Origin of the sequence: Streptomyces sp. 11-1-2 (assembly GCF_003595545.1) — a bacterium.
Taxonomy (GTDB): domain Bacteria; phylum Actinomycetota; class Actinomycetes; order Streptomycetales; family Streptomycetaceae; genus Streptomyces; species Streptomyces hygroscopicus_B.
This window is the reverse complement of sequence record NZ_CP022545.1, coordinates 4,759,266-4,816,936: the sequence shown is the minus strand read 5'-3', so window position 1 is coordinate 4,816,936 and position 57,671 is coordinate 4,759,266. Positions and strand designations below refer to the sequence as shown.

At 72.1% G+C, this 57,671-nt stretch carries 46 protein-coding genes and 2 tRNA genes (1 of these 48 only partly in view); 32 read left to right on the top strand and 16 right to left on the bottom strand.

The features are described 5' to 3' along the window. Positions 1-49: 49 nt before the first annotated feature. The gene (gene dacB / locus CGL27_RS20095; RefSeq protein WP_119989055.1) at positions 50-1,615 is read left to right on the top strand and encodes a D-alanyl-D-alanine carboxypeptidase/D-alanyl-D-alanine-endopeptidase; all 1,566 of its coding nucleotides are present in this window, start codon (positions 50-52) and stop codon (positions 1,613-1,615) included. Positions 1,616-1,642: 27 nt separating this feature from the next. Here dacB and yicI read toward each other — a convergent pair whose 3' ends face one another. The 5 genes from yicI to CGL27_RS20070 all read right to left on the bottom strand — a co-directional run bounded on the left by yicI (position 1,643) and on the right by CGL27_RS20070 (position 8,031). Next, positions 1,643-3,913 (bottom strand): alpha-xylosidase, encoded by a 2,271-nt coding sequence (gene yicI, locus CGL27_RS20090; protein WP_119989054.1) that lies wholly within the window; start codon positions 3,911-3,913, stop codon positions 1,643-1,645. 13 nt (positions 3,914-3,926) lie between these two features. Then, positions 3,927-4,691 carry a carbohydrate ABC transporter permease gene (locus tag CGL27_RS20085; RefSeq protein ID WP_050994104.1) on the bottom strand — a complete coding sequence of 255 codons (765 nt, stop codon included), beginning with the start codon at positions 4,689-4,691 and terminating at the stop codon, positions 3,927-3,929. 71 nt (positions 4,692-4,762) lie between these two features. Further along, a complete protein-coding gene (locus tag CGL27_RS20080; RefSeq protein WP_119989053.1) occupies positions 4,763-5,686 on the bottom strand; it encodes a sugar ABC transporter permease in 924 nt (307 codons plus the stop codon). Continuing rightward, the gene (locus CGL27_RS20075; protein ID WP_119989052.1) at positions 5,683-6,987 is read right to left on the bottom strand and encodes an extracellular solute-binding protein; all 1,305 of its coding nucleotides are present in this window, start codon (positions 6,985-6,987) and stop codon (positions 5,683-5,685) included. Before CGL27_RS20075 ends, CGL27_RS20080 begins: the two co-directional genes overlap by 4 nt. A 150-nt stretch (positions 6,988-7,137) precedes the next feature. Beyond that, positions 7,138-8,031, bottom strand: a complete 894-nt coding sequence (locus tag CGL27_RS20070; RefSeq protein WP_119989051.1) for a LysR family transcriptional regulator — start codon at positions 8,029-8,031, stop codon at positions 7,138-7,140. 93 nt (positions 8,032-8,124) lie between these two features. On the opposite strand from CGL27_RS20070, the gene CGL27_RS20065 reads away from it, so the two are divergent. Further along, positions 8,125-9,018, top strand: coding sequence for an alpha/beta fold hydrolase (locus tag CGL27_RS20065; protein ID WP_162953028.1), 894 nt, complete (start codon positions 8,125-8,127; stop codon positions 9,016-9,018). A 56-nt stretch (positions 9,019-9,074) separates the two neighbouring features. On the opposite strand, the gene CGL27_RS20060 is transcribed toward CGL27_RS20065, so the two are convergent. Beyond that, positions 9,075-10,427 (bottom strand): MFS transporter, encoded by a 1,353-nt coding sequence (locus tag CGL27_RS20060; protein ID WP_162953027.1) that lies wholly within the window; start codon positions 10,425-10,427, stop codon positions 9,075-9,077. Between the two features lie 124 nt (positions 10,428-10,551). Here CGL27_RS20060 and CGL27_RS20055 point away from each other — a divergent pair, with 124 nt between their 5' ends. After that, positions 10,552-11,535, top strand: a complete 984-nt coding sequence (locus CGL27_RS20055) for a LysR family transcriptional regulator (RefSeq protein ID WP_119994465.1) — start codon at positions 10,552-10,554, stop codon at positions 11,533-11,535. Here the strand turns inward: CGL27_RS20055 and CGL27_RS20050 are convergent. Together CGL27_RS20050 and CGL27_RS20045 are read right to left on the bottom strand one after the other, a co-directional pair. Next, positions 11,511-11,798, bottom strand: coding sequence for a hypothetical protein (locus CGL27_RS20050; protein WP_119989049.1), 288 nt, complete (start codon positions 11,796-11,798; stop codon positions 11,511-11,513). The genes CGL27_RS20055 and CGL27_RS20050 overlap by 25 nt on opposite strands. Continuing rightward, on the bottom strand, positions 11,795-12,157 hold the full coding sequence (locus CGL27_RS20045; RefSeq protein WP_119989047.1) for a DUF6247 family protein: 363 nt from the start codon (positions 12,155-12,157) through the stop codon (positions 11,795-11,797). Before CGL27_RS20045 ends, CGL27_RS20050 begins: the two co-directional genes overlap by 4 nt. 368 nt (positions 12,158-12,525) lie before the next feature. Between CGL27_RS20045 and CGL27_RS20035 the strand changes: the two genes are divergently transcribed. The 6 genes from CGL27_RS20035 (at position 12,526) to CGL27_RS20010 (ending at position 20,726) form a co-directional block, all read left to right on the top strand. After that, positions 12,526-13,923, top strand: a complete 1,398-nt coding sequence (locus CGL27_RS20035) for a nitrate/nitrite transporter (RefSeq protein WP_119989045.1) — start codon at positions 12,526-12,528, stop codon at positions 13,921-13,923. Between the two features lie 156 nt (positions 13,924-14,079). Beyond that, positions 14,080-15,246, top strand: a complete 1,167-nt coding sequence (locus tag CGL27_RS20030) for a uroporphyrinogen-III synthase (protein WP_119989043.1) — start codon at positions 14,080-14,082, stop codon at positions 15,244-15,246. A 722-nt stretch (positions 15,247-15,968) separates the two neighbouring features. Beyond that, positions 15,969-16,565, top strand: coding sequence for an ABATE domain-containing protein (locus CGL27_RS20025; RefSeq protein WP_119989041.1), 597 nt, complete (start codon positions 15,969-15,971; stop codon positions 16,563-16,565). 289 nt (positions 16,566-16,854) lie between these two features. Then, positions 16,855-17,376 (top strand): sigma-70 family RNA polymerase sigma factor, encoded by a 522-nt coding sequence (locus tag CGL27_RS20020; RefSeq protein WP_020870913.1) that lies wholly within the window; start codon positions 16,855-16,857, stop codon positions 17,374-17,376. Further along, complete coding sequence (locus tag CGL27_RS20015) at positions 17,373-18,134, top strand: zf-HC2 domain-containing protein (protein ID WP_078641748.1); 762 nt, start codon at positions 17,373-17,375, stop codon at positions 18,132-18,134. The genes CGL27_RS20020 and CGL27_RS20015 overlap by 4 nt, the downstream gene beginning before the upstream one ends. A gap of 63 nt (positions 18,135-18,197) precedes the next feature. Then, positions 18,198-20,726, top strand: a complete 2,529-nt coding sequence (locus tag CGL27_RS20010) for a UvrD-helicase domain-containing protein (RefSeq protein ID WP_205587721.1) — start codon at positions 18,198-18,200, stop codon at positions 20,724-20,726. A 293-nt stretch (positions 20,727-21,019) separates the two neighbouring features. On the opposite strand, the gene CGL27_RS20005 is transcribed toward CGL27_RS20010, so the two are convergent. After that, positions 21,020-21,229, bottom strand: coding sequence for a cold-shock protein (locus CGL27_RS20005; RefSeq protein ID WP_014061093.1), 210 nt, complete (start codon positions 21,227-21,229; stop codon positions 21,020-21,022). A gap of 269 nt (positions 21,230-21,498) precedes the next feature. Here CGL27_RS20005 and CGL27_RS20000 point away from each other — a divergent pair, with 269 nt between their 5' ends. Together CGL27_RS20000 and CGL27_RS19995 are read left to right on the top strand one after the other, a co-directional pair. Next, on the top strand, positions 21,499-22,920 hold the full coding sequence (locus CGL27_RS20000) for an NAD-dependent malic enzyme (protein ID WP_078641746.1): 1,422 nt from the start codon (positions 21,499-21,501) through the stop codon (positions 22,918-22,920). A 255-nt stretch (positions 22,921-23,175) separates the two neighbouring features. After that, positions 23,176-23,457 (top strand): HU family DNA-binding protein, encoded by a 282-nt coding sequence (locus CGL27_RS19995; RefSeq protein ID WP_009717479.1) that lies wholly within the window; start codon positions 23,176-23,178, stop codon positions 23,455-23,457. Between the two features lie 317 nt (positions 23,458-23,774). Here the strand turns inward: CGL27_RS19995 and murA are convergent, their stop codons facing one another. After that, the gene (murA, locus tag CGL27_RS19990; protein ID WP_078641745.1) at positions 23,775-25,118 is read right to left on the bottom strand and encodes a UDP-N-acetylglucosamine 1-carboxyvinyltransferase; all 1,344 of its coding nucleotides are present in this window, start codon (positions 25,116-25,118) and stop codon (positions 23,775-23,777) included. 256 nt (positions 25,119-25,374) lie between these two features. Between murA and CGL27_RS19985 the strand changes: the two genes are divergently transcribed. The 11 genes from CGL27_RS19985 (at position 25,375) to CGL27_RS19935 (ending at position 38,790) form a co-directional block, all read left to right on the top strand. Beyond that, positions 25,375-25,962, top strand: a complete 588-nt coding sequence (locus tag CGL27_RS19985) for a YqgE/AlgH family protein (RefSeq protein ID WP_078647448.1) — start codon at positions 25,375-25,377, stop codon at positions 25,960-25,962. 21 nt (positions 25,963-25,983) lie between these two features. Then, positions 25,984-26,271 (top strand): DUF3039 domain-containing protein, encoded by a 288-nt coding sequence (locus CGL27_RS19980; RefSeq protein ID WP_075200572.1) that lies wholly within the window; start codon positions 25,984-25,986, stop codon positions 26,269-26,271. A gap of 145 nt (positions 26,272-26,416) precedes the next feature. Continuing rightward, a complete protein-coding gene (locus CGL27_RS19975; RefSeq protein ID WP_078641744.1) occupies positions 26,417-26,842 on the top strand; it encodes a hypothetical protein in 426 nt (141 codons plus the stop codon). Positions 26,843-26,999: 157 nt separating this feature from the next. After that, complete coding sequence (locus CGL27_RS19970) at positions 27,000-28,337, top strand: extracellular solute-binding protein (RefSeq protein WP_119989039.1); 1,338 nt, start codon at positions 27,000-27,002, stop codon at positions 28,335-28,337. Further along, positions 28,334-29,332, top strand: a complete 999-nt coding sequence (locus CGL27_RS19965) for a sugar ABC transporter permease (RefSeq protein ID WP_119989038.1) — start codon at positions 28,334-28,336, stop codon at positions 29,330-29,332. The genes CGL27_RS19970 and CGL27_RS19965 overlap by 4 nt, the downstream gene beginning before the upstream one ends. Beyond that, entirely contained in the window at positions 29,329-30,198 is an 870-nt protein-coding gene (locus tag CGL27_RS19960) for a carbohydrate ABC transporter permease (RefSeq protein WP_119989036.1), read from the top strand. Before CGL27_RS19965 ends, CGL27_RS19960 begins: the two co-directional genes overlap by 4 nt. A gap of 86 nt (positions 30,199-30,284) precedes the next feature. Then, positions 30,285-31,940, top strand: coding sequence for a beta-N-acetylhexosaminidase (locus CGL27_RS19955; protein WP_119989034.1), 1,656 nt, complete (start codon positions 30,285-30,287; stop codon positions 31,938-31,940). Positions 31,941-32,265: 325 nt separating this feature from the next. After that, positions 32,266-33,165 carry an FAD binding domain-containing protein gene (locus CGL27_RS19950; RefSeq protein ID WP_059144504.1) on the top strand — a complete coding sequence of 300 codons (900 nt, stop codon included), beginning with the start codon at positions 32,266-32,268 and terminating at the stop codon, positions 33,163-33,165. After that, positions 33,162-35,312 (top strand): (2Fe-2S)-binding protein, encoded by a 2,151-nt coding sequence (locus CGL27_RS19945; RefSeq protein WP_240450572.1) that lies wholly within the window; start codon positions 33,162-33,164, stop codon positions 35,310-35,312. Before CGL27_RS19950 ends, CGL27_RS19945 begins: the two co-directional genes overlap by 4 nt. Further along, entirely contained in the window at positions 35,309-37,630 is a 2,322-nt protein-coding gene (locus CGL27_RS19940; protein WP_119989030.1) for a molybdopterin cofactor-binding domain-containing protein, read from the top strand. The genes CGL27_RS19945 and CGL27_RS19940 overlap by 4 nt, the downstream gene beginning before the upstream one ends. Positions 37,631-37,989: 359 nt before the next feature. Continuing rightward, positions 37,990-38,790 (top strand): polysaccharide deacetylase family protein, encoded by an 801-nt coding sequence (locus tag CGL27_RS19935; RefSeq protein WP_119994463.1) that lies wholly within the window; start codon positions 37,990-37,992, stop codon positions 38,788-38,790. A gap of 52 nt (positions 38,791-38,842) precedes the next feature. Here the strand turns inward: CGL27_RS19935 and gntA are convergent, their stop codons facing one another. The 3 genes from gntA to CGL27_RS50115 form a co-directional block, all read right to left on the bottom strand. Then, a complete protein-coding gene (gene gntA, locus CGL27_RS19930) occupies positions 38,843-39,535 on the bottom strand; it encodes a guanitoxin biosynthesis heme-dependent pre-guanitoxin N-hydroxylase GntA (RefSeq protein WP_119989028.1) in 693 nt (230 codons plus the stop codon). Positions 39,536-39,838: 303 nt separating this feature from the next. After that, complete coding sequence (locus CGL27_RS19925; protein WP_240450571.1) at positions 39,839-43,924, bottom strand: amino acid adenylation domain-containing protein; 4,086 nt, start codon at positions 43,922-43,924, stop codon at positions 39,839-39,841. 322 nt (positions 43,925-44,246) lie between these two features. Beyond that, positions 44,247-44,339, bottom strand: a tRNA-OTHER gene (locus CGL27_RS50115). 137 nt (positions 44,340-44,476) lie between these two features. Here CGL27_RS50115 and CGL27_RS19920 point away from each other — a divergent pair. Beyond that, positions 44,477-45,592: a SpoIIE family protein phosphatase gene (locus tag CGL27_RS19920; RefSeq protein ID WP_119989024.1), complete on the top strand. Its 1,116-nt coding sequence runs from the start codon at positions 44,477-44,479 to the stop codon at positions 45,590-45,592. 169 nt (positions 45,593-45,761) lie between these two features. Here CGL27_RS19920 and CGL27_RS19915 read toward each other — a convergent pair. Continuing rightward, positions 45,762-45,836, bottom strand: a tRNA-Cys gene (locus CGL27_RS19915). 147 nt (positions 45,837-45,983) lie between these two features. After that, a complete protein-coding gene (locus tag CGL27_RS19910; RefSeq protein ID WP_119989022.1) occupies positions 45,984-46,859 on the bottom strand; it encodes an alpha/beta hydrolase in 876 nt (291 codons plus the stop codon). 180 nt (positions 46,860-47,039) lie between these two features. Here CGL27_RS19910 and CGL27_RS19905 point away from each other — a divergent pair, with 180 nt between their 5' ends. The 9 genes from CGL27_RS19905 (at position 47,040) to CGL27_RS19865 (ending at position 57,080) form a co-directional block, all read left to right on the top strand. Next, positions 47,040-47,945 (top strand): LysR family transcriptional regulator, encoded by a 906-nt coding sequence (locus CGL27_RS19905; RefSeq protein WP_119989020.1) that lies wholly within the window; start codon positions 47,040-47,042, stop codon positions 47,943-47,945. Between the two features lie 113 nt (positions 47,946-48,058). Beyond that, complete coding sequence (locus CGL27_RS19900) at positions 48,059-48,655, top strand: cysteine dioxygenase family protein (RefSeq protein WP_119989018.1); 597 nt, start codon at positions 48,059-48,061, stop codon at positions 48,653-48,655. Further along, the gene (locus CGL27_RS19895; RefSeq protein ID WP_119989017.1) at positions 48,652-49,722 is read left to right on the top strand and encodes a putative sulfate exporter family transporter; all 1,071 of its coding nucleotides are present in this window, start codon (positions 48,652-48,654) and stop codon (positions 49,720-49,722) included. Before CGL27_RS19900 ends, CGL27_RS19895 begins: the two co-directional genes overlap by 4 nt. Positions 49,723-50,324: 602 nt before the next feature. Further along, positions 50,325-51,842, top strand: a complete 1,518-nt coding sequence (locus CGL27_RS19890) for an MFS transporter (RefSeq protein WP_205587720.1) — start codon at positions 50,325-50,327, stop codon at positions 51,840-51,842. Between the two features lie 41 nt (positions 51,843-51,883). Beyond that, positions 51,884-52,081, top strand: a complete 198-nt coding sequence (locus CGL27_RS19885) for an Arc family DNA-binding protein (RefSeq protein ID WP_119994461.1) — start codon at positions 51,884-51,886, stop codon at positions 52,079-52,081. Next, on the top strand, positions 52,082-52,465 hold the full coding sequence (locus CGL27_RS19880; RefSeq protein WP_119989015.1) for a type II toxin-antitoxin system death-on-curing family toxin: 384 nt from the start codon (positions 52,082-52,084) through the stop codon (positions 52,463-52,465). Between the two features lie 111 nt (positions 52,466-52,576). Beyond that, on the top strand, positions 52,577-54,373 hold the full coding sequence (locus CGL27_RS19875; protein WP_119989013.1) for a DEAD/DEAH box helicase: 1,797 nt from the start codon (positions 52,577-52,579) through the stop codon (positions 54,371-54,373). A 513-nt stretch (positions 54,374-54,886) separates the two neighbouring features. After that, on the top strand, positions 54,887-55,528 hold the full coding sequence (locus CGL27_RS19870) for a helix-turn-helix domain-containing protein (protein ID WP_059144494.1): 642 nt from the start codon (positions 54,887-54,889) through the stop codon (positions 55,526-55,528). 766 nt (positions 55,529-56,294) lie between these two features. Then, positions 56,295-57,080, top strand: a complete 786-nt coding sequence (locus tag CGL27_RS19865; protein WP_119989011.1) for a S16 family serine protease — start codon at positions 56,295-56,297, stop codon at positions 57,078-57,080. On the opposite strand, the gene CGL27_RS19860 is transcribed toward CGL27_RS19865, so the two are convergent. Beyond that, positions 57,019-57,671, bottom strand: the 3' portion of a protein-coding gene (locus CGL27_RS19860; RefSeq protein ID WP_119989009.1) for an MFS transporter. Its footprint extends 712 nt past the window's final position; 653 of the gene's 1,365 nt are visible here — the last part of the coding sequence; its start codon lies beyond the right edge, outside the window; it ends in the stop codon at positions 57,019-57,021. The genes CGL27_RS19865 and CGL27_RS19860 overlap by 62 nt on opposite strands.

The following is a 57,671-nucleotide window of genomic DNA, read 5'->3' as shown; positions in this document are numbered from 1 at the left end:
TCCGCGGCGCCCTGTCGCGCAGCCCCGGCGTGCGGGATCCTCCCGTGACATGAGCAGACCCCTGAAGCGTCGTGTGAGCGGCTGGATCTGGCCCCTCGTCATCGGACTCGCCTTCACCCTCACCTGGAGTTCGCCTGCCGGTGCGGACACCTCTCGCGCCGGGATCGGCGACGCCCTCGACACCATCCTCGCCGACCCCCTGCTGAAGGGCGGCGCGGCCGGGGTGGTGGTCGCCGACGCGGACTCCGGCGCCGCCCTCTACCGGCACCGGGCCGACGACCGGCTGATGCCCGCCTCCAACACCAAGCTGTTCACCTCGGCCGCCGCCATGGGGCTGCTCGGCCCCGACCACCGCTTCGGCACCGATGTCCTGACCGACGGCAGCCGCCACGGCCGGGTCCTGCGCGGCGATCTGTTTTTGCGCGGCACCGGCGATCCCACGATGCTCGCCGGGGACTACGACCGCTTGGCCAAGAGCGTCGCCGACGCGGGGATCACCAAGGTCACCGGGCGGCTGATCGCCGATGACACCCGCTTCGACGCGCAGCGGGTGGGCCGCTCCTGGGCGGCCGACGACGAGTCCTCGTACTACGCGGCGCAGATCTCCGCGCTGACCCTCGCCCCCGACACCGACTACGACGCGGGCAGCGTCATCGTCGAGGTCGCCCCGGGCGCGGCCCCCGGCGACCGGCCGAAGGTCACCGTCACACCGCCGAACTCCTACGTACGGATCGACAACCGCGCGACCACCGGAAGCGGCAGCCTCACCGTCGAGCGCGGGCACGGCTCCAACACCATCACCGTCAGCGGCGCGATTCCGGCCGGGGCGGCGACCGCCAAGGAGTGGGTCAGCGTCTGGGAGCCCACCGGCTACGCCGCCTCGGTCTTCGCCGACGCCCTCCACCGGCACGGCGTCCGCGTGGCCGGGTCCACCCGCCTGGGCAGGGCCACTCCGGCGGACGCCCGGACGCTCGCCGCGCACCGCTCGATGCCGCTCAAGGAACTGCTGATCCCCTTCATGAAGCTGTCCAACAACATCCACGCCGAGGCGCTCACCAAGGCAATCGGTTATGAGACGGCCGGTCGCGGCACCTGGGACGCGGGGCTCGGCGCCATCGCCGACTGGCTGAAGAAGCAGGGCGTGGACTCCGGCGCGGTGCGCCAGGTCGACGGCTCGGGGCTGTCCCGGATGGACAACATCGCGGCCGGGCGCCTCACCGAGCTGCTGCTGTCGGTACGCGACGAGCCCTGGTACGCCCACTGGTACGCCTCGCTGCCGGTGGCCTGCGCACCGGACCGGTTCGTGGGCGGCACGCTGCGGACGCGGATGTGCTCCACCCCGGCGGCCGGCAACGCACGCGGCAAGACCGGCTCCCTGACCGGCGCCTCCGCGCTCTCCGGCTATGTCACCGACGCGGACGGCAGGGAGCTGGTCTACAGCGTCGTCCTCAACAACTACCTCGCGGAGTCGGTGAAGAGCCTGGAGGACGCGATCGTGGTGACGCTCGCGAAGTCCGGCGAGGGCCATGCGGAGGCGGTGCGGCCCCGTGCCGTACGGGGCGCCACGGCCGACGCCGGACTCGAATGCGCCTGGGTCAAGCCCCGGCGCTGCTGAGCGCTAGCGCTAGCGCTAGCGCCACGGCTACGGCATCGGCAGCGTCAGCACCGCCGTCCCCGCCGCCGCCTCGGCCGACGGGCCGCCGGCCACCTCCAGCCGCCAGGGCGCCGAGGCGCCGGTGGCCTCGGCGCGCAGCTCCGCCCCGTCCCGGACGACGGTGAAGGTGGCGGCCGTCGTGCCGTCCGGGCGCGGCACCCGCACCGTGACCGGGCGGCCCGCGGCCGGTTCGTACACCCGCAGGGTGATCCCGTCCGCCCAGTCGGCGTCGGGGCGGTCGTCGGCCGCCCCGAACGGGATCACCGCGCCGGGCCGGGCCAGTAGCGGGACGCTGAGGAAGCCGTGAGTCTCGCGCATCCAGCGCGGCCCGTGCACCGTCCGCCCGCTCGGCACATGGGTCCAGACGCCGTCGGGCACGTAGTACCTCACCTCGCCCTCGTCGTCGAAGACCGGGGCGACCAGCAGATCTCCGCCGAGCATGTACTGCCGCTCCAGGCCCGCGCATCCCGGGTCGTCGGGGAACTCCAGGACCATGGCGCGCATCACCGGGACGCCCTCGGTGTGCGCCTGCCGTGCCGCCTCGTACAGATACGGCATCAGCCGCAGCTTCAGCCGGGTGAAGTAGCGCAGCACCTCGACCGACTCCTCGTCGAAGTGCCACGGCACCCGGTAGGAGGACGAGCCGTGCAGTCTGCTGTGCGAGGACAGCAGGCCGAAGGCGATCCACCGCTTGAACAGGGCCGGGTCCGGGGTGCCCTCGAAGCCGCCGATGTCATGGCTCCAGAAGCCGAAGCCGGACAGCCCCAGCGAGAGCCCGCCGCGCAGCGATTCGGCCATCGCCTCGTAGGTGGATTCGCAGTCGCCGCCCCAGTGCACCGGGAACCGCTGGCCGCCCGCCGTGGCCGAGCGCGCGAAGACCACCGCCTCGCGCTCACCGCGCCGCTCGCGCAGCGCCTCGTGGACGGTGCGGTTGTAGAGGTGGGTGTAGTAGTTGTGCATCCGCTCGGGGTCGGAGCCGTCCGCGTACACCACGTCCAACGGCACCCGCTCGCCGAAGTCGGTCTTGAAGCAGTCCACGCCCATGTCCAGCAGCGCGGTCAGCTTGGCCGCGTACCAGGCGCGGGCGTCGGGGTTGGTGAAGTCCACCAGCGCCATGCCCGGCTGCCACAGGTCCCACTGCCACACCGAGCCGTCCGGCCGCTTCAGCAGATGGCCGGCCGCCTTGCCCTCGGCGAAGAGCGGGGAGCGCTGGCCGATGTACGGGTTGATCCAGACGCAGATCCGCAGGTCCCGTTCGCGCAGTCGGCGCAGCATGCCCTCCGGGTCGGGGAAGACCCGCGGATCCCAGGTGAAGTCGCACCACTGGTACTCGCGCATCCAGAAGCAGTCGAAGTGGAAGACGGACAGCGGCAGTCCGCGCTCCGCCATGCCGTCGACGAAGCCGGTGACCGTCTCCTCGTCGTAGGAGGTGGTGAAGGAGGTGGACAGCCACAGCCCGAAGGACCACGCGGGCGGCAGTGCGGGGCGGCCGGTGAGCGCGGTGTAGCGGCGCAGGATCTCCTTGGGGGTGGGCGCGTGGATGACGTAGTACGTGAGCTCCTGGTCCCGGGCGCTGAACTGGATCCGGGAGACCGCCTCCGAGCCGACCTCGAAGGAGACCCGGCCGGGGTGGTCGACGAAGACGCCGTAGCCCGCGTCGGTGAGGAAGAACGGGACGTTCTTGTACGCCTGTTCGGTGGCGGTGCCGCCGTCGGCGTTCCAGATGTCGGTGGCCTGGCCGTTCTTCACCAGCGGGCCGAAGCGCTCGCCGAGCCCGTAGACGGAGGTGCCGACCCGCAGCGCGAGCCGTTCGCGCAGGTGGTGGTGGCCGTCGGGGGTCTCCATGATGCCCATGTCCTTGGCGCCGCTGCTGGTGAGGGTGCGCCCGGCGGCTTCGAGGTCCATTCGCCAGGGTCCGGTGCGGGCGAAGCGCACCGAGAGCGCGCCCGAGGTGAGCCGGGCCTCCTCGGCGTCGCAGCTCACCTCGGCGTCGCACTCCTGGCGGGCGATCTCGAAGGACGGGCCGCGCTCCACCCCGCCGGCGAAGTGGGTGATCCGGATGGCGATGACATCGGGCATGGGGGAGGTGCAGGTCAGGGTGAGGGCGGGGCCCTTGAGCAGATCGCCGCGGTGGCGGACGGGATGGGTGGGGGCGTGGACGGTGAGGGTGCCGGGGCCGGTCTCCACATCGAGCACCCCCTGGGGGTACGCGGCGCGGACGCCCTCGCGCAGCCTCCAGTAGCCGTCGCTGAACCTCATGCGGCCCTCCTCGTCATTTGACCGCGCCCATGGCGATGCCACGGGTCAGGGTCCGCTGGAAGATCAGGAAGAAGCAGAACGCGGGGAGCACCCCGAGCAGGGCGGCCGCGTTGGTCATGGTGGCGTCCATCAGCCGCTGGCCCTGGAGGACGCCGAGCGCCACCGAGACCGTCTGGTTGTCGTTGGAGATCAGCATCACCAGGGGCAGCAGGAACTCGTTCCAGGTCCAGATGAAGAAGAAGACCAGCAGCACCCCGAGGGTGGGGCGGCTCACCGGCACCACCACCCGCCAGAGGACCTGCCACTTGTTGGCGCCGTCGATCCGGGCCGCCTCGATGACCTCCTTGGGGAAGGCGCCGAGCACGGAGGAGAGCAGATAGGTGCCGAAGGCCGACTGGATCACGGTGAAGACGATGATCACGCTCAGCCGGGTGTCGTACAGGCCCACCTGCTTGGACAGGTAGTAGACGGGATAGACCAGGGCCTCCTGCGGCAGCATGTTGGCCAGTACGAAGAAGGCCAGCACCCAGGGGCGGCCCTTGACCCGCCCGATGCCGATCGCATACGCGTTGAGCACCGACAGCAGCGCGGCGAGCACCGCCACCGAGCCCGAGATCAGCGCGGAGTTGAACAGCTTCCGGCCGAAGTCGACCCGCTGCCAGAAGTCCCGCAGCCCGTCCAGATGGATCCCCTCGGGCAGGCTCAGCGGGCCGTTCGCCGAGTACTCCGCGGGCGATTTCACCGCGTTGAGGGCCACCACGAGAAACGGCAGCACCATGAGTACGGCCGCCACGCCCAGTGCGGCCAGCACCGGAAAGCGGGCCGGGGCGTGGTGTCGCTTGAGGGCATTCACCGCTGCTGGTCCTCCGCCCGGGTTTGCAGGCGCAAGGCCACCAGGGCCAGCGCCAGGATGATCACGGTGAGGGCGGTGGAGACCGCGGAGCCGTAGCCGACCTGCGTCTTCTCGAAGAAGGACTGGAAGGAGAAGTACGAGGGGACATTGGTGGCCCCACCGGGCCCGCCCTTGGTGAGCACATACACCGCGCCGAAGACCTTCAGCGCCGCGATGGTGCACCACAGCAGCACGACGGAGATCTCCGGGCGGATCTGCGGCAGCGTCACATGCCAGAACCGCCGCCACCACGAGGCCCCGTCCAGCTCGGCCGCCTCGTGCAGGGACGGGTCGGCGCGCTGCAGCCCCGCCATGAAGACCACCAGCGGAAAGCCGAGCTGGACCCACACCATCACGGCCATCACGCTGTAGAGCGCGAAGTCCGGGTCGCCCAGCCAGTCATGGCGCAGCGAGCCGAGGCCGACGGCGTCCAGCGCCTCGTTCAGCGCGCCGCCCTCCGGGGCGAGGATCCAGCTCCAGACGATCCCGGCCACCGCGATCGGCAGCACCTGCGGCAGATAGAAGCAGGCGCGCAGCACGCTCGCGGTGCGGGTGCCGATGTGCTTGGCGACGTAGTCGAAGAGCGCGGCGGCCAGCACCAGGCCGAGCGCGGTGGGGAGCACGGCCATCGCCACCACCATCGCGAGGCTGTGCCGGAAGGACTCCCAGAAGGCGGAGTCGTCCAGCAGGGTGCGGTAGTTGTCCAGCCCGGCCCACTTCGGGCTGCCCACCCCCTGCCAGTGGGTGAGGCTGATCCCGGTGTTCATCAGGAACGGGACGACGATGACGGTGAGGAAGGCCAGCGCGCCGGGGAGCAGGAACAGGGCGTACGGATACTCGCGGCGCCGTAGCAGCGGCGCCTTGCTGCTGTGGGAGCTCATCCCTTCGGCGCGCCCGCGTCGTACGCCTTCTTCAGCGCGTCCAGATACGCGTCGGGATCCGCGCTTCCGGTGATCAGCTTCTGGGTCTCGGAGACGAGGGTGTCGTAGAAGCCGGGGACCGGCCAGTCGGGGTAGAAGGCCAGGCCGTCTCCATCGGCGTAGGTGGTGAAGTCCTGGATCAGGCTCTTGGACTGGGGGTCGGTGATCGCCGACGGATCGGCGGCCACGGGCACTCCGCCGTGGTTGCCGAGGGTGTTCTGGATGCCCTTCTTCATCGTGATGTCGATGAAGTCGTAGGCGAGCTCCTTGTTCTTGGCGCCCTTGGGGACGACCCAGAGATTGCCGCCGGAGCCGAGGGTGAGCTTGGAGCCGGGGAAGGGGAAGGTGCCCCACTGGTCCTTCATCTCGGAGGTGAAGCGGCCGAACCACCAGCTCCCGGAGAAGAACATCGGGTACTTCCCCGCGATGAAGGCCGCGCCCGCGTCCTCGGCCTTGGCGCCGCTCGAACTCTTGGCGATATAGCCCTTCTTCACCCAGTCGGCGAAGGTGGTGGCGCCATAGGTCCAGGCGGCGTCGTGGAAGTCCGGCTTGCCCTTGTACTGCTCGTAGGCGTCCACCCAGGAGCGGTCGGCCTTGGAGAGGGCGAGCTGGTAGACGTACTGGTGGGCGGGGTATTCGGCGCCCGCGCTGGCGAGCGGGGTGACGCCCCTGTCCTTGAACGCCGCCAGGGCGGCGGTGAATTCGGCGAAGGTGGTCGGGACCTTGACGTGGTGCTTCTCGAAGAGGGTCTTGTTGTAGAAGACCATCGTGTACTCGGCGTAGTTGGGGATCCCGTACCAGTTGCCGGAGCCCATCACGCCCTGTGCGTCGTAGCGGCTGGTGGTGCGCACCCCGGGGCTGAGCGGCTTGTCCCAGCCGCGCTTGGTGACCTCGGGGGTGAGGTCGGTGAGCAGGCCCTGTTTGGAGAGCAGCCCGGTGGTGGCGTTGCCCTTGTTGTACTCCATCAGGTCGGGTGCGTCACCGGAGTTGAGGACCATCGAGGCGGTCTTCTGGATCTGTTCGAAGCCCTTCTCCTCGACCTTCACCGTGACGCCCGGATGGCTCTTCTTGAACTCCGCGATGGCCTGCTTCCAGGCGATGCCCATGGCACTGTTGGGCGCCTCGTAGTGCCACAGCCTGAGCGACTTGCCGTCCCCGGCCTCGTCCCCGCTGTCCCCGCAACCCGCCATGACCAGGGCTCCCGCGAGCGCGGCCGCGATGACGGCCGCTGTTCGTTTCGTCCGTTTCCGTGCCGTCAACATCCGCTGCCTCCGGGAGGGTGGGAAGAAATGGCGCACGTGCAACGTTCGTCGAAGCGCTTCGATGGGGAGAGGTATACGAGGGGTGAGAGGGATATGTCAATGCCGTTGACAAAACGGGCGGGAGCGGGCGCGGAGGTCGCGTTTGCGGGCTCAGCCCCGATGGACCTGGCGCACCGTGCGGAGGAAGGCGCCCAGGACGCTCGGGACCGGTCCGAAGCGATGCGCGAGGTGGAACTCCAGCCCGGCGGCGGCCGGTTCCAACGGCAGCAGGGTCACCCCCACATGCCGGAACCGCCGCATCCCCGCCGGTCCGATGCCGATGCCCAGCCCGCAGGCGACCAGCCCGAGCAGGGTGTGCAGATTGTGCGCCTCATGAGCGATCCTCGGCTCGACCCCGGCGGCGCGGCATACGGCGAGCGCCACATCGGCGGCGGCGGGCTCGGCCTGCCGCGAGGAGAGGATCAGCGGCTCGCCGTCCAGCGCCCGTACGGGCACGGCCGCGGCACCGGTCAGCGGATGGCCGGACGGCACCGCCGCCACCAGGGTCTCCCGGCCCAGTGGCAGGCTGCTCAACCGCCGCCGGGCGGATGCGGGCGGCGGGCCGCAGATGACCCCGGCGTCCAGGCTGCCGTCCAGCAGCGCCTCGATCTGCCGGGCGCTGGGGAGTTCGCGCAGCTCCAGCCGGACTTGCGGGCGGCGGGTCCGGAAGGCGGTGAGCACCTCGGGCAGCACGGCGGCCAGCGCGGTGCCGAGGAAGCCGATGGCGAGCGAACCGGTCTCGCCCCGCCCGGCGTCGGCCGCGTCCCGTACGGCGAGGTCGAGATGGTCCAGCACCTGCCGGGCCCGGGCCAGGAACGCCTCGCCCGCGGCGGTGGGCCGCACGCCGTGCCCGGTGCGGTCGAAGAGCCGTACGCCCAACTCGGTCTCCAGCGCCTTGATCTGCTGGGACAGCGGGGGTTGCCGAATGCCCAGCGCGGCGGCGGCGCGGCCGAAGTGGGCGTGCTCGGAAAGGGCGAGCGCATAGCGCAGATGGCGCAGCTCCATGAGAGCCAAGCCTATATCCGATCACGAATAATCCCTTCACCTCTCATATATCAAAGAAGAAAATACCGGTGTGCCGGTGCTCGACTGGCCCGCATGAACGCGACGCGAGAACATCGAGAGCACCTGGAACACCGAGAGCACCTAGAGCACCTAGAACACCGCGAGACGACGGTCGAGGGCGTACGGCTGCACTGGGTGCGGGCAGGGTCGGGGACCCCCGTCGTCCTGCTCCACGGCTGGCCGCAGACCTGGTACGCCTGGCGCAAGGTGATCCCCCAACTCGCCCGCGACCACGAGGTGTTCGCGGTGGACCTGCCGGGCCTCGGCGACTCGGGCTCCTCCCCGCGCGGCCACGGCGTCCGGATCGCCGCCGACCTCCTCGACGCCTGGCGCGCCGAACTGGGCCTGGACCGGGTCCATGTCGTCGGCCACGATCTGGGCGGCCCCATCGGCTATGCGTGGGCCGCCGCCCACCCCTCCCATGTCCGCAGCTTCACCCTGCTCGCCGTGCCGCTGCACGGCTTCGGGCTGAGCGAGCTGATCGCCCGCGCCGGGCTCTGGCACTTCGGCTTCTTCTCGGTGCCCGGTCTCGCGGAGGAGCTGGCGGAGGGCCGGGAGCGGATCCTGCTGGAGCACTTCTACGGGCCCGCCATGGAGAGCGGGGCCATCCGCCCCGCCGATGTCGACACCTATCTGCGCACCTACACCCGGCCGGGGCGGCTGGCCAACGGCTTCGCGTACTACCGCAACGCGCCCGCCGACACCGCCGCCATCGCCGAACTCGCCCGCACCCGGCTGCCGATGCCCACCCTCGCCGTCGGCTGCGGCCGGGCCGGTGGCGCGGCCCCTCTCCACAGCCTGGGCCAGGTCGCCCCGGCGACCCGCGGTGCCGTGATCGACGACAGCGGCCACCACCTCCCCGAGGAGCACCCGGGCCCCTTGCTGTCGCTGCTCGCGCCCTTCCTGGCGGAGGCGGACGGGTCGTGACACCCGGCTCGGTCAACCTAACTGAGTGCGGACGTCCGCGTGTTCCGGCGATGTGGTCATGGCCGGCCCTCCGAGCCGTGTGCTTGCGGTAGGGACCGTAGCGGGGCCCGCAGACAACCCCGGCCCGACCAGGCGATGGCGAAGGCGAGGGCGGCTGCCGTCGCCGGGGTGAGGTAGGCCGATGTGGGGGCCAGGTGGTCCACCGTCCAGCCGCCCACCGCGGCGCCCGTGGAGATGCCGATGAGCAGACCGGTGTACACGGTGGTCATCCCCTCGTTGAGGCGGGCGGTCGGGAGCAGGCGGTGGACCAGGGTCATGCCGGTGATCATCGTGGGGGCCGTGGCCATGCCCGCCAGGAAGAGCAGCGGGGCGAGGGTGCCGAGGCTGTGGGCGGTCAGGAGGGGGAGGACGGCCAGGGCCATCGCGGCCACGCCCGCCACCAGGCGCCCTCCGGCCGTACCGCGCGGTGGCAGCGCGCCGAAGACCAGCCCGGCGGCGCAGGAGCCGGCGGCCTGGAGGGCGAGGACGGCGCCGCTCGCCGTGGAGCCCCCGTACGAGCCGACGGCGGCGACCGTCGCCACCTCCATCGAGCCGAAGACCGCGCCGGTCGCGAGGAAGGTCAACAGGACGACGCGCAGAGCGGGGGTGAGGAGCGCGCGCCCCCGGGCGGCGTGCGGTTCCGGCGGCGGTTCGGTGCGGCGCTGGGCGGCGAACAGCAGGGTGCCGGTGAACAGCAGCGCCGCCGCCGTGACCAGACCCGCCTCGGGGAGCACCGCCGTGCACAGCACCATGGCCAGCGCGGGCCCGGCCATGAAGCAGACCTCGTCCACGACCTGCTCGAAGGAGGCGGCGGTGTGCCGGGCGACCGGGTCGTCGCGGTGCAGCGCGGCCCAGCGGGCGCGGGTCATCGCGCCCAGGCCGGGCACGCCGGACGAGCCCGCCGCGCAGCAGAACAGCGCCCAGGCCGGGGCGCCGAAGTGGACGCACAGCACCATGGCGGTCGCCCCGGCCACGAAGACGACGACGGCCGGGACCGCGACCCTGGCCTGCCCGTACCGGTCGACCAGCCGCCCCAGCAGCGGCCCCGCGACCGCCGTCACCGCGACTCCGGTCGCCGAGACGGCGCCCGCGAGCGCGTACGAGTCCCGCACCGTGGCGATCATCAGCACCGTGGAGACGCCGAGCATCGAGCCCGGCAGCCGTCCGACAAGGGCCGCGAGCGTGAAGGCGAGCGCGCCGGGGGTGGCGAAGAGCCGACGGTACGGGGCGAGTGGCGACCTGCGGCGGCGCGGCGGGGCGGGGGCGACGCCGGGCCGGGAGGCGGGGCGGGAGGGACGCGGCACAACGGGCCGGGAGGCGGGGCGGGAGGGACGCGGCACAACGGGCCGGGAGGCGAGGAAGAGGATCACCCCACCACGGTCCCGGGGCCGCCCGGGGGCGGTCCAACACCTGATCCGGGCCCATTCACGCATATTCGTTGTCAATGCCGAGTGGGGTGAAGGATCGAGGATCGCGTCGGTCACCATGGTGCGCGTGAACCGGGACCTCGAACCGCGCCTGCTGCGCGCCTTCACCGCCGTCGCCGACGAACTGCACTTCACCCGAGCCGCCGCCCGCCTCTACGTCGCCCAGCAGGCCCTCAGCCGCGACATCCGCCGCCTGGAGCGGGAGTTGGGCGCGGAGCTGTTCGTCCGCACCACCCGCCAGGTCGCCCTCACGGCCGCGGGCGAACGGCTGCTCCCGTACGCCCGGCGGGTGCTCCAGGCCCAGGACGACCTGGCGGCGGCCTTCAGCGGGGCCGAGCGCCGCCCGCTGCTGGTGGACGTGGGCGCCCCGGTGAGCACGGGGAACCAGGTGCTGACGGAGGCGCGGCACCGCCTCGGCCCCGAGACCGAACTGGTGGCCCGCTTCCACAGCGGACTGGCCGGGGCCGCCGCCGAACTCCTCGCCGGCCGCCTCGATGTCTCCTTCGGCCGGGCCCACGGCCTCGACCCCGCCGTGCTCGCCCGGCTGGAACACCGCCTCATCCGCTATGAGCGCATCGCCGTGGTCCTGCGCGAGGACCACCCGCTGGCCCGGCTCCAGGAGATCCCGCTGTCCGCGCTCGCGGGCGAGACCCTGTACGCGGCGGCGGGCAACCCCACCACCACCGAGTGGACCGACCTGGCCGCGCAGCTCTTCGCGGGGCGCGGGATCGCGATGGCGGAGCCGTTCCCGGAGATCGAGGGGGACGAGGAGTTCATCCGGGTGGTGACCAAGCGCCGCTGGTCGGTGCTGGCCAGCGAGGTGTTCATCCACCTCCCCGGCACGGTGCTACGCCCCCTCACCGACCCGGTCCCGCTCTCCCCGGTCTCCCTGCTCTGGCGCCGCGACCTGCACCACCCCGGCCTGGACGCCCTTCACACGGCGGCCCACACCCTCGCCACCACGTCCGACTGGCTCGCCCGCCCACCGGGCGCCTGGCTGCCACGCCCGGAGGCGGGCAGTGATGATCAGAGATTGACGCGGTTGATGTAGACGCGCTTGCGATGCGGAATCACCTGGTACCAGACGAGCATCGTCTCGACGCTGTACGTACGCAGGCGATGGGGTTCGGGGTCGTCGTCGAGGAGACCGTCCGGGCCGAGCCCCTGGGCCGCGAGATCGGCCAGGGCGCTGCCGATCACCTCGACCGCGCACCGGTCCGCGTCCTTCATGCCGCCGACGACCCACTCGGCGTCGGGGTTGTACTCCCAGGCCCAGCCGACGGTGTCCTCGACGCCTTCGCCCCGTGTGTTCACCCGTCGGCCCCGGCCTCGGCGGATGCCTCGCGGAGGATGCGGGCGATGGTCTGTTGCGCAGAACGGAACTCCTCTTCCGTGGCCTGCGGATCGCCGGTGACGCGCTCCGCCTCGCGCATGGCGTGGAACCTCCCGGGGTGGCGTTCGATCGCGACGACCGTCGCCCACTTCTCCAGGAACAGCCGCATCGGCGTGGTCGAAGCGGTCTGCACGGCGCGGTCGAACGCCTCGCCCAGCTCGCGGTCGAACTCGGCGATGCGCGCCAGGTCGAGCCGTTTGACCGCTTCCCGCAAGGCGTCCCGCGTCATCGGCGGCTGCGGGATGACAGGCACGTGCGGGTGGTCCGGCTGGCTGCTCATGCGATCCTCCGGCGGGGCGGGCGGGCGGTGCACCGCGTACGGTACCGGGCGATACCTCGCGTCGCGTATGCGATGGCCACGACTCCACCGCAGGAGGGAATCCCCGGGATCCCGGGACTCCGGAACCAGCCCCAGGGGCCCCGCCCCGGCCCCGGTCCCCGGGATCCCGGGACTCCGGGACTCCGGGACTCCGGAACCAGACCCCGGGGCCCCCGCCCCGGCCCCGGCACTCCGAGCCCCCGGAAACCCCTCACCGCCACCCGCCCCCGCAGGTGAGTGCAAGGTTTCGTCCGCGTCACCTGCCGCCACAGCGCGGTAATGCGCCGTCCCTACCGTCGGGCAGCGACACCGAGAACTGTGGAGGCGTGATGACTGCCCCGACCACCACCGCCGCACGCAAGGGGGGCCGCTGGATCGAGCAGTGGGACCCGGAGGACGAGACCTTCTGGAGGGAGAGGGGGGAGCGGGTCGCCACCCGCAATCTGGTCTTCTCCATCCTCTCCGAGCACATCGGGTTCTCCATCTGGAGCCTGTGGTCGGTGATGGTCCTGTTCATGGGGCCGGAGTACGGCGTCGACGCGGCCGGGAAGTTCTTCCTGGTGGCCATGCCCACGCTGGTCGGCGGGATCCTTCGGGTCCCGTACACCTTCGCCGTCGCCCGGTTCGGCGGCCGCAACTGGACGATCATCAGCGCGGCGATGCTGCTCGTGCCCGCGGTCACCGCCGCCGCGGTGATGGAGCCCGGGACCTCCTACACCACCTTCATGGTGGTCGCGGCGCTCACCGGAGTCGGCGGTGGCAACTTCGCCTCGTCCATGACCAACATCAACTCCTTCTACCCGCTGCGCAAGAAGGGCTGGGCGCTCGGGCTCAACGCGGGCGGCGGCAACATCGGCGTGCCCGTGATCCAGTTGATCGGACTGCTGGTCATCGGCACCGCCGGGGCGGCCCATCCACGGCTCGTGCTCGCCGTCTACATCCCGCTGATCGTGGTCGCGGCGGCGCTCTCGGCGCTGTTCATGGACAACCTGGCGCCGGTGCGCAACGACTCCGGGGCGGCCAAGGAGGCGGCGCGGGACGCCCACACCTGGATCATGTCGCTGCTCTACATCGGCACCTTCGGCTCGTTCATCGGCTACAGCTTCGCCTTCGGCCTGGTGCTGCAGAACCAGTTCGACCGCACGCCGCTGCAGGCCGCCTCGCTCACCTTCATCGGCCCGCTGCTCGGCTCGCTCATCCGCCCCGTCGGCGGGCGGCTCGCCGACACCCACGGCGGCGCGAAGATCACCCTGTGGAACTTCGCCGCCATGGCCGCGGCCGCCCTCGTGGTCGTCTACGCCTCCGCGCAGAAGTCGCTGCCCGTCTTCCTCGCCGGCTTCATCGCCCTCTTCGTCCTCAGCGGGCTCGGCAACGGCTCCACCTTCAAGATGATCCCCGGCATCTTCCAGGCGAAGGCCCTCGCCCGGGGCCTCGCGGGCGAGAAGGCCGCGTCCTACGGGCGGCGGCTCTCGGGCGCGGCGATGGGGCTGATCGGGGCGGTCGGCGCGCTCGGCGGGCTCGGGATCAACCTCGTCTTCCGGGAGTCGTTCGCCCGCGCCCACTCCGGCACCCCCGCCTTCGTCTCCTTCCTCGCCTTCTACGCCGTGTGCTCCGCGGTCACCTGGGCCGTATACCTCCGCGGCGCCCGCCCGGCCCCGGTGCCCGCCGCCGAGCCGGACACGCATGATCCGCGGTCGGAGCGGCAACCCGCCTACGCGGACGTCTGAGCGGCTCGGGGCGTACGGTCGACCGGGGAAGCCCCCGGCCGTACGCCCCGTTACAGGTGGGAAACCTCCGTGAACCGCCACCGTCACGGGACGGCGACAGGATGCGGAACCGGAGGCGCCCATACGCGAGTGAATCGGGAGATCGGGACAAGAGCCATGCACCGAGAACAGACCGGAGCCGCGGGCGACGAAGCACCCGTCGGCCCTCTCGCCGGATTCACCGTGGGGGTCACCGCGGCACGGCGCGCGGATGAGCTCGGCGCGCTGCTGCGGCGCCGCGGCGCGGCCGTGATGCACGCACCGGCGCTGCGGATCGTGCCGCTGGCCGACGACTCCGAACTCCTGGCCGCCACCAAGCAGTTGATCGACCACGCCCCGCACGTCGTCATCGCCACCACCGCCATCGGCTTCCGCGGCTGGGTCGAGGCCGCCGACGGCTGGGGCCTGGGCGACGCGCTGCTCGACCGGCTGCGCGAGGTGCGGCTGCTGGCCCGCGGACCCAAGGTGCGCGGGGCGATCCGGGCCGCCGGGCTCACCGAGGAGTGGTCCCCGCCCTCCGAGTCCATGGCCGAGGTGCTCGACCGGCTGCTGGAGGAGGGCGTCGAGGGGCAGCGCATCGCCATCCAACTGCACGGCGAACCGCTGCCCGGCTTCGTCGAGTCGCTGCGTGCCGGGGGAGCGGAGGTGGTCGGGGTGCCGGTCTACCGCTGGATGCCACCGGAGGACATCGGGCCCGTCGACCGGCTGCTGGACGCCACGGTCGCCCGCGCCCTGGACGCCGTCACCTTCACCAGTGCCCCCGCCGCCGCGAGCCTGCTGGACCGGGCCGAACGGCGCGGGATGCGCGAGGAACTCCTCGACGCGCTCCGCCACGACGTGCTGACGGCCTGCGTCGGCCCGGTCACCGCGCTCCCGCTGGAGGCCCACGACATACCCACCTCCCAGCCCGAACGGTTCCGCCTCGGCCCCCTCGTCCAACTGCTGACAGCCGAACTCCCGGGCCGGGTCCGCCCGTTGCCGATCGCCGGGCGACGCCTGGAGATCCGCGGCCACGCCGTGGTCGTCGACGGCGAACTGCGCACCGTGCCACCTGCGGGGATGGCTCTGCTACGCGCCCTGGCCCGCCGCCCCGGCTGGGTCGTGGCCCGCGCGGAACTGCTGCGCTCCCTGCCGGGCGCGGGCCGCGACGAACACGCGGTGGAAACGGCGATGGCCCGCCTGCGCACGGCCCTCGGCTCCCCCAAACTCATCCAGACTGTGGTCAAACGCGGGTACCGGCTGGCGCTGGACCCCTCGGCCGAAACGAAGTACGCGGACGCGTAGCTGCCCACCGGGGGTGCGGTGGGGTGCGCGGTCGGTTGTGTGCCGGGTGCCGGGTGCCGGGTGCCGGGTGCGGGGCCTCCGGGGCGGGGCCCTGGACCGTATATTTACGGCGCCATTGGCCGGGGGCGTTGAGTTGGTCGGGGATTGGCGCCACAAATACACGTAAGCGTCCAGGACCCCACCCCTGCGCCCCCGCCCCCTCCCGTCTCGTCGGCGACCGCCCGCCGGTGGCACGGGCCGCCTGCCCGTCCCGCGTTCGGCCCGGGGCCGGGTGTTGGCTGGGGGTGGGTGCGAGCCCGCGCCGTCCTGCCGTCTTGTGGCTAGCCGCCGGTGGCACGGGGCGCCTGACTGTCCCGCGCTCAGCTCGGGGGTGGGAGCGGCCCCGTCCCCTCCCCCCATCTTGCGGGTGCCGTCGGTGGCACGTGTGGTGTGCGGTTCCGGGTCGTCCGGGGCGGAAAATTCAGCCCCTCCGGCGTTTGAGGAGCGGGGTCCGGGGCGGAGCCCCTCGTTTCGGGAAGGGGCGGGGTGGGGGACTTTCCGCCGGAGGCGTCCACGGTCCGCACCCGGCACCACCACCCCACAGGGTCACCACGGCGGCGCCCCGCGCAAAGCGTTTGCGAGGCGTTCGCCCGGCCTCGCCCCCGGAGGGGTTCCGGGTGACAGGCGGGGCGGGCACTCTGAAAGGTGACCGGATCGGCCCTTCCCCAAGGGGTGACAGGAACATGGCGGCGGCGTCGGGCTACGACCTGCGGTTCGACTCGGGACGGATCTGCCTGGACCTGGTGGCCACCGTCGGCGGCCGGCTCAGCGAGGCGCCCGTGGAGCGGCTCGGCGGTGTGGAGCCCCTCAGAGCCTGGCTGCTCGGCGCCGGTCTGGTGCCCGGCGGCACCCCGCTCGACGTCGTGGACCACCGCTGGCTCGTCCGCTTCCGGGCGGCCCGCGATCTGCTGCACCGCATCGTTCACACCGAGGTCGAGGGCCACGCCGCCGGCGCCGACCTGGAGCGGATGAACGCGCTGGCCGCCACCGCCCCGCCCGCCCTGCGCGCCGTACGGACCCCCGACGGCACCCTGGTCCGCGCCCTCGCCGGGAAGCCCGACTGCGGCGCGCTGCTCTCCCAGATCGCCCGGGACGCGGTGCAGCTGCTCACCGACCCGGTGGCACGCGGGCAGTTGCGGCGCTGCGAGGGGGAGACCTGCTCGTTGCTCTACCTCGATACCTCGCGCGGCCGCCGGAGGCGCTGGTGCTCCAGCGAAATCTGCGGAAACCGCGAACGAGTCGCCCGTCACCGCCGTCGGGTGAACCCAGCCCTCGGGTAACCCCAAGCGTCACCTAAACCCAAACTTCAGCAAAACATGAACCAGATTCAGACATGACACAGACCCCGGATGGGGGGACCGGGGCCTGCGGGGCGGATTTGGGGAGGGAGCCCTTCCTGATGGCCGACACCCGCCCGGCGTCGGCCTACTCGGGCTCAAGTACGCATCGCACAGGGGGAGATGTTCAGCTCGGAATTGGGACGTACATCACACGGTGGCCGATGAACGCCGAGCGTTTCCAGCCCGTTCCCCCCTCGACCCGGCGGCTTGCGTACGCAAAGATGCCCTCGTGACCGAGAGGACGACACCGGACGACGCGCTCATGCGCGCGCTCTACGCGGAGCACGCGGGCCCGCTTCTCGCCTTCGTCCTGCGCCTGGTCGCGGGCGACCGGCATCGCGCCGAGGACGTGGTCCAGGAGACCTTGCTCCGGGCCTGGCGCAACGCCGACCAACTCCGCCGTTCCGGCGGGTCGGTACGGCCCTGGCTGGTGACCGTGGCCCGCCGCATCGTCATCGACGGCCACCGTCAGCGCCGCGCACGTCCCCATGAAGTGGACGCGGCACCGCTCCACGTGATGCCCGCCGCGGACGACATCGACCGCGCATTGCGCCAGATGACCATTTCCGACGCGTTGAATGACCTCACCGATGCACATAGAGCGGCCCTCGTGGAGACATACTTCAAGGGACGGACGGTGAGTGAGGCGGCCGAAGTGCTGGGCGTTCCCGCCGGGACGGTACGGTCCCGGGTCTTCTACGCGCTGCGCTCCCTGAAGCTCTCGCTCGAGGAACGGGGGGTTACGGCATGATGCCGGCAGCGGACGACCAGCAGCACACCGCGGTCGGCGCCTATGCGCTCGGAGTGCTCGACCCCGCCGACGCGGCGCGCTTCGAGGACCACCTCATCGGGTGCGAGCGGTGCGCCGCCGAGCTCGACGAGCTGATGGGCCTCCCGCCCCTGCTGGCCGAGTACGCCACCGCCGCCGACGGCACCGCGCTCCCGGATCCGTCGGTGGTCACCGCCCGCCCCGGGCCCGAACTGCTCGACCGGCTCCTGGAAGACGTCACGGTCAGCCGCAAGGCATCCGGCAGAAGGCGGCTCTACCTCGTCGCCGCGGCCGCCGTCCTCATCGTCGGCGGCCCGCTCGCGGGAGCGGCGCTCACCGCGAGTTCCGACGACGGCGGGAAGACCCAGGCGGTGGTCTCCACCTCCCAGCAGGTGTACGACCAGGGCAAGAAGTTCAGCGCGGTGGACCCGGTCACCAAGGTGGACGCGTCCGTCTCGCTGCAGCAGAAGGGCTGGGGCACCTCCGTCGCCCTCAAGCTGGGCAACCTCAAGGGACCGCGCACCTGCGACCTGGTGGCCATCGGCAAGGACGGCCACGAGGAGACCATCACCACCTGGGCCGTGCCCACATCGGGCTACGGCATCACGGACGGGGACGGCTCGCGCTGGAGCAAGGAGCCGCTCTACGCCCAGGGTGGCGCCGCCATGAACACCGACGACATCGAGCGCTTCGAGGTCCGCACGCTGGACGGCCAGCGCCTGGCCGAGGTCAGGCTCTGAAAATCCCTCTCCCCGGGGGTGTACGGTTAACGGCTGCCCTTAAGAACACAGAAGGGGGCCTGGGTGGCCGCGCAGAACGCCACGCATGACGACCGGACGGCACCGCGGCGGGACGGCGCGGACGGGGTCCGGGACCGCGAGATCCGGATCGAGCAGACGCATCTGGACCGGGTGTACCACCGCCTCGAGGAGAAGATCCACGAGGCGGAGTTCCTCATGGACGACGCCGCCAAGCGCGGCCAGGTCGGTACGCCCGGGGCGCTCGCCGAACGGGACGCCCAGGTCTTCCGGGCCGGGGTCCACCTCAACCGGCTGAACAGCGAGTTCGAGGACTTCCTCTTCGGCCGCATCGATCTGCTGCCGGGCAAGGACGGCGAGCGCGGCCCCGACGGCGCCTACACCTCCGTCGAGCCCGCCGACGACGCCATCCGCACCGGCCCGGACGGCGACCGCGCGGAGATCGCCGAAACCCTGCACATCGGCCGCATCGGCGTGCTCGACGCCGACTACGCCCCGCTGGTGATCGACTGGCGGGCGCCCGCCGCCGCGCCCTTCTACCGCTCGACTCCGGTCGCCCCCGGCCGGGTCGTCCGCCGCCGGGTGATCCGCAGCAAGGGCCGCCGGGTGCTCGGCGTCGAGGACGACCTGCTGCGCCCGGAGCTCAGCGCGACCCTCGACGGCGCCGCGCTGCCGGTGGTCGGCGACGGCGCGCTGATGGCCGCGCTGGGCCAGGCCCGCGGCCACACCATGCGGGACATCGTCGCCTCCATCCAGGCCGAGCAGGACCAGGTGATCCGCGCCCCCGCCGCCTCCATCACCGAGGTCGAGGGCGGCCCCGGCACCGGGAAGACGGCGGTCGCGCTGCACCGCGCGGCGTACCTCCTCTACCAGGACCGGCGGCGCTACGCGGGCGGCATCCTCGTGGTCAGCCCCACCCCGCTGCTGGTCGCCTACACCGAGGGCGTGCTGCCCTCACTGGGCGAGGAGGGCCAGGTGGCCATCCGCGCGGTGGGCTCCCTGGTGGAGGGCGCCGAGGCCACCACGTACGACACCCCGGCCGTGGCCCGCGTCAAGGGCTCCTCCCGGATGCTGAGGGTGCTGCGCAAGGCCGCCCGCGGCGCGCTGGAGATGCCGCGGGGAGCCGCCGCCGGATCGGCCTCGCCGTCGGATCATTCATCGAACTCTTCGTCAGACCCCTCGTCGGCCTCGTCGTCGGACGACGGCCAGTTGACCCTCGACGCGGCGCTCGGCGCCCCCGCCGCGGCCTCGCCGAACGACGGCGGCAGACCCGGCGCGGGCTCCGGGACCAGACCCGGCGGCCCGCCCGAGCGGCTGCGCGTGGTCGCCTTCGGCGCCCGGATCGAGCTGGACGCCGATGAACTGCGCCGCATCCGCCAGAACGTGCTGGGCGGCACCGCGCCCGTCAACCTGCTGCGCCCCCGCGCCCGTCGGCTGCTCCTGGACGCGCTGTGGACCCGCTCCGGCGCGCCCCGGCGCTACACCGACCCCGAGCTGGCCGCCGAGGCGCGGGAGGGTTTCGACGAGGACATCTCCTCCGAGGACGTCTTCCAGGAGTTCCTGGACGCCTGGTGGCCCGAGCTCACCCCCCGCTCCGTCCTCGCCGCCATGGCCGACGAGAAGCGGCTGGCGCGCTGGTCGCGGAGGGTGCTCAACCCCCGCGAGGTCCGCCAGGTGGCCCGGTCGCTGGCCCGGCTGGGCCCGGACGGGCAGGGCCCGCTGTCGGTCCACGACGTGGCGCTGCTGGACGAGCTGAACACCCTGCTGGGCCTCCCCGCCCGCCCCGCGACCCCCCGCGAGGTGGATCCGCTGGACCAGTTGACCGGTCTGGAGGAGCTGACCACCTACGCCGACCGCGTCGGCCCCCGCCGCAGCCGCGCGGACCGGGCCGAGCGGGAGCGCGCCGACTACGCCCACGTCATCGTCGACGAGGCGCAGGACCTCACCCCCATGCAGTGGCGGATGGTCGGACGGCGTGGCCGCCACGCCACCTGGACGGTCGTCGGCGACCCGGCCCAAAGCTCCTGGTCCGACCCGGACGAGGCGGGGCGGGCCCGGGACGAGGCGCTCGGCAGCCGCCCGCGCCGCCGCTTCACCCTCACCGTCAACTACCGCAACCCGTCCGAGATCGCCGAGCTGGCCACCAGGGTCCTCACGCTCGCGATGCCCGGCACCCCCGCGCCCGAGGCGGTCCGCTCCACGGGCGTGGAGCCGCGGTTCGCACCGGGCGCGGACGGCGACCTCGGCGCGGCCGCGCGCCGGGAGGCGCTCCGGCTGCTGGACGAGGTGGAGGGCACCGTCGGCGTCGTCGTCGCGATGAACCGCCGCGAGCAGGCCCGTCAGTGGCTGACCGGTCTGGGCCACCGGGTGGTGGCGCTGGGCAGCCTGGAGGCGAAGGGGCTGGAGTACGACGCGACGGTCGTGGTCTCGCCCGCCGAGATCGCCGACGAGTCGCCCGCGGGGCTACGGGTGCTGTACGTGGCGCTCACCCGCGCGACCCAGCGGCTGACGGTGGTGTCGGGCGCACGCGACGAGCCGGACCCCCACGGCGTCCCCGACCTGCTGCGGGAGTGAATTCTTCCGGAACGCTCGGCCGGGGGCGCCCAGGCCCCCGGCCGCCGCTGGGAGGCGGCCGTAAGGGGCGCCTGGTCCGCTCGGGACGACGGGGGCGAAATCAACCCCCGGGAGGGGAATCCCTTCCCGGACCTGTTTGTTAGCCTTGACGTGGCACCGGCCCGATCCAAGCCCCCGGGCCCAACCTTCGTCGCTTCGAGCGACCACTTGCCGCGAGGCGAGCATGGCGGGTCGGTGCCACCCTTCTCTTCCGAACTCTCATCTTTTGCGTAAGGGGTCCGCGCCGGGCGGTGTCAGCCGCCCAGGATGCGGACCTCTTCCGCTTGCGGGCCCTTGCGGCCCTGCACGATCTGGAATTCGACCCGCTGCTCGTCGACCAGGCTGCGGTAGCCGCTCCCGTCGATCGAGCTGTAGTGGACGAAGACGTCCGGTCCGCCGTCCTCCTGGGCGATGAAGCCGTAGCCCTTCTCGGCGTTGAACCACTTCACGGTGCCCTGAGCCATGCCCGCGCTCCTCTTGTCTCTTCCTCTGACGCTGTAGCGCGCCAGAGCCTAGGACGGTGGATGCGGCGGACGGCCCGCCTCGCCAGGCGTTCCCGCGAAGGAGTGGGGCTTTCCACTCGGCTGACCCCACTCTGCTATGTCAGAACAATATGTCCGAAAGTCGGGGCGGGTTACCCCGTACCGAGAGGTAGGTGCAACTATCTGAGGACGTGGCCCGGCAACCCCGCGGCCCGGACAGCATGAACAAGGGAAAGCAGAGGAAGCAGGCCATGGCAACGGCGCCCAGCGTCTCGTACTCGATTACGGTCCGGCTGGAGGTGCCCGCGAGCGGTACCGCGGTCAGCCAGCTGACCACGGCCGTGGAGTCCTCCGGTGGCTCGGTCACGGGCCTCGATGTGACCGCTTCCGGCCACGAGAAGCTCCGTATCGACGTCACCATCGCCGCCACCTCGACCGCGCACGCCCAGGAAATCGTGGAGAAGCTGCGGGGCATCGAAGGTGTCTCGCTCGGCAAGGTCTCCGACCGTACGTTCCTGATGCACCTCGGCGGCAAGATCGAGATGTCGTCGAAACACCCCATCCGTAACCGTGACGACCTCTCCATGGTCTACACCCCGGGCGTCGCCCGGGTCTGCCAGGCCATCGCGGAGAACCCCGAGGACGCCCGGCGCCTCACCATCAAGCGCAACAGTGTGGCCGTCGTCACCGACGGCTCCGCGGTCCTGGGCCTCGGCAACATCGGCCCCAAGGCGGCCCTGCCGGTCATGGAGGGCAAGGCGGCCCTGTTCAAGCGCTTCGCGGGCATCGACGCCTGGCCGATCTGCCTGGACACCCAGGACACCGACGAGATCGTCGCGATCGTGAAGGCCATCGCCCCCGGCTTCGCGGGGATCAACCTGGAGGACATCTCCGCTCCCCGCTGCTTCGAGATCGAGGCGCGGCTGCGCGAGTCCGTGGACATCCCGGTCTTCCACGACGACCAGCACGGCACCGCGATCGTGGTGCTGGCCGCCCTCACCAACGCGCTGCGGGTGGTCGACAAGAAGATCGAGGATGTGAGGGTCGTCATGTCCGGCGCGGGCGCCGCCGGCACCGCCATCCTGCGGCTGCTGATCGCCGCGGGCGTGCGGCACGCGGTGGTCGCCGACATCCACGGCGTGGTGCACGCCGGGCGCGAGGACCTGGTCTCCGCCGACCCGGAGTCCCCGCTGCGCTGGATCGCCGACAACACCAACCCGGAGGGCGTCACGGGCACCCTGCGCGAGGCCGTGCGCGGCGCGGACGTCTTCATCGGCGTCTCGGCCCCGAACGTGCTCTCGGGCGACGACGTGGCCGCCATGGCGGACGGCGCGATCGTCTTCGCGCTCGCCAACCCCGACCCCGAGGTGGACCCGGCGATCGCCCGCCAGACCGCCGCGGTGGTGGCCACCGGGCGCTCGGACTTCCCGAACCAGATCAACAACGTGCTGGTGTTCCCGGGCGTTTTCCGTGGTTTGCTGGACGCGCAGTCGCGTACGGTGAACACCGAGATGATGCTGGCCGCTGCCGGCGCGCTCGCGGACGTCGTCCACGACGACGAGCTCAATGCCAACTACATCATTCCGAGCGTCTTCAACGACAAGGTCGCGGGGGCGGTCGCCGGAGCCGTACGGGACGCGGCGCGCCCTGTGACCGGTACCACTGCGGTCTAGGCCCGGCACGGCGCGTCGCGCGCTGTGGGGTCCCGGAGGCAGCCTTAGGGTGGCGGGCAGGAAAACGACCGCCACGGCGCTTTTCGTGTGACTCTCGAGGGCTCCGGATTGGCTTTCCCGCCACAGGTGCGGGCAGGATGCGTTCCGGGCGCGAGGGTCTGAACAGCAGACCCGGGTCCGGGGACTGTCCGAGGGCCCTGGCAGCATCGGCTTCGATCTCACGCCTCATTGGCAAGATGAACACGGGAGTACAACATGAACCGCAGTGAGCTGGTGGCCGCTCTGTCCGAGCGCGCCGAGGTGACCCGAAAGGACGCCGACGCCGTGCTGGCCGCCCTCGCCGAGGTGACCGGTGAGGTCGTCGCGAAGGGCGACGAGAAGGTCACCATCCCCGGCTTCCTGACCTTCGAGCGCACCCACCGTGCCGCTCGCACCGCGCGCAACCCGCAGACCGGTGAGCCGATCGAGATCCCGGCCGGCTACAGCGTGAAGGTCTCCGCGGGCTCCAAGCTCAAGGAAGCCGCCAAGGGCAAGTAAGCCCTCGCGAACGAAAGGGGCGGTCACCCTCGGGTGACCGCCCCTTTTGGCGCTCCTACGGGCCCTGAGACCCGTCTACGAGGCCCACGGCGCCCGAGCCCGCCGCTACGAGGCGTCGGACTCGGCGCCACCGCGCCCACGCGGGGCGCGCGGCCCCCGGCAGCTCCACCTCCGAGCCGAGCCCGACCAGCTTCCCCACGCTGCATCCCCCCAGCGGGGGCGTCGTCGTGGCTCGGGGTGTGGGGATGGGGCAGCCCGCCCCGGGTGCCGGGGCGGGCTGTAGTGGTGGGGGTCCGGCTGTCGGGCCGGGGGAGGGGTTATGCGGGGGCGGTGCCGCCCGGGAGTTCTACCTTCGCGCCCAGCTCCACGAGCTTCTCCATGAAGTTCTCGTAGCCGCGGTTGATCAGGTCGATGCCGTGGACCCGCGAGGTGCCCTGGGCCGCCAGGGCCGCGATCAGGTAGGAGAAGCCGCCGCGGAGGTCGGGGATGATCAGGTCGGCGCCTTGGAGCTTGGTGGGGCCGGAGACGACCGCGGAGTGCAGGAAGTTGCGCTGGCCGAAGCGGCACGCGGAGCCGCCCAGGCATTCGCGGTAGAGCTGGATGTGGGCGCCCATCTGGTTGAGCGCCGAGGTGAAGCCCAGCCGCGACTCGTAGACCGTCTCGTGGACGATGGACAGGCCCGACGCCTGGGTCAGGGCCACCACCAGCGGCTGCTGCCAGTCGGTCTGGAAGCCGGGGTGGACGTCGGTCTCCAGGGCGATCGCGTCGAGCTTGCCGCCGGGGTGCCAGAACCGTATGCCCTCGTCGCCGATGTCGAAGGCGCCGCCCACCTTGCGGTAGGTGTTCAGGAAGGTCATCATCTCGCGCTGCCGGGCGCCGCGCACATAGATGCTGCCCTCGGTCGCCAGCGCCGCGCTCGCCCAGGAGGCGGCCTCCAGGCGGTCCGGGAGGGCGCGGTGGTTGTAGCCGCCGAGCTTGTCGACACCGGTGATCCGGATCGTGCGGTCGGTGTCCATGGAGATGATGGCGCCCATCTTCTGCAGCACGCAGATGAGGTCCTCGATCTCCGGCTCGACCGCCGCGTTGGAGAGTTCCGTCACACCCTCGGCGAGCACCGCCGTCAGCAGCACCTGCTCGGTGGAGCCCACCGAGGGGTACGGCAGCCGGATCTTGGTGCCGCGCAGCCGCTGCGGGGCCTCCAGGTACTGTCCGTCCGCCCGCTTCTCGATCGTCGCCCCGAACTGGCGCAGTACGTCGAAGTGGAAGTCGATCGGCCGGCCGCCGATGTCACAGCCGCCCAGGCCCGGGATGAAGGCGTGGCCGAGGCGGTGCAGCAGCGGGCCGCAGAAGAGGATCGGGATCCGCGAGGAACCGGCGTGCGCGTCGATGTCGGCGACATTGGCGCTCTCCACGTGCGTGGGGTCGAGCACCAGCTCACCGGACTCGTCACCGGGGCGCACCGTCACGCCGTGCAGCTGCAGCAGCCCGCGCACCACCCGCACATCGCGGATGTCGGGGACGTTGCGCAGCCTGCTGGGCCCACTGCCGAGCAGGGCGGCCACCATGGCCTTCGGCACGAGGTTCTTCGCGCCGCGGACACGGATCTCGCCTTCGAGCGGGGTGCCGCCGTGGACGAGCAGGACATCGTTCGAGCGGGTCATCGGGTCTCGCGTTCCTGAGACGGGCAGGGGCCAAAAGGCACAGGGGCCAAAGGGCAAGAGTAATGGCCCTGGAGACCGCCTCCGTAAGCCTCTTGCGCGCATTGAGTCCTCCCGTGTGGGCGGCAACACGTTCCGTCCCTCTCGAAGAGCCCACAGTCACGTGCGCCGCATCTGCTGTCTTGCGCCCCCGACCTGCTCTCATACGGGACTCGTCTTCCACTCCCCGTCCGGCCCGGATATGGGGGATCATGTGGCCATGACCGAGGTGTCCTCGCTCACAGGACGGCTGCTTGTCGCGACGCCGGCGCTTGCTGACCCGAATTTCGACCGCGCGGTGGTGCTCCTCCTCGATCACGACGAGGAGGGCTCGCTCGGTGTGGTCCTGAACCGCCCGACCCCGGTGGGGGTGGGCGACATCCTGGAGTCGTGGGCCGAGCTGGCCGGGGAGCCGGGGGTGGTCTTCCAGGGCGGTCCGGTCTCGCTGGACTCCGCGCTGGGCGTGGCCGTCGTCCCGGGCGAATCGGGGCGGTCCGCGGCGCGCACCGAGGACGGGCCACTCGGCTGGCGCAGAGTGCACGGGGCGATCGGGCTGGTCGACCTGGAGGCGCCGCCGGAGCTGCTGGCGGCCGCCGTGGGGTCCTTGCGGATCTTCGCCGGTTACGCGGGCTGGGGGCCGGGGCAACTGGAGGACGAGCTCGCCGAGGGCGCGTGGTACGTGGTGGAGTCCGAACCGGGCGATGTGTCCTCGCCCGCCCCCGAGCGGCTGTGGCGCGCGGTGCTGCGCCGCCAGCGCAGTGAGCTGGCCATGGTCGCCACGTATCCGGACGACCCTTCTCTCAACTAGGCATGAGTACCCTAGGGCTGTATGAGCACTCTTGAGCCCGAGCGCGGGGCAGGCACGGGGACCCTCGTTGAGCCGACACCTCAGGTGTCGCACGGTGACGGCGACCACGAGCGCTATGCCCACTATGTACAGAAAGACAAGATCATGGAGAGCGCCCTCTCCGGATCTCCCGTCGTCGCACTCTGCGGCAAGGTCTGGGTCCCGGGTCGTGACCCGAAGAAGTACCCGGTGTGTCCCATGTGCAAGGAGATCTTCGAGGGCATGGGCGCCGGCGGCGACAAGGGCAAGGACGGCGACGGCAAGAAGTAGCCGGTCCGTCGGCCCCAGGCCCTGACGGGAAGCCTCGCGCGACAGACGGCTCGCCCGGCCCGCGACCCCACTCGGGGGTCGCGGGCCGGGCATGCCGTGTTTGTGCGCCCTGCCGTGCGCCGGATGACCCCAGTAGGGTCGGCTCATGAGCGGGCGTACGGAGAACGGGGCGGCGCGGGCCGCCTATCTGGTGTTCGGGGCGCGTGAGGTCGACGAGCCCGATGTGGACGAGCCCGATGCGGAAGGCGCCAGCGCCTACTGCCAGTTCGAGAAGGACTGGGACGCCCAGCTCGAACAGTGCGGGCGGCTGGCCGCCGAGCGGGGCTACCGGCCCGCCGGGAGCTGTGTGATGTCGGTCGCGCAGCCGACTCTTCCCAGACTTTTGGAGTGGGCGGCAGACCCGGGCTGTGACGTGGTGCTGGTGGCCAGCGACCGCGTCCTCGAGCGGATCCGGAAGACCTGGCCCGACTGGGACCGGGTGATCGCGCGCCTGGAGGAAGCGGGTGCGCGGGTAGAGGCCGTGCCGTATGTTGAACCCGCCTATCCGGGCGAAGAGTTACCGCGTCGCTAGCGCGAAGTTCGTTTCGCCGCACGGTGGTTCGGCTCATTTGGTCACGGAGTGGTTCAGACCTCTTGTGGGGTCGCTCAAGGTTCCCTAGCCTCACGCATATTGTGCTGAGCGAAACATGCGTTGCATATGTTGCAACGCCAAATGTTTAAGGGTCCTCATGAAGTCGTCCCATCTCTCCGTGTTCTCCCGCTTGTCCTCCCGCGTCACCGTGCCCGTGGCGGCACTGACCCTGGCGGGGCTGGCCGCAACCGGATGCGCTCCCTCCACCTCCGACAACAGCTCCGACAAGGACGAGAAGAGCGGCAAGCTGCGTGTCTGGCTCTTCCAGGAGGTCAACAACGCGCCCAAGAAGAAGGTGATCGACGAGGCGGTCGCCGGTTTCGAGAAGGAGCACGACGGGACCGAGGTCGAGGTGACCTACATCCCGATCGACACCCGGGCGCAGAAGATCAAGGCGGCTTTCAACGACCCCAAGAGCGCTCCCGACGTCATCGAGTACGGCAACACCGACACCGCCGGCTACGTCAAGGACGGCGGACTGCTGGACATCAGCAAGGAGTTCGGCGCCTGGGGTGACTCGACGAACATCGACCCCACCGCGAAGTACTCGCTGACCATCGGCGGCAAGGTCTACGGCGCTCCGCTCTTCGTCGGCGTCCGGGCGCTGTACTACCGGACGGACGTCTTCAAGGACCTCGGCCTGGAGCCCCCGACCACCCAGGACGAATTGATTGCGACCGCGAAGAGGATCCGCTCGGAGCGGTCGGATCTGTACGGTCTCGCGGTCGGCGGCGCCTACACCTACGGCGCGATGCCCTTCATCTGGGCCAACGGCGGCGATCTCGCCAGCGAGAAGGGCAAGTTCGGCTCGAACGAGTACGAGGCGGCCATCGACAGCGCCGACGCCCAGAAGGGCGTCAAGGCGTACACCTCGCTCTTCGGCAACGACAACTGCCCGGCCGCCAAGTGCGCCCAGTGGGGCGGCAACGACACCGTCGAGGCGTTCGCCTCGGGCAAGGCGGGCATGGCGATCGGCGGCGACTTCAGCCGTCAGGCCATCGAGGCGGGCAAGGTCAAGGGCAAGTACAAGGTCGTGCCGCTGCCGGGCGTGAAGAAGGGCGACATCGCCCCGGCCTTCGCGGGCGGTAACAACGTCGGCGTGCTCAAGAGCACCACGCACCGCACCCTCGCCGTGGACCTGCTGCAGACGCTCTCCGGGAAGAAGACCCAGCGCAAGCTCTACGACGCCATGGGCTTCCTGCCGACCTTCACCGATGTGCGCGGCGATGTCGCGCAGAAGGACCCCTTCGTCAAGCCCTTCGTGAAGACCCTCAACGACAGCGCCAAGTTCGTGCCCGCCTCGCCCGGCTGGGCGGCCATCGACGCGCAGCTCATCCTGCCCACCATGTTCCAGGAGATCGTCAGCGGCCGTAAGAACGTGGAGACCGCCACCAAGGACGCCGCGAAGAAGATGGACGAGGCATTCCAGCAGTGATCTCCGGCACCGCACAGCACGCCCGGCGCGCCCCCGTCAAGGGCCGCCGGTCCCGGCCGGGACCCGTCGTCCCGGCCGGGCGCCGAGCCGGGAAGGGCTCCCGGCGGGGAGCCTGGACGCCCTGGCTCTATCTCGCCCCGGCGCTCGTCGTCCTGGGCGGGCTGCTCATCTACCCGATCTACCAGCTCGGCCTGATTTCCTTCTTGGAGTACACCCAGGCGCAGGTCAGCGGCGGTGAACCCACCACCTTCGAGGGATTCGCCAACTACGCCGAGCTGTTCCGCGACGGCGAGTTCTGGAACGTCGTCGTCGCCACCCTGCTCTTCGCCGCCGTCTGCGTGGTGTCGACCCTCGCCGTCGGCTGTGCGCTCGCGGTGCTGCTGACGCGCGTACGGGCCATTCCGCGGCTGGCGCTGATGCTGGCCGCGCTCGGCGCCTGGGCCACCCCGGCGATCACCGGCTCGACGGTCTGGGTCTTCCTCTTCGACCCCGACTTCGGGCCGGTGAACAAGATCCTGGTGTGGTTCGGGCTCTCCGGGTTCGAGAACTACTCCTGGACCTACGACCGCTACAGCGCCTTCGCCCTGGTGCTGTTCGAGGTCGTGTGGTGCTCGTTCCCGTTCGTGATGGTCACCGTCTACGCGGGTATCAAGTCCATCCCCACCGAGGTGCTGGAGGCCGCCGCCCTCGACGGCGCCTCCACCTGGCGGATCTGGCGCACCATCATGGCGCCGATGCTGCGGCCGATCCTCGTCGTGGTGACCATCCAGTCCATCATCTGGGACTTCAAGGTCTTCACCCAGATCTACGTCATGACCGACGGCGGCGGGATCGCGCGCCAGAACATGGTGCTCAACGTGTACGCGTACCAGAAGGCGTTCGCGTCCTCGCAGTACAGCCTGGGCTCGGCGATCGGCGTGGTGATGCTGCTGATCCTGCTGGTCGTGACGCTGGTGTATCTGCGGCTGCTGCGACGCCAGGGAGAAGAACTGTGAGCCACTCGCGCGTCTCGCTGCGCATCCGCCGTCCCTGGCGCTTCGCCGCCGAGGCCACCGCCCTGATCGTGGCGGCCGTGGTCGCCTTCCCGCTGTACTGGATGGTGCTCTCGGCCTTCAAGCCCGAGGGGGAGATCCAGTCCACCGAGCCCCGGCCGTGGACGACGGCCCCGTCGCTGGACTCCTTCCGGCGCGTCTTCCAGCAGGAGGACTTCGGGCGCTACTTCCTCAACAGCCTCTTGGTGGCCGCGGTGGTGGTGGTCGCCTCGGCGCTGATCGCCTTCCTCGCGGCGACGGCGGTCGCCCGCTTCCGGTTCCGCTTCCGCACCACGCTGCTGATCATGTTCCTGGTCGCGCAGATGGTGCCGATCGAGGCGCTGACCATTCCGCTGTTCTTCCTGATGCGCGATCTGGGGGAGTCGGTGCCGGGGATCGGGCTCAACACCCTGGGCTCGCTGATCCTGCCGCATATCGCCTTCTCGCTGCCGTTCGCCATCTGGATGCTGCGCGGCTTCGTCAAGGCCGTGCCCGAGGCGCTGGAGGAGGCGGCCCATCTCGACGGGGCCAGCCGCTCCCGCTTCCTGTGGCAGATCCTCTTCCCGCTGGTCTTCCCCGGACTGGTCGCGACGAGCGTCTTCTCCTTCATCTCCACCTGGAACGACTTCCTGTTCGCCAAGTCCTTCATCATCAGCGCGACCGAGAACTCCACCCTTCCGATGGCGCTGCTGGTCTTCTTCAAGGCCGAGGGCAACGACTGGGGAGGCATCATGGCGGCGTCCACCGTCATGACCATCCCCGTGCTGATCTTCTTCGTCCTCGTACAGCGCCGACTGGTCTCCGGTCTCGGCGGCGCCGTGAAGGACTGACGAAGAGACCGGCGAACGGACCGACAAGGGCTGTCAACGCGCCGGCAAGCGCCGGCAAGCGCCGACAAGGGCCGATGAGGGAGCAGATGACACACGACGCCGCGGGGCTGATCCCCGCGCCCCGCCATGACCAGAGCCGTACGGGCCGCGCGGGCGCGCGGATCCACCCGCGGCACACCGCTCTGGCCGCCGGCCCCGGCACCGAGGGCGTGGCGCGCCTGCTGCGCACCACCCTCGGCCAGGCGCTCGGCCTGTCCCTGCCGGACGGCGAACCCGGCGGCCCCGACACCGTCACGCTGCGGATCGACGCCGCGCTGGAGCCCGAGGGCTACCGGCTCACCGTCGCCGACGGCCGGGTGGAGATCGCGGGCGGCACGGCCGCGGGCGTCCACTGGGGCACCCAGACGCTCCGTCAGCTACTGGGCCCCGACGCCTTCCGGCGCGCCCCGCTCAGGGACGCGGAGACCGGCTGGGAGCTGGCGGAGCGGACGGTCGAGGACGCGCCCCGGTTCGCCTGGCGCGGGCTGATGCTGGATGTGGCCCGCCACTTCATGCCCAAGGACGGCGTCTTCGCGTATCTCGACCTGCTCGCCGCCCACAAGCTCAATGTCTTCCACTTCCATCTCACCGACGACCAGGGCTGGCGCGTCGAGATCCGCCGCTATCCGAAGCTGACCGAGACCGGCGCCTGGCGTGAGCGCACCAAGCTCGGCCACCGGGCGTCCCCGCTGTGGGACGAGCGGCCGCACGGCGGTTACTACACCCAGGACGACATCCGCGAGATCGTCGCCTACGCCGCCGAGCGGCATATCACCGTCGTGCCGGAGATCGACATTCCCGGGCATTCGCAGGCCGCCATCGCCGCGTACCCGGAGCTGGGCAACACCGATGTCATCGACACCGCCTCCCTCGGAGTCTGGACCACCTGGGGCGTCAACCCGAACGTACTCGCCCCCACCGACAACACGCTCCGCTTCTTCGAGCACGTGCTGGAAGAGGTCCTGGAGCTGTTCCCCGGCACCTTCGTCCACATCGGCGGCGACGAGTGCCCCAAGGACCAGTGGAAGGCGTCCCCGGCCGCCCAGGAGCGCATCCGCGCGCAGGGCCTCGCCGACGAGGGCGAGCTGCAGAGCTGGCTCATCCGCCACTTCGGCCACTGGCTCGCCGAGCGCGGGCGCCGGCTGATCGGCTGGGACGAGATCCTCGAGGGCGGCGCGCCCGACGCCCCGCTGCCCGAGGGCGCCGCGGTCTCCTCCTGGCAGGGCTACGCGGGCGGGATCGCCGCCGCGCGGGCCGGCCATGACGTCGTCATGTGCCCCGAGCAGCAGGTGTACTTCGACCACCGGCAGGCTCCGGGCGAGGACGAGCCGGTCCCGATCGGCTACGTCCGCACCCTGGAGGATGTCTATCGCTTCGAACCGGTTCCACCACAGCTCACCGGAGCCGACGCGGACCGGGTGCTGGGCGCCCAGGCCAATGTCTGGACCGAGGTGATGGAGGACCGCCGACGGGTCGACTACCAGACCTTCCCCCGGCTCGCCGCCTTCGCCGAGGTCGTCTGGTCGGCGCTGCCGCCGTCGTCCGAACGGGACTTCGGTGCGTTCCAGGGGCGCATGGAGGCACATTACGCGCGTTTGGACGCGCTCGGCGTGAGCTACCGCCCGCCCGCCGGGCCGCTTCCCTGGCAGCAGCGCCCCGGCCTGCTCGGACGTCCGCGCGAGGGAGCGCCCCCGATCGTGTGAGCCGCCCCGCCGCGGCCGGGGGGACCCCCGGTCGCGGCCGGGTAACCGGGCCCTGAAAAGGTGCGCGCCGATGCTCCGCCGCCCCTTGGGAGCGTAGTCCCTCCGGCGCAAGACCAAATCGCACAAGGGTCCCTGAAACGTGGCAATCCACTCCCGCCGGATACCTCGCCCCAAACCCGTACCATCCCCCAGGTCAGGGACGGATCCACGGATCACGGACCCCCACGACGACGGGCTCGCAAGATGTGCCAGAGTTGCCACGTCCGGGCTGTCAGCACGTACCGTACGGCGCAACAGCCGGGACACCGGGGAAGGGGCAGCTGGGTTGACCACGCACGCACCGCAGGCGGCGCACACGGTGACGTTGCCGGGCACGCTCGACGAGGCCGTGGCGGCACTGGCCGCCATGCCCGCCGCCGTGCCCGTGGCGGGCGGTACCGATCTGATGGCCGCGGTCAACTCCGGCCTGCTGCGGCCCGCCGCGCTCGTCGGCCTCGGCCGGATCAGCGAAATCCGAGGCTGGCGCTATCTGGACGGGCACGCCCTCCTCGGCGCCGGACTCACCCACGCCCGGATGGGCCGCCCCGACTTCGCCGCGCTGATCCCGGCGCTGGCCGCGGCCGCGCGGGCCGCCGGACCACCGCAGATCCGCAACGCGGGCACCCTCGGCGGCAACATCGTCACCGCCGCCCCCACCGGCGACGCGCTGCCGGTGCTCGCCGCACTGGAGGCCACGGTCATCATCGCCGGGCCCGAGGGGTCCCGCCGCGAGATCCCGGTCAGCCATCTGCTCGCCGGGGTCGATCTGCTGAACCCCGGTGAACTCGTCGGATTCGTCCGGGTTCCGCTGCTGCACGCCCCACAGACCTTCATCAAGGCCACCGGGCGCACCGGGCCCGGCCGGGCCACCGCCTCCGTCGCCCTCGTCCTCGACCCCGCGCGGCGCGGGGTGCGCTGTGCGGTCGGGGCGGTCGCGCCGATGCCGCTGCGCCCCCTGGACGCCGAGCGCTGGGTCGCCTCGCTCATCGACTGGGACGGCGACCGCGGCCATCTCGATCCGCAGGTCACCACCGCTTTCGGCGAGTACGTCGCCGCCGCGTGCATCCCCGATCCGCTGCCCGCGCAGGACGGAAGCGAGCCGGTCCCCCTGCCACCTGCCGCGATCCACCTGAGGCGTACCGTGGCGGCCCTGGCCCGCCGAGCTCTGGGGAGGGCACTCGCGTGAGTGATGAACAGCAGCCGCACCGGCAGGATCCGGGGAGCGGATGGCAGCCGATGCCGCACGGTCCGGAGTACGACGCCGAGTCGACGGCCTTCGTACAGCTGCCGCCCGACTACGCCCACCCGGACCCGACCGATCCGTCCGGCCGTTGGGACCCGCTCGCGGCGCCCGGCACCGGCTACGCGCCCCCGCCGATGGACGTGGGGCACGGTGACCCGTCCCATGGCGGCCAGTGGCAGCCGTCCGCCCATGGCCAGGGCGCGGCCCACGACCAGGGCATGACCGGGCACTGGACCACCGCGGAGACCGACGGCGGCTACCTGTACGGCGGCCACCACGATCCGCACGGCTCCGTCCAGTGGCCGGTGCCCACCGAGGACCAGCAGGGCCACCACCCGCCGCACACCGGCCATTGGCCGGCTCCGGCGGCCGAGGAGCCGGTGGACGACTGGCCGGTGCCCGCCTCGTCCGACAACGGCGCGGGCGGGCCCGTGCAGACCAGCCAGTGGACCATCCCGGTCGCGGGCGACGAGGGTGTGGACGAGACCGGTGAGTACCGGGTCGACGACCACCCCGGCCCGGCCGTGCCTCCGTACGGCGGCCACGCGGACGGCCCTCAGGACCCGCAGACGACGGCCCAGTTGCGGATGCCCTTCGCCGGGTCGGCGCCCCGGCAGCAGCCCCACCAGCCGCACCAGCCCGCGCCCGGGCAGCAGCAGGGGCACAGCGGCCAGTGGTCGGTTCCGGCCGCCGAGGAGGGCGCGGAGGACTCCGGGGAGTACGCGGTCGAGGGCCACCCGGGCCCGGCCGCGTCCGCCCCGCCGGTCACGCCCACACAGCCGCCCGCCCGCCGTCGACTGCGCATGCCCGACCGACAGGATCCGGCGTGGCCGGGGCCCTCCGCCGGGGACTCGGGCGAGTTCGCGGCCGAAGGGCACCAGGGGCTGCGCACCCCGCCCCATGGCACCCCGCCCCATGGCAACCCGGCGCCCGATGAGCGGACGCCCGCCGACGGCCCCGGGCGGCGGCCGGGCGGCCCGGCCGCCGGGGACTCCGGCGAGTTCCCGGTCGACGGCCAGCACGCCGGGCTGGAGACCCCGCCGCACGGCAGCCCGGCGCCCGGGCTGCCCCAGGAGACGAGCTGGCCCGGCGCGTTCGCGGACGACCGGTTCGCGGATGATCGGTTCGCGGAAGACCGGTTCGCGGGCGACGCCCATGGGCACGCCCCACACCCCGGCCCCGAGGACGACGCGGGCCGCATCGACGCGCCCGACGCCGCGCCGAGCGCCGCCGAGGCCCCCGCCGAAGCGCTGCCGGACGACGCCGAGCCCGAGCCCGCCGAGCCCGCGGCCGAGCCGGAACCGGCCGCCGCCGAGGCCGAGTTCGCGGCCACTGAGGCCGCCGCGGCGCCCGCCCCGGCCGGGACCCCGACGGACGCTCCCGAGGCCGCCGACGCCCCCGCCGAGCCCCTTACGGACCTCGGTTCCGCCCCGGCCGCCCCGGCCGCCGATGAGCAGCCGAGCCACAGCGAGCATCCGCTCGCCTCCTACGTGCTGCGGGTCAACGGCGCCGACCGCCCCGTCACCGACGTCTGGATCGGCGAGTCGCTGCTCTACGTCCTGCGCGAGCGCCTCGGCCTCGCCGGGGCCAAGGACGGCTGCTCGCAGGGCGAGTGCGGGGCCTGCTCGGTCCAGGTCGACGGGCGGCTCGTGGCCTCCTGCCTGGTGCCCGCCGCCACCGCCGCGGGCAGCGAGGTCCGCACCGTCGAGGGCCTCGCCACCGGCGGACAGCCCTCCGACGTCCAGCGGGCGCTCGCCGAGTGCGGGGCCGTGCAGTGCGGCTTCTGCGTGCCCGGGCTCGCGATGACCATGCACGACCTCCTCGAGGGCAACCACGCCCCCACCGACCAGGAGACCCGCCAGGCGATCTCCGGCAACCTCTGCCGCTGCTCCGGCTACCGCGGCATCCTCGACGCCGTCCGCGAGGTCGTAGCGGGCCGCGAGGCCGCCGACGAGGCGGCGCAGGCCGAGCCGGACGGCGGACCCGACGCCCACCAGGACCCGGCCCGTATCCCGCACCAGACGGGACCGCACGGCATCACCGGCAACGGGAGCGTCAACGGAAGCGGTAGCGGAAGGGCATCGGCATGACCGGAATCGCGGACGGCGGGGGCGCCGTCACCGCCACCCCCGCCGCCGGAACGCCCATCCAGCCCCCGTCCACCATGGGCCTCGGCGTGTCCCTGCCGCCCGCCGACTCGGCGGCCAAGACCTCGGGCACCTTCCCGTACGCGGCCGACCTGTGGGCCGAGGGGCTGCTGTGGGCCGCGGTGCTGCGCGCCCCGCACCCGCACGCCCGCATCGTCTCCATCGACACCACGCAGGCCGACGAGATGCCCGGCGTACGGGCCGTGGTGACCCACGCCGACGTGCCCGGCGACGCCTCCCACGGCCGCTGGGTCGCCGACCGTCCGGTCTTCGCCAAGGATCTGGTCCGCCACCACGGCGAGCCCATCGCCGCGGTCGCCGCCGACCACCCCGACACGGCCCGGCTGGCCGCCGCCGCCATCGCCGTCGAGTACGAGGTGCTGGAGCCGGTCACCGACCCCGAGCAGGCGTTCTCCGCCGAGCCGCTGCACCCCGACGGCAATCTGGTCCGCCATATCCCGCTGTCCTTCGGTGACCCGGACGTGGTCGGCGAGGTCATCGCCGAGGGGCTGTACCGCATCGGCCGTCAGGACCCGGCGCCCATCGGCGCCGAGGCGGGCCTGGCCGTGCCGCGCCCCGACGGCGGGGTGGAGATCTACACCGCCTCCACCGATCCGCACGCCGACCGCGACCTGGCCGCCGCCTGCTTCGGGCTGGAGCCGGAGCGGGTGAAGGTCGTCGTCACCGGCGTCCCCGGCGCCATGGGCGAGCGCGAGGACCCGGGGATGCAGCTACCGCTCGGGCTGCTGGCGCTGCGCACCGGACATCCGGTGAAGCTGGCCGCCACCCGTGAGGAGTCCTTCCTCGGCCACGCCCACCGCCACCCCACCCTGCTGCGCTACCGCCACCACGCGGACTCCCAGGGCAAGCTGGTCAAGGTCGAGGCGCAGATCCTGCTGGACGCGGGGGCCTACGCCGACTCCTCGGGCGACACCCTGGCCGCCGCCGTCTCCTTCGCCTGCGGCCCTTACGTCGTCCCGCACGCCTTCATCGAGGGCTGGGCCGTGCGCACCAACAACCCGCCCTCCGGCCATGTGCGCGGCGAGGGCGCGATGCAGGTGTGCGCGGCGTACGAGGGCCAGATGGACAAGCTGGCGGCCAAGCTGGGCATCGACCCCCTCGAGATCCGGATGCGCAATGTGATGGCCACCGGCGATCTGCTGCCCACCGGACAGACCGTCACCTGCCCGGCCCCGGTCGCCGAACTGCTGCAGGCCGTAAGGGACGCACCGCTGCCCGCCCTCCCCAAGGACGACCCCGAGGAGGAGTGGCTGCTGCCGGGCGGTCTGGAGGGCGCGGGCGACCCGGCCGCGGTGCGGCGCGGGGTCGGCTACGCCCTGGGCATGGTCCATATGCTCGGCGCCGAGGGGGCCGACGAGGTCTCCACCGCCACCGTCAAGGTCACCGGCCCGGTGGCCACCGTGATCTGCGCGGCCGTGGACACCGGCCAGGGCTTCGCCACGCTGGCCCGCCAGATCGTCCAGGACGTCCTCGGCATCGAGGAGGTCCATATCGCGCCCATCGACACCGACCAGCCCCCGGCCGGGCCCGCCTCGCGCGGCCGTCACACCTGGGTCTCCGGCGGTGCGGTCGAGCGGGCCGCGAAGATGGTCCGCACCCAGCTCCTCCAGCCCCTCGCGCATACGTTCGGCATGTCGACCGAGCTGCTCAGCATCGCCGACGGCAAGATCACCTCCTATGACGGGGTGCTCAGCACCACCGTCGAGGAGGCCCTGGAGGGCAAGGAGCTGTGGGCCACCGCGCAGTGCCGTCCGCATCCCACCGAGCCACTGGACGAGACCGGGCAGGGTGACGCCTTCGTCGGGCTCGCCTACTGCGCGGTGCGCGCCGTGGTGGACGTCGACATCGAGATCGGCGCGGTACGGGTCGTCGACATGACGGTGGCCCAGGACGTGGGCCGGATCCTCAACCCTCGTCAGCTCAGGGCCCGTATCGAGGCGGGTGTCGCCCAGGGCATCGGCGCGGCCCTCACCGAGAACCTGCGCACCTCGCGCGGTGTGGTCCGGCACCCGGACCTGACCGGCTACGCCCTGCCGACCGCCCTGGACGTCCCCGACATCCGCATCGTCAAGCTGGTCGAGGAGCGGGACGTGGTGGCCCCCTTCGGCGCCAAGCCGGTCAGCGCGGTGCCGGTGGTCACCTCCCCGGCGGCGGTGGCGGCGGCGGTCCGCGCGGCCACCGGCCGTCCGGTCAACCGCCTCCCGATCCGCCCCCAGGCGGCGGTCGTCAACCGGGGCTGAGCGCTCCGCGGGAAGTGCCGCGAGGTGCGGTCGTTCATCTGCGGCTGCGTCGTGGCCGGTCCCACGCGGCGGAGCCGCATATCGGCACAGCCGCGGCGGAGCCGCACATCGACACAGCCGCGGCGGAGCCGCACATCGGCACAGCCCCGCGCCCCTTCGGGGCGCACCCGAACTGCACCGGACTTCAGCGAGGCCGCTTGGGGCGCCTGCGGAAGAGGCCGCGGGAGGGCCCGCCGCCCGCGCCTCGCCGTCCGCGGCGCGGGATTGTCCGAGACGTGTAACAGAGGGATCCCTCCCCGCCCCAACTCCATCCTCATGTTTGCGAAAGCGACACAGGAGACATGGGGAGCGAGGCGGACATGGCGCGGCACCGGATCATGGGGGCGAATGGCCGAGTGGTGGTGGCGGCATTGGGCGTGGCGGGAGTGACCGCCCTGGCCGCCGTGTGGACCGCCCAGGCCGGAACCGTCGCGGGGCCGGGTGCGTCACCGACGTCGAAGCCGACGCCGATCGTGGGCCAGACCTCGAAGCCGGACCCCGAACTGCCCGCTCCCGTGGTCAACATGGACATGGCCCACGCCTCCGACAAGGGCGCCAAGGGCGTCAACATCACGATCGACGACGGTCCGGATCCGACCTGGACCCCGCAGGTCCTCCAGGTGCTCAAGGCCAATGGCGTCAAGGCCACCTTCTGCATGGTCGGTCCGCAGGCTCAGGCCCACCCGGACCTGGTCAAGGATGTGGTCGCGGACGGACACCGGCTGTGCGACCACTCCATATCGCACGACACGACGATGGGCGGCAAGTCACCGGCCTACCAGTCCAAGGAGATCCTCGACGCCCAGCGAATGATCACCAAGGCGTCAGGGGGCGTCAAGCCGCTCTACTACCGTGCCCCGGGCGGTGCGTTCACCCCGTACAGCCGTCAGATCGCCGCTTCGCAGGGCATGCGGCCGCTGGGCTGGAACGTGGACTCCGAGGACTTCAAGCAGCCGGGGGTCGCGGCCATGGTCAACACCGTCAAGAACGAGATCTCCAGCGGCCCCACCGTGCTCTTCCACGACGCGGGCGGCGACCGCAGCCAGACGGTCGAGGCGCTGCGCCAGGTCCTGCCGTGGCTGAAGCAGCAGGGGTACAGCTTCGGTTTCCCGGTGCGCTGACGGTCGTTCCCGCGGCCCGCGTCCCCACGGACGGGGACGCGGCCGGGCCCTCTCAGGCCGGGAATGGACCCGTCAGCGCGGGCTCGCGCTCGCCCTCGCGGGCCGCGAACGGGCACTGCCAGTCCGCGGGCTTCGGGCGGCCGGAGTAGCGGCGGGCCTCGGAGAGCTGCCCGTACTCGAGCAGGTTGGGGTTTATATCGCCCTGGAGCTGGATGTCCTGCTTGCGGATCTTCTCCACGAGGCGGTCCCACATCTCGGCGCCCTTGATGCGGTCGAACTGCTCATGCGAGTTGAAGGCCAGCATCGGGAAGGGAGGGCGGCGGCCCCAGCGGCGGTGGGTCTCGTGCAGCCCGATGACGAAGAAGGGGTGACCGGCGACGCTGTAGGCGAACTCGTCGGCTTGCGGATCGGACGAACAGCCCTCGGCCCAGCGATAGGACCGGGCGTCCTGCTCGTGGAGTAGCTGGAGCTGTTCCCACAGCAACTCCTCGAACCGCAGCTCATCCACCCCGCGAGGCCGCTCGAAGGTCGCGATGAAGCTCGTGAACGACCGGTGGCTCCAGTCGGCCGAGTCCACGAAATCCGCGAGATCGAATGCCATATGCCGGGCCGAATCCTCGGACCCCATCAGGTCGTAGTGACGATGGGTGATGCCACCCTTGCGCCAGGCGGACCGTCCCGCCAGGCAGGCGAACCGGTCCCCCAGGATGAACCGCTCCACCTCGTCACGTGCGTCCACTGTCATGGCGAGCCTTCCTTCCAACTACGTGCCTCCTCGCCGGGAGCTCATCTCCTTCGCCACATTCGAAGGCGCTCACAGAGAACCTGCGCACCTCGCGTGGTGTGGTCCGGCACCCGGACCACCGGCCGTCCGGTCAACCGCCTCCCGATCCGCCCCCAGGCGGCGGTCGTCAACCGTACGTAGCCGACGCGTCCATAAGGCGTCGGCCGTACGTAGCCGACGCGTCCGTAAGGCGTAGGCCGTGGGCGCCCCGTCGTCGCGGGGCGCCCGTTTTCCGTGCCCGGCTTTCGGGCTCGGCTTCCGTGCTCAGCGCATGGCGGCGGCGCTCAGTACGGGGCGGTCGTACTCGGCCGGGCGGCCGGGTTCGAGCGCGGGGCGGCCGGGTTCGAGCGCCGCCGCCACCACCGGGCCGATCCGGGCCAGGGACTCCTCCCGCATCATCCGGTAGTGGTGGTCGGGGACGCCGTGCACCGTAAGGGCGCCGTCCACGAAGGAGAGCCAGGCGTCCGCCACATGCAGTGGATCGCGCCGGTAGCCGGGGATCTCCTCCATGGCCCGGAACACCAGCATGTCGCCGTGGAACCGGTCGGGCGCGAACTTCCGCATCAGCTCCTGGTCGTTGAGCAGGATGTCGAGCAGCGGGAAGCTGGTCTCGCCCTCCAGCAGCCGGGCGGGCAGCCCGGTCTCCCGGCAGAGGTCCGCCACCAGGTCGGCGGTGCCGTCCGCGCCGTCGGGGTGCGCCCGCAGCCAGCCCGGGGCGAAGATGTCGCCGCCCCCGATGTCGTCGAGCAGCACCCCCAGCCACTGACGCTTGCTGAGCTCCGGTGCCTCGGGCAGCGCCTGGGCGTTGTCGGGGTAGGCGTCGACCACGGCCAGCACGGCGACCTCCTCGCCCTCGGCCTGCAGCCGGGTGGCCATGGCGTGCGCGATCAGCCCGCCGAAGGACCAGCCGAGCAGATGGTACGGACCGGCCGGCTGGACGGTCCGGATCTGCCGCAGATAGTCGGCGGCCATCTCCTCGACGCTCGCCGGGAGGACGTCCGGTTCGGTCAGCCCGCGCGCCTGGAGGGCGTACACCGGCTGGTCCGGGGCGAGATGACGGAGCAGCCCGGTGTACGACCAGCCGAGACCGCCGCCGGGGTGGACGCAGAATAGCGGCGGGCGCCGCCCCTCGCCGCGCAGCGGCAGCAGGATGTCCAGCGGCTGCTGCCGCTGCGCCTCGGCCGGTCCCGTGGCGTCCAGGCGGGCCACCAGCCGGGCGACGGTCGGCGCCTCGAAGAGGTCGCGCATCGACAGCTCGGTGGCCAGCGTGGCGCGGGCCTGGCTGGCCAGCTTGGAGGCGAGCAGCGAATGGCCGCCGAGCAGGAAGAAGTCGTCGTCGATGGTGACGCCGTCGACGCCCAGGACCTCGCCGAAGAGCGCGCACAGCGTCTCCTCGCGTGGGGTGCGGGGCGCCCGGCCGCCCGTGGCGGCCTCGAAGGAGGGCGCGGGCAGCGCGGCGCGGTCCAGCTTGCCGTTGGCGTCCAGGGGGAGGGTGCCGAGGACCACGACCGCGCTGGGCACCATGTGCTCGGGCAGCACCTCGCCCAGCGCCTCGCGGGCCGTGGCGGCGTCCGGCGGGGTGTCCCCGGCGGCCGTCACATAGGCGACCAGTCGCTGGTCGCCGGGCCGGTCGGTGCGGATCGCCGCGGCGGCCTCGGCGATCTGGGGGAGCGTCCGCAGCGCCGCCTCGACCTCGCCCAGCTCGATGCGGGAACCGCGGAGCTGGACCTGGCCGTCGGTGCGGCCCACGTACTCGACGTCGCCGTCCGGCAGCCGGCGGGCCAGATCGCCGGTGCGGTACATCCGGGTGCCGGGCGGGCCGTAGGGGTCGGCGACGAACCGCTCGGCGGTCAGGGCCCGGCGGCCCAGATAGCCGCGGGCGAGCTGGGCCCCGGACACGTACAGCTCGCCGGTGACCCCGGCCGGGCAGGGCTTCAGGGCGGTGTCGAGGACGTACATCCGGGTGTTCCACACCGGCCGGCCGATCGGCACCGGCCCCTCACCGCCGGGCGCGGAGGGGTGGTGGGCGATCTGGATGGTGGTCTCGGTGGGCCCGTAGAGGTTGTTCAGCGGCACGCCGGGGAACCGCTCGTGGAACCGCTCGGCGGTCTCGCGCGGCAGCGCCTCACCGCCGCTGGAGGCCCGCCGCAGGATGCCCGCGCAGGCGTCGGCGGCGGCCGGGTCGGCGAGGAACGCCTGGAGCATCGACGGTACGAACTGGAGCGCGGTGATGCCCTGTTCGCGCACCGTGCGAGCCAGATACGCCGGATCCTTGTGGCCGCCGGGCTTGGCGACCACCAGGGTCGCGCCGCTGAGCAGCGGCCAGAAGAACTCGCAGACCGAGGCGTCGAACCCGGCCGGGGTCTTCTGCAGCATCCGGTCCCCGGGGGTGAGGCCGTAGGCGTCCTGCATCCACTCCAGGCAGTTGGCGACGGCCCGGTGGGGCACGAGGACGCCCTTGGGGCGGCCGGTGGAGCCCGAGGTGTAGATGATGTACGCGGGGTGCTCGGGGTCGATCGCCACCGCCGGAGCGGAAACGTCTCCCGCGCCCCGGGCGCCGGTGATGTCCACGACGTCCAGCAGCAGCCGCCCCACACCGTGGCGCGCGGGCAGGGCCCCGGCGCTGTCGGCGCGGGTGACGACGAGGGCGGGGCCCGCGTCGTCGAGCATGTACGCCAGCCGCTCGGCCGGGTAGTCCAGGTCCAGGGGCAGATACGCGGCCCCCGTCTTCAGCACCGCGATCAGCGCGATGACCAGGTCGGCGGAGCGGGGCAGGGCCACACCGACGGTGCGCTCGGGCCCGGCGCCGCGTGCGATGAGCACCCGGGCCAGCCGGTTCGCCGCCCGGTCCAGCTCCGCGTAGCTGAGCACGGTGTCATCCACTGTGTCGGCGCAGACCAGGGCCCGGGCGTCGGGAGTCCGGGCGGCCTGGGCCGCCAGCAGCTCCGGGAGGAGGGCGCCGGAGGTCGGATGCGCCGTCTCGCCCGGCGCGCCCAGGACCCGCCGGCGCTCCTCGGCGGACAGCAGCTCCATGGAGCCGACGGTGCGCTGCAGGTCGGAGATGTCGGAGAGGGAGCGCAGCAGGCCGAGATAGCGCTCCCGGTGGGCGATGAGGGCGTCCTCGGTGTAGAGGTTGGAATTGGCGTTGAGGTCGATCCGGATACCGGTGCCGTCGGACCGGTCGTATCCCATGATCGAGAGGTCCTCGACGGTTCCGTTGGAGAGGTTGTGGCCCTTGACCCGGTGACCGGCGAAGTGGAAGTCGTAGTCGTACGTCATGATGTTGACGTGCGGGCCGAGCAATCCGTTTCCGCCGTCCGGAAGTCGCAGATCCCGGGCGAGGTCGATACGGCGGTAGCGCTGATGGCGCAGGGCCTGCCTGACTTCCCGTGAGATCTGCCGTATCAGGTCCCGTATTCGCATATCGGCGCGCACCTGGATGCGCAGCGGCACCACATTGGCGAACATCCCCGGAATGGCACGGGCGGTGGCATCGGTACGGCCCGAGACCGGCAGCGTCAGAATGATGTCCGATTTACCGGTCAATCGATGCAGATAAAGGGAGGTCGCTGCGATGATCATAGCCGACCAGTGGGTGGCGTATTTACGCGCGGCGGCCCGCAGCTCGACCGCTTCCTCCTCGGTCAGGTAGGCGGTCTGCCGGAGGACGGTGGAAAGTTCCCTGGTGGGGTGGGTGGAAAGCCGTGCGGGGTGCGGGGAATCGCCGACGTGTTCCAGCCAGTACGCGCGGTCTTTGGCGAAATCCGGCGAGGCCCGGTATTCCGCGTCCTGGTCCACCATCGCCTGGAGGGAGCCGAAGACCGTTTCCCCCTCGGCCGGTTCGGTCCCCGCCATGAGCGCGGTGTACACCTCGGCGGTCCGCCGGCCCAGCAGGGCGGCCGATCCGGCGTCCGAGACGATGTGGTGGGTGCCCTGGTACCAGAGGAAGCGCTCGGGCTCCACCTTCAGCAGGGCGAAGGAGAACGCGGGGTAGTCGCCCAGCCTGAGCGCCCCCGTGGCCAGGTCGTTCTTCATCCACCGCTCGGCCGCGGCCCAGGGGTCGTCCTCGCCGGTGAGGTCCAGCTTCGGCAGCTCCCAGTCGGTCACCGGGTCCAGGATCTGCCAGGGCTCCCCGTCGTCCTCGCCGACCCGCACGTTGTAGGGCTCGGCCTCCGCCACGGCCCGGCGCAGCGCCCGCTCGAATATCTCGGTGTCTATCGGTCCTTGTATCTCCAGGTACTCGCCGACCCTGAAGGTGGTGCTCTCCGGCGGCTCCAGCTGCTCAATGAACCAGATCTCACTCTGGCCGGTCGAGAGCGGCAGACGGGCGGCCGGTGCGGCGGGCTGCACATTTCCCCCATTGAGGATGGAACCACGGTCGAAAAAGGTGCCTGTCGACCGGGAGTCGTTTTCCACGCGGCCGCAGGCACCACACTGACCCTATGAGACGCAATTGCACTCAGTGAGGGGGTCAGGAGACCGTTCGGTGGCGAGAGTGTGAAAATCGCCGAAGCCCTAGGGATTTACCTGGGGTATCCCGGTGCCGAGACGGCTGGATGGCGTGGATGAGCATGCGTCAGGAGGGCGCGTGTGTCCAGAGCATGTCCGAGAGTTCACCGAGCGGCAACGCATTGCGCGGACGCCCATGAGGGCGCCCGCGCAAGGTGTGCGGAGGCCGTGACGGGAATCGAACCCACGTAACTCGATTGAGCGCTTCGGCCGGCGAGTCCGAGAGTTCTTGGCGAGCCGGTTTGCGTCCACGGCCCGGCATGCCTTCCCGAGGGCGACGAACGGACTTCCTCGGCCCTCCCCGCCGGCCGCCGCCCCGTGCGACCTGCCCGGCACCGCCGCAGGAGTACCGTGGAGACAGACACCAGGGGTGGCGCCAAGGCGGGAAAAGACGTGGCGGAAGCGGAGACCGACTACGCGGCGGTGTTCCAGGCCCTTCCCGGGGCGGTGGCACTGCTGACCCCGCGGCTGATCTACGCGGACGTGAACGAGGAGTTCCTGCGGACCTTGGGCCGCACCCGCGAGCAGGTCATCGGCAGCTACCTGCCCGACGACTTCCGCGACAACCCGGACGACCCTGCCGCGGCCGTCGTGCCCAACATTCAGGCGTCACTGCTCCGGGTGGCGGAAACCGGTGAGCGCGACACCCTGGCGCTGCAGCGGGCCGACGTGGAGAACCCTGACCGGCCCGGGGTACGGGAGGAGCGGTACTGGACCTGGACCAACGTTCCCATCTTCGGTCCGGATGGGCGGGTGGCGCTGCTGCTGCATCGGGTGGAGGAGGTCACCGAACTCATCCGCGCCCGCGAAGTCGCGCTGAGCCTGCAAGAGGCCATGCTGCCCGTTTCCTGCCCGGTCGGGCGCCACCAGGCGGCCGTACGCTACCGGCCCGCTGTCGACACGTTGCACGTCTGTGGCGATTGGTACGACCTGGTCGACCTGCCCGGCGACCGCATCGCGATCGCCGTCGGCGACGTTGTCGGCCACGGTCTGTCCGCGGCCAAAGTCATGGGACAACTGCGCAGCGCGCTCAGCGCCGCCTGCCGCGCGGCCGACGGTCCTGACGGGGCCCTGGAAGTCCTTGGGCTGTACGCCCGCTCCATCGCCGGTGCTGAGAACACCACAGTGGCCACGACGTTCGTCGACTGGGGCACCCACACCGTCACCTACAGCAGCGCCGGCCACCCTCCACCGGCCCTCCTGCGGAGGGACGGCACCGTGGAGTTCCTGGACCGGGCCACCGACCCGCCACTCGGAGCCCGTCCTGAACACGCCTCCCGGCCCCAGGCCACCGCGCCCTTCACCGAGGGCGCCGTCCTCGCGCTGTACACCGACGGCCTGATCGAACGCCGCAGCGAAGACATCGACACGGGCCTCGCGCGGCTCGCCGATTCCCTGGTTCGCCACCAGGCAGCCGACCCCGAAGCTCTCGCCGACGCCCTGCTGGCCGACCTGCTCCCGCCCGGCGGAGTCACCGACGACACCGCCCTGGTCGTCGAGCACCTGTGACCCGGCCCGCCACCTCCGCGGCAGTGCGCGCTGTTCGGACAACACGGGCGCCTGAGCACGGGACTGGCCAACTGGAGCGCCAACTGGCTTACCGATGGAGAAGTGAGACGGACAGGACCAAGGGGGCACCCCGCAATGGCACTGTCCCTGCACTTACCCCGTTCAGAACTGGAGGCCGTGGCGGGAATCGAACCCACGTAACTCGATTTGCAGTCGAGCCCCTCAACCACTCGGGCACACGGCCGACGTCGTGCTCTGTTCCCGACGATAGGACGGGGCTGGGGCGGGCACAACGCCGAGGCGGGGGCTGCCATACGACTGACACACTGCGTTCATGGCCGCCGGATACGCCCGCCCGGGTACGCCCGCTCGGGGGCGGCCGGGCCCCGGCTCACGGCGCGGGGCGATCCGCCAGGAAGTCCTCGACCACCTGGCGGAAGAGATCCGGGTCGTCGACCCACGGATAGTGGCCCACCCCGGGCAGGGGCCGCACGTGCCCGTCCGGGAAGGACTCGGCGACCAGCTCCCCGGCCCGCATCCCGGTCACCGCGTCCCGGTCGCCGGTGATCGCCAGCACCGGGCACGGCACCTCGCGCAGCCGGGCCAGCACCGCGCGCCGCCCCGCCTCGTCGACGCCCTGCCAGAAACCGGCCCGCGGCACCGGCCCGAGCTGCTCGCCCTCGCTCTCGGCGTGCGCCCGCTGGGGCTCCTCCCAGCGGCCGTACGCCATGGGGGCGGCCTGCAGCAGCAGCCTGCGCACCTCGGCGAGGTCGGTGGTGTCGGGCAGTAGCTGGACCGCCGCATACGCCTCCTGCCACCAGGGCTCGTCGGAGCGGGACTCGAAGATCTCCCGGGCGTCCTCGGGGAGTTCGCCCTGCAGCCGCGCGCCCGGGCAGACCACGATCAGCCGGCCGAGCCGCTCAGGGTGGGCGGCCGCGTACGCCTGGGCCGTCGCGGCGGCCGCGTCATGGGCGAGCAGCGGGAAGCGGGCGAGGTCCAGATGGCGGCGGAGCGCCTCGAGGTCCTCGGCGAGCCCCGGGAAGGCGTAGCCACTGGGGTCGACGGCGGGCGGGGAGTCCCCGGTGCCGCGGCTGTCGGGGATGACGAGGGTGTGATGGGCGTTCAGTCCGCCGAGGTCGCCCAGATACGCGGCGCTGCGCCCCGGCCCGCCCGCCAGGCAGATCAGCGGCGGCCCCGCTGAGCCGTCCCGGGCCTCCAGGACGCGGTAGGCCAGCTCGGTTCCGTCGTACGAGGTGTAGTGCGGCATGGAGTCAGCTTGCCCCAGCATCGTCATCTTGACCGTGCTTGACCGGGGGCGTGGTGTGCCGGGTGTGGCGCATGGGCCGTGGGCGGCGGTCCGCGTGACGCAAAAGCTTCGGTTGGGGTGATCTTGTGCGAACCCAAATTACGCTTATGGTTTCCGTCCGCTTCTCCGTATGATGCGAATGTGTTCGATTCCCGGCACGTCAAGACGTTCCACGAGGTGGTCCGCTCCGGCTCCTACTCCGGAGCCGCCCGCGCGCTCGGCTACACCCAGCCGGCCATCACCCAGCAGATGAAGGCGCTGGAACGGGCCGTCGGCAGTCCACTGTTCATCCGGGTCGGCCGCGGGATGCGGCTGACCGAGGCGGGGGAGACCCTCGCCCGTCACGCCGACACCATCCTGACCAGCATCTCCACCGCCCAGCAGCAGATGAACGCCATCACCCGGCTGCGCTCGGGCCGAGTGCGGGTCTGCGCCTTCCCCAGCGCCAACGCGACCCTCATCCCCGAGGCCATGGCCCGGCTCGCCGCCGCCCATCCGGGGGTGCGGGTGGAGCTGCTGGAGGGCGAGCCGCCGGACTCGCTGGGGCGGGTGGTGCGCGGGGAGTGCGACATCACGCTCGCCTTCACCTATCCGGGGCTGCGCGAGGAGACCCCCGCCGAGCTGGTGGAGATCCCGCTGCTGGAGGACCAGCTGACAGTGCTGCTGCCGACCGGGCATCCGCTGGCCAGACGGCGGGCGGTCAAGCTGGCGGAGCTGAGCGAGGAGCGCTGGATCGCCGGGTGCCTGCGGTGCCGCGCCAACTTCCTGCACGAATGCGCGGAGCAGGGCTTCGCCCCGGACATCGCCTTCACCACCGACGACAATCTGGTGGTGCAGAGCATGGTCGCGGCCGGGCTCGGCGTGGCGATGATGCCGGGGCTGGTGCTCTCGTTCCTGTGCCATCAGAAGGTCACCGGGCGCGCCCTGGACCCCGCCTCGCGCCGCCATGTCTCGGCGTATGTGCTGCGCGAACATCTGGAGATACCGGCCACCGCGCGGGTGCTGGAGGAGCTGAAGACGGTGGCGGGGAACCGGGTCGGATGCTGAGCCCGGCCGTGCGCTGACCGCCTGTCCATAAGCGCCATCCATAAGCAGATCTTGGAGACAGCTCAACAACCTGTCGTTGGACGTGATGGAGCGGGCGGCAGGACGCTGCCACCATGAGCACCCCGACCGCGTATCCGTCCTCCCGTCTTCTCACGGCACGCCTCGGCGAGTTCGTCGGCGACGTCCGCGAGGCCGTCGACCGGGGGCTGGCGCCCGATGTGACCGCCTATCTGGTCGGCGAGCGGCTGGCGCCCCACCTCGGCGCGGCCGATCTGCTCACCCCGGGGCAGCGCGAGGGCGACCCCGACCGCTACCGCCAGCACGTTCTGCACGCCGAGCCCGACGGCAGCTTCTCGATCGTCGCGCTGGTGTGGCTGCCCGGCCAGCGCACGGCGATCCATGACCATGTGTCCTGGTGTGTGACCGGCGTCCACGAGGGCGAGGAGCACGAGCGGCGCTACCGCCTCGTGCCCGACGGTCCGGGCTCGCGGCTGATCGCGGTGGAGGACGTGGTCAACCCGCGGGGCGCGGTGTGCGGTTTCGCGCCGCCCGGAGATATCCACAGGGTGTGGAACGCCTGCGGGACGAAGGCGATCTCGATCCATGTCTACGGGGCGGACATCGCCCGCCTGGGCAGCAGCGTCCGGCGGGTCTACGACCTTCCGACGGCGGACGAGGCCCACGGCCTTTCGACGGCGGACGGCCAGTGACGCTGACCGCCGCGCCCGGCCGGGCGCGGCAGGCCGCCGGATGGCGGCCGCCCGCCACCGCGTACGGGCTCGGGCTCGCCGCGGCCGGGGTCGCGACCGCCTGGGGCGTCCACCGGCTGCTCCCCGCCGTACCTCTGCTGACCGCCGCCGTGGTGCTGGGCATCGTCGCAGCCCATCTGCCGGGGGCGCGCGGACTCGTCCGGGGCGTCTGCCGCGCCGGCCTCTCCTTCGCCGGGAAGCGGCTGATGCGCCTCGGCATCGTGCTGCTCGGTCTCAAGCTCAGCCTGAACGATGTGCTGGGCCTCGGCTGGGCCACCGTGGCGATGGTCCTGGGCGTCGTCGCGGCCACCTTCTGCGGCACCTGGTGGCTCGGCCGCCGGATGGGGCTGCGCGGCGATCAGCCACTGCTGATCGCGACCGGCTACTCGATCTGCGGGGCCTCCGCCATCGGCGCGGTGAGCGAGGTGTCGGAGAGCGATGAGCGCGATGTGGCCACCTCCGTGGCGCTGGTGACGCTGTGCGGCACGCTCGCCATCGCCGTCCTGCCGCTGCTTCAGCACCCCTTGGGGCTGGACGACGTGGCGTTCGGCAGGTGGGTGGGCGCGAGCGTGCACGACGTGGGCCAGGTCGTGGCCACCGCGCAGACCGCCGGGCCGGCGGCACTGGGCGACGCGGTGCTGGTCAAGCTGGTGCGGGTGGCCCTGCTCGCCCCGCTGGTCGCGGCGCTCGCGACGTCCGTACGGGTGCGGGAGCGCGCCAAGGCGGCGGCGGGCGAGGGGACGGCGGCGGGCGAGGCGGCGAAGCGGCGGCCGCCGCTGGTGCCGCTGTTCGTCCTCGGCTTTCTCACGATGACCGCCCTGCGCAGCACGGACCTCCTGTCCACCGCCGCGCTGGACACCGCCGCCACGGCCCAGGAACTCCTCCTCGCCGCCGCCCTCTTCGGCCTCGGCAGCGCCGTCCACCTCCCCTCACTCACCCGCACCGGCGCCCGGGTCGCGGCGCTGGGGCTGTGCGCATGGGTGGTGATCGCGGGGGCGTCGTACGCGGGGGTGCTGCTCACCACGTAGGGCCGGGGGCGGCCAGGGGCGCCGGGCTACGGCGAGGCCCGGAGCGCCGGGCGCGGCCGGGAGCGCGGGCACGCGGCCCCAGGGCCGGGGCCAGGGGCGCCGGGGGCGCGGCCAGGGGCGCGGTCAGGGCCCGGGGGCTGCGGCTCGGGCGCCGGGGCGCGGCCAGGCCGAGGGTGCCGGGCGCGGCCCGGGGGCGGAGTGCGGCCGGGGCCCGGGGGCGCGGCGAGGGATGCCGGGGGCGTGGCGAGGGCCCGGCGGGGTACGGCCAGGGGTGCCGGGAGCGTGGCGAGGGCCCGCAGGGCGGGGGCCAGGGGCGCCGGGGGTACCGGGGGCGCGGCCAGGGTCGGGGGTGCGGCCAGAGGCCGGCGTGCGGCAAGGGTTGCTAGGGCGCAGCCAGGGTGTCGGGGCGCGGCCAGGGTCCGGCGTGCAGGCATGGGTGGCGGGGGCCGCGCCCGTCCGGTGGGCCACGGCGGCGCGCGGCCAGGGTTGTGGGGGCGCGGCCAGGGCCCGCGTCGCGGGCAGGGCGCCCTAGGGCCAACGGCCGAGCGCGGGTCCGTCCCGCGACAGGTGTGACCTCCCGGAACGCCACTTACTCTGACGCCATGACCCCTCGCGACCCGCATGACGCCGACGCCGCCGTCACGGACAGCGCCGCCCCCCTGCCGCCCCAGGCATCCCCCGTCCCGCCCGAGCCGCAAGACGGAGACCTGGACCTGGGCCTGGACCCGGGCCTGGAGGGCGGCGGCGGCACCGGCGACACCGTACTGGGGAGGCGCTACCGCGCCCTCACCCTCGGCATCGTCACCGTCGTCTCCCTCATCGCCTTCGAGGCGAGCGCGGTCAATACCGCGATGCCGGTCGCGGCCCGCGCGCTGGACGGGGTCGAGCTCTACGCGTACGCCTTCTCCGCCTACTTCACCGCGAGCCTGTTCGCGATGGCGCTGTCGGGGGAGTGGTGCGACCGCAAGGGGCCGCTGGCGCCGCTGTTCACCGGGATCGCGGCGTTCGCCGCCGGGCTGCTGGTGGCCGGTTCGGCGCAGCGGATGTGGATGTTCGTGGGCGGGCGCGCGGTGCAGGGCATAGGCGGCGGGCTGGTGATCGTCGCGCTGTATGTGGTGGTCGGCCGCGCCTATCCGCAGCGGCTGCAGCCCGCCGTGCTGGCGTCCTTCTCCGCCGCCTGGGTGCTGCCGGTCATCGTCGGCCCGCTCGCCGCCGGGACCGTCACCGAACAGGTCGGCTGGCGCTGGGTGTTCCTGGCCATCCCGGTGCTGGTGCTGCCGCCGCTCGCGGTGATGCTCCCCGCGCTGCGCGCCCTGCCCCCGAGCGAGCGCTCCGCGGGTATGAACCGCCGCCGGATCCTTCTCGCGCTCGCCGTCGCGGCCGGCGCCGGGCTGCTGCAGTACGCGGGCCAGGACCTCAGCTGGCTCTCCCTCGTCCCGGCCGCCGCCGGTCTCGCCCTGCTCGTCCCGTGTGTACTGCGGCTGCTCCCCGAGGGCACCTTCCGCGCCGCCCGCGGACTGCCGTCGGTGATCCTGTTGCGCGGGGTGGCGGCGGGGTCCTTCCTGGGCGCGGAGAGCTTCGTTCCGCTGATGCTGGTGACCCAGCGCGACCTGTCCGCGACCGCCGCCGGGCTCTCCCTCACCGGCGGCGGACTCACCTGGGCCCTGGGTTCGTACACCCAGAGCCGGCCCCGCCTGGAGCCGCACCGCGAACGGCTGATGGGTCTCGGCATGCTTCTGATCGCCGTGTCCATCGCCGCGGTGCTCCTGGCCCTCATCGACTCCGTCCCGGCCTGGATCGTGGCCGTGGCCTGGGTGATCGGCGGCTATGGGATGGGGCTGGCCATCTCCAGCGGGAGCGTGCTGCTGCTGAAGTTCTCCCGTCCGGAGGACGCGGGCAGCAACTCCGCCTCCCTCCAGGTCTCCGACGCGCTCGGCAACATCACGCTGGTCGGCCTCAGCGGTGTCCTCTTCGTCTCCTTCGGTGGCGGCGATATCGCCGCCACCGGCTCCACGGCCTCCCACCAGCCGGCCGCCTTCGGCGCGGTCTACGTGGCGATGGCGGCGGTGGCGCTGGCGGGGGCGTGGGTGACGACGCGGTTGCGGCCCGTCACCGCGTAGTACCACCTTGACCCCACTAGTGGTACCGTTTTGGTATGGCTATGAATCTCCGACTGCGCGACGACCAGCAAGAGGCGCTCAAGCAGCGGGCCGAGGAGGAGGGCCGCAGTATGCACGCCATAGTGCTTCAGGCGATCGATCGGTATCTCGAGCAAGAGGCGGACTGCGAGTCGGTCCAGCGCCTGGGGGCGAAGTACGCGGCACGCCACGCGGACCTTCTGCGGAGGCTGGGGGAGTAAGTGAAGTACCTGACGGTCCAGGAAGTGCTGGACCTGGCGGAAATCGCCTGTGGGGGGCAGCGGATCGCGGTGCGCGATCTGGGGTTGCTGAGCTCGGCTGTGCATCGTCCGCAGTCGCAGATGTTCGGCATAGAGGCGTACACCGACCACTTCGAGAAGGCCGCCGCGTTGCTCCAGTCGCTCGCCGTCAACCACCCGCTGGTGGACGGCAACAAGCGGATGGCGTGGATGTGCACGGTGGTCTTCCTCGACATCAACGGCACCGAGATGCTCGACGTCGACCAGGACGAGGCGTACAAGCTGGTGGTCGGTGTGGCCGCAGGCGCGCTCGAGGACGTGGCGGACATCGCGTCCCGATTGCGGAGGCTGCACGAGGCGATGTGAGTCTGATCCCACCCTCGGGTGGGATCAGCCCGTACCCCCGAGCGTGAACGATGGCACCGGTAGGCTGACGCGGTTCCCGATCGACCTCGCCGAGCCAGCCCGACGGAGACCGTGAGTACTACTGCCGCCTCCACCAGCCATCACCTCTCGCCCGCCTTCCCCGGCCGGGCTCCTTGGGGTACCGCGAGCAAGCTGCGCGCCTGGCAGCAGGGCGCATTGGACAAGTACATCCAGGAGCAGCCGCGGGACTTCCTCGCGGTCGCGACCCCCGGCGCCGGTAAGACCACCTTCGCGCTGACCCTCGCGTCCTGGCTGCTGCACCACCACGTCGTCCAGCAGGTGACGGTCGTCGCGCCGACCGAGCATCTGAAGAAGCAGTGGGCGGAGGCCGCCGCGCGGATCGGCATCAAGCTGGACCCGGAGTACAGTGCGGGTCCGCTGAGCCGGGAGTACCACGGGATCGCCGTCACCTACGCGGGCGTCGGCGTCCGGCCCATGCTGCACCGCAACCGGATCGAGCAGCGCAAGACGCTCGTCATCCTCGACGAGATCCACCACGCCGGCGACTCCCGCTCCTGGGGCGAGGCGTGTCTGGAGGCGTTCGAGCCGGCGACCCGGCGGCTGGCGCTCACCGGCACCCCGTTCCGGTCCGACACCAACCCCATCCCCTTCGTCACCTATGAAGAGGGCAACGACGGGATCCGGCGCTCCTCCGCCGACTACACCTACGGCTACGGCAACGCGCTCTCCGACGGTGTGGTGCGCCCCGTCATCTTCCTCTCCTACAGCGGCAACATGCGCTGGCGGACCAAGGCGGGCGACGAGATCGAGGCGCGGCTCGGCGAGCCGATGACCAAGGACGCCGTCTCCCAGGCGTGGCGCACCGCGCTCGATCCGCGCGGCGACTGGATGCCGAATGTGCTGCGCGCCGCCGACCAGCGGCTGTCCGAGGTCCGTAAGGGCATCCCGGACGCGGGGGCGCTCGTCATCGCGGCCGACCAGGACTCGGCCCGTGCGTACGCCAAGCTGATCCGCGAGATCACCGGCAACAAGGCGACGCTCGTGCTCTCCGACGAGGCGGCGGCGTCCCAGCGGATCGAGGACTTCAGCCACTCCGACGACCGCTGGATGGTCGCGGTCCGCATGGTGTCGGAGGGCGTGGACGTGCCCCGGCTGGCGGTCGGGGTCTACGCGACCACCATCTCCACACCGCTCTTCTTCGCCCAGGCCGTCGGCCGTTTCGTACGGTCGCGGCGGCGCGGCGAGACCGCGTCCGTCTTCCTCCCCACCATCCCGATGCTGCTCGGCTTCGCGGGCGAGATGGAGGTCGAGCGCGACCACGTCCTGGACAAGCCGAAGAAGGACGGCGAGGAGGAGAACCCGTACGCGGAGGAGGAGAAGCTCCTCGAGGAGGCCGAGAAGCAGCAGGACGAGGACACCGGCGAACAGGACCAACTCCCCTTCGAGGCGCTGGAGTCGGACGCGGTCTTCGACCGGGTGCTGTACGACGGCGCCGAGTTCGGCATGCAGGCGCATCCGGGCAGCGACGAGGAACAGGACTACCTCGGCATCCCCGGGCTTCTCGAACCCGACCAGGTGCAGATGCTGCTCCAGAAGCGGCAGGCCAAGCAGATCGCGCACAGCCGCAAGAAGCCGGACGAGGAGGCGGATCTGCTGGAGCTCCCGGCGGAGCGGCGGCCGGTGGTCACCCACAGGGAGCTGCTGGAGCTGCGCAAGCAGCTCAACACGCTGGTCGGGGCGTATGTCCACCAGAGCGGCAAGCCGCATGGCGTGATCCACACCGAGCTGCGCCGGGTCTGCGGCGGCCCGCCGAGCGCGGAGGCGACGGCGGGGCAGATCCGCGAGCGGATCAAGAAGGTCCAGGAGTGGGCGACGCGCATGCGCTGACGCGTGGACCTTCCCTTCCCCTCCCCGCCCCTTCCCACAGCATCGATATGCGGTTCCGCCGCGTGGCAGGGGCTCGCCCCTGGACCCCGGGGTCTGGGGCGGAGCCCCAGTCGAGGGAAGGGGCGGGGAGGGGAACAGCCCGCCGCGGGCGGCAAGATCCGTCGGACACCCCGCGCGGTGACATAGGCGCAGGGCGGTGATGCCCTGCGCAACCCCTTTTCGAAAAGTTTCATGAACCGGTCGCACGCCCCTCTTATTTATCCGGACGAACCGGGTCGATTCCGGGTGCTCCCATGTCGTTCGCTTTGGCAGCTCTGCTCGGATTCTGGACAAACCCTTCCGCAAAGCGGACCGGCTCGCTAGCGTTCGGTCACGCACACGCCCCGTGGCAGCGCCGCCGCGGAGCGCAGCCGGTGCGTGACCACCGCGACCGGCGGCCTCTTCGCGCGCCGTCGTCGGGACCGACGGGGCACCGCACGAAGAGCCGCCGCTCATCACCGAGGAGGGGGCGTCGTGACCGCGGAGACCTCTCAGACGCTCGATCGGGGACTGCGCGTCCTCAAACTGCTCGCCGACACCGACCACGGGCTGACCGTGACCGAGCTGTCCAACAAGCTCGGCGTCAATCGCACCGTGGTCTACCGGCTGCTGGCCACCCTTGAGCAGCACTCCCTCGTCCGCCGGGACATCGGCGGACGGGCGCGCGTCGGGCTGGGGGTGCTGCAGCTCGGCCGCCAGGTGCATCCGCTCGTACGGGAGGCGGCGCTGCCCGCGCTGCGCTCCCTCGCCGAGGACGTCGGCGCGACCGCTCACCTCACCCTGGTCGACGGCACCGAGGCCCTCGCCGTCGCGGTCGTCGAGCCGACCTGGACCGACTACCACGTGGCCTACCGGGCCGGATTCCGGCATCCGCTCGACCGGGGCGCCGCCGGGCGCGCCATCCTCGCCGCCCGCGCCGGCCGCCCCGACGACCCCGGGTACGCCCTCACCCACGGCGAACTGGAGGCGGGCGCGAGCGGCGCGGCCGCCCCGCTCATCGGGGTGACGGGGATAGAGGGCAGCGTCGGGGTCGTCATGCTCTGCGACTCGGTACCGGACCGGGTCGGCCCGCGGGTCGTCGACGCGGCCCGAGAGGTCTCGGACGCCCTGAGCTGAGTGCCCGGCGCGGCCTCGGCGCGGAACAGCACGCCGTGGCGGCGGCCTCGATGGACGCGGTGCGCCGTAACCCGGCGGTACGCCGTAACCGCGCGGCACGCCGGTCCGCGGCCCCGGCGCGGGACAACGCGCTGCGGCGCCGTGGCCCGGGCATGGCGCGTAGCAGGGTGCCCCCCATCTGACGACACGCGGCGTGCGGCAGCGCCGCGCCCTGCGGGGTGCGGCCGATGAAGCGGCGGCGCGGATGAGCGCCGCCGCGAAGGTGCGACCGCTGTCGCACGGTGGCCCGGGCCCGGCGGCGGCGCTGGACCCGTGTTGGGCGTGACAGTGGCGGCCCCACTGGGCCCGCCCCGCCCGCGCGCGTCGGCATGGCCGCCGCGCCATGCGGCCGGGAGCCGTGAGCCCGGCGCCCTTGGTCGGACGCCGCGCGCCTGCCCGCGTCGGCCGGGCGCCACGAGCTGAGCCAAGCCGTCCGCGCCCGCCGCTCGCCAAGCCGTCCGTCTCCGCCGCCCGCCCAGGGCTCGCGTTCGCTGCCCGCCCAGGGCTCGCGTTCGCTGCCCGCCCAGGGCTCGCGTTCGCTGCCCGCCCAGGGCTCGCGTTCGCTGCCCGCCCAGGGCTCGCGTCCGCCGCCCGCCCAGGGCTCGCGTTCGCTGCCCGCCCAGGGCTCGCGTCCGCCGCCCGCCCAGGGCTCGTGTTCGCCGCCCGTCAGGGCTTTGGGGGTCGGGGTGGCGCCTCGTCCGTCCCGGCGGTCAACTAGATTCGCACTATGCCTGCCGTCTCCCCCCGCGCCCGCGTCCTCGCGCTCTGCTCCGCGCCCGTGCTCGCCCTGCTCGCGGTGGCCGCGTTCGCCCCGCTGCCGTTCACCGTGGCCCAGCCCGGTTCGACCGTGAACGTCCTCGGCGCCGACCGTGGCAAGCAGGTGATCAGCGTCTCGGGGAGCGGCACCCGCAAGACCAGCGGGCAGCTCAGGATGACGACGATCCTGGCCACCGGCCCGGACGCCACCGTGCGGCTGAAGGACGTGATCAGCGGCTGGTTCGCCACCGATCGCGCGGTCATGCCGCATGACTCGGTCTACGTCGGCGGCACCACCAAGGAGATCGAGCGGCACAACGCCGAGGAGATGCGGGAGTCACAGTCCTCGGCCACCAGCGCCGCGCTCGGCTATCTCCACCGCTCCCCGCGCGACGTCAAGGTCACCCTGCGCCTGGCCGACGTCGGCGGACCGAGCGCCGGGCTGCTCTTCTCCCTCGGCGTGATCGACAAGCTGGACGGGGACGGCCGCGGTGGCGATCTCACCGGTGGCCGGACGATCGCGGGCACCGGCACCATCGACGCCAAGGGCAAGGTCGGGGCCGTGGGCGGGGTTCCGCTGAAGACGCGGGCCGCCAAGCGGGACGGCGCCACGGTCTTCCTGGTGCCGAAGGCCGAATGCGCCGATGCCACCGCCGAACTGCCCAAGGGGCTGCGGCTGATCCCCGTCACCACCCTCAAGGGTGCCGTGACGGCTCTGCGGGCGCTGCGGTCGGGCGGCGCGGTCCCGCACTGCTGAGCGGTGCCGCGGTCCTCTGGTCCACCGCCGCCTTCTGGTCCACCGCCGTCCTCTCGTCCCCCGTCGTCCCCTTGTCCCCCGCCGCCCCCTGGCCAACGGCCGCCCCCTCGTCCATCCCGCGCCAGGCCGGGAAGACCAGCGGGCTGAGCGTGGCCAGGAAGTAGACCCCGCCCGTCACCAGGAAGGCGGCGGTCAGCCCCACGCCCTCCACCAGACATCCGGCAGCGAGCCCGCCGAGCGGCATCACCACCCACACCCCCGCGGTGAGCGCGCCCGAGACCCGGCTGCGCAGCTCATCGGGGACGGCCTCGTAGGTCACCGTGGTCAGGATCGGGTTGAGCATTCCCGCCGCGACTCCGCTGGCCGCCATCGTCACGGCGAGCGGGGACACACCGGGGACGAACGCGGCGATCAGGAAGCGCGGCAGCCCGCACACCAGGAAGCTCACCGCGAAGACGGTCCGGCGCGAAAAGCGGTCGCCCACCGCCCCGTAGAGCAGCGCCCCCACCAGCGCACCGCCGCCGAACAGCGCCGTGAGCAGCCCCAGTTGCACCGAACCGCCCAGGTGCCGCTCGGCGTGGACGGGCAGCA

Bases quoted from the DNA above. Each gene is read 5' to 3' on its own strand.
- dacB (WP_119989055.1), top strand. From the start codon at position 50: ATGAGCAGACCCCTGAAGCGTCGTGTGAGCGGCTGGATCTGGCCCCTC.
- yicI (WP_119989054.1), bottom strand. From the start codon at position 3,913: ATGAGGTTCAGCGACGGCTACTGGAGGCTGCGCGAGGGCGTCCGCGCC.
- CGL27_RS20085 (WP_050994104.1), bottom strand. From the start codon at position 4,691: ATGGTGCTGCCGTTTCTCGTGGTGGCCCTCAACGCGGTGAAATCGCCC.
- CGL27_RS20080 (WP_119989053.1), bottom strand. From the start codon at position 5,686: ATGAGCTCCCACAGCAGCAAGGCGCCGCTGCTACGGCGCCGCGAGTAT.
- CGL27_RS20075 (WP_119989052.1), bottom strand. From the start codon at position 6,987: ATGTTGACGGCACGGAAACGGACGAAACGAACAGCGGCCGTCATCGCG.
- CGL27_RS20070 (WP_119989051.1), bottom strand. From the start codon at position 8,031: ATGGAGCTGCGCCATCTGCGCTATGCGCTCGCCCTTTCCGAGCACGCC.
- CGL27_RS20065 (WP_162953028.1), top strand. From the start codon at position 8,125: ATGAACGCGACGCGAGAACATCGAGAGCACCTGGAACACCGAGAGCAC.
- CGL27_RS20045 (WP_119989047.1), bottom strand. From the start codon at position 12,157: ATGAGCAGCCAGCCGGACCACCCGCACGTGCCTGTCATCCCGCAGCCG.
- CGL27_RS20035 (WP_119989045.1), top strand. From the start codon at position 12,526: ATGACTGCCCCGACCACCACCGCCGCACGCAAGGGGGGCCGCTGGATC.
- CGL27_RS20030 (WP_119989043.1), top strand. From the start codon at position 14,080: ATGCACCGAGAACAGACCGGAGCCGCGGGCGACGAAGCACCCGTCGGC.
- CGL27_RS20025 (WP_119989041.1), top strand. From the start codon at position 15,969: ATGGCGGCGGCGTCGGGCTACGACCTGCGGTTCGACTCGGGACGGATC.
- CGL27_RS20015 (WP_078641748.1), top strand. From the start codon at position 17,373: ATGATGCCGGCAGCGGACGACCAGCAGCACACCGCGGTCGGCGCCTAT.
- CGL27_RS20005 (WP_014061093.1), bottom strand. From the start codon at position 21,229: ATGGCTCAGGGCACCGTGAAGTGGTTCAACGCCGAGAAGGGCTACGGC.
- CGL27_RS20000 (WP_078641746.1), top strand. From the start codon at position 21,499: ATGGCAACGGCGCCCAGCGTCTCGTACTCGATTACGGTCCGGCTGGAG.
- CGL27_RS19995 (WP_009717479.1), top strand. From the start codon at position 23,176: ATGAACCGCAGTGAGCTGGTGGCCGCTCTGTCCGAGCGCGCCGAGGTG.
- murA (WP_078641745.1), bottom strand. From the start codon at position 25,118: ATGACCCGCTCGAACGATGTCCTGCTCGTCCACGGCGGCACCCCGCTC.
- CGL27_RS19985 (WP_078647448.1), top strand. From the start codon at position 25,375: ATGACCGAGGTGTCCTCGCTCACAGGACGGCTGCTTGTCGCGACGCCG.
- CGL27_RS19980 (WP_075200572.1), top strand. From the start codon at position 25,984: ATGAGCACTCTTGAGCCCGAGCGCGGGGCAGGCACGGGGACCCTCGTT.
- CGL27_RS19975 (WP_078641744.1), top strand. From the start codon at position 26,417: ATGAGCGGGCGTACGGAGAACGGGGCGGCGCGGGCCGCCTATCTGGTG.
- CGL27_RS19970 (WP_119989039.1), top strand. From the start codon at position 27,000: ATGAAGTCGTCCCATCTCTCCGTGTTCTCCCGCTTGTCCTCCCGCGTC.
- CGL27_RS19955 (WP_119989034.1), top strand. From the start codon at position 30,285: ATGACACACGACGCCGCGGGGCTGATCCCCGCGCCCCGCCATGACCAG.
- CGL27_RS19940 (WP_119989030.1), top strand. From the start codon at position 35,309: ATGACCGGAATCGCGGACGGCGGGGGCGCCGTCACCGCCACCCCCGCC.
- CGL27_RS19935 (WP_119994463.1), top strand. From the start codon at position 37,990: ATGGCGCGGCACCGGATCATGGGGGCGAATGGCCGAGTGGTGGTGGCG.
- gntA (WP_119989028.1), bottom strand. From the start codon at position 39,535: ATGACAGTGGACGCACGTGACGAGGTGGAGCGGTTCATCCTGGGGGAC.
- CGL27_RS19910 (WP_119989022.1), bottom strand. From the start codon at position 46,859: ATGCCGCACTACACCTCGTACGACGGAACCGAGCTGGCCTACCGCGTC.
- CGL27_RS19900 (WP_119989018.1), top strand. From the start codon at position 48,059: ATGAGCACCCCGACCGCGTATCCGTCCTCCCGTCTTCTCACGGCACGC.
- CGL27_RS19890 (WP_205587720.1), top strand. From the start codon at position 50,325: ATGACCCCTCGCGACCCGCATGACGCCGACGCCGCCGTCACGGACAGC.
- CGL27_RS19885 (WP_119994461.1), top strand. From the start codon at position 51,884: ATGAATCTCCGACTGCGCGACGACCAGCAAGAGGCGCTCAAGCAGCGG.
- CGL27_RS19865 (WP_119989011.1), top strand. From the start codon at position 56,295: ATGCCTGCCGTCTCCCCCCGCGCCCGCGTCCTCGCGCTCTGCTCCGCG.